Raw genomic sequence first — 53,786 nt, forward strand, 5'->3', positions numbered from 1 at the left:
GTACTGGAAGAGCCAGCGCCTGCAGCAGGGGGACGCCGCGTGAACCGGGGCATCGCACGCGGCCTGGCCGCGGCGCTGGCCCTGGCCGCGCTGTTCGGCCTCGCACAGGCGCAGACCCCGGCGAGCCGCCCGGCCGAGGTGGTGCTGGCCTGCGACGCGGTGTACCTGCCCGCGCGCACCAACTGGGTCCGCGAGGTGCGTTTCACGCTCGACGAGCGCCGCATCCGCGGCGTGTCGATCGACGGGGTGCCGGTGTACACCTTCACGGTCTACGAGACCGTGCTGCTCACGTCGCTGGACAACGAGCGCATCCAGCTCGACACCGCCACGCTGACCTGGCGCAGCGATTTCCGCGGCCAGTCGACGTCGGAAGGCCACTGCGAGCGGCGCTGAACGCGCGGCCCGGGGCGCCGCCACCGCGGCCGGCGCCCCTTGTTTTCAGGCCTTGGCGCTGCCGCGGCCCAGCAGCCAGTACAGCAGGATCGCGCCGAAGGTGGCGGTACCGATGCCGCCCAGTGCGAAGCCGCCGAACTTGAGGGTGTACTCGCCCGTGCCGAGGATGATGGGAATGGCGGCCACGAGCAGGTTGCGGTTGTCCGAGAAATCGACCTTGTTGTCGACCCAGATCTTGGCGCCCGCGATCGCGATCAGGCCGAACACCACGATGGACACGCCGCCCATGACGGCCAGCGGGATGGTCTGGATCAGCGCGCCGAACTTGGGGCTGAAGCCCAGCACCACGGCAATCACCGCGGCCACCACGAACATGGCGGTGGAGTAGATCTTGGTCGCGGCCATCACGCCGATGTTCTCGGCATAGGTGGTCACGCCGGTGCCGCCCGCGGCACCGCTCACCACGGTGGCGATGCCGTCGCCGATGAAGGCCTTGCCCAGGTAGGGGTTGAGGTCGCGGCCGGTCATGGCGCTCACGGCCTTGACGTGGCCCAGGTTCTCGGCCACCAGGATGATGGCCACGGGCGCGATCAGCAGCATGGCCTGTGCGCTGAACACCGGCGCCGAGAACGCGGGCATGCCGAACCAGGCCGCGTTGGCGATGCCGCTGAAGTCGATCGGCTTGCCCAGGCCCATGCCATTGGTGAGCACGGCGTAGATCACACTGGCCACGATCAGGCCCACGAGGATCAGCAGCCGCTGCACCATGCCGCGCGTGTACACGGCCACCAGGCCCACGCTCACGAAGGTGATGGCCTGCATCCAGGCGTCGAAGCCGGTGGGCGCCATGTTCTTGATGGGGATGGCCGCCAGGTTCAGGCCGATCACCGCCACCACGGTGCCCGTGACCACGGGCGGCATGAGGCGCTCGACCCAGCCCGTGCCCACGGCCTGCACCACGAAGCCGATCAGGATGTAGAGCACACCGCAGGCGATGATGCCGCCGAGCGCCACGCCCAGGTTGGGGTTGGGGCCGGTGCCGCCGTAGCCGCTGGCCGCAATGACCACGCCGATGAAGGCGAAGCTCGAGCCCAGGTAGCTCGGCACCTTGCCGCCCGTGATGAGGAAGAAGATGAGCGTGCCGATGCCGCTCATGAGGATGGCCACGTTGGGGTTGAAGCCCATCAGCAGCGGCGCGAGCACGGTGGCGCCGAACATGGCGATCACATGCTGCACGCCCATCACCGTGGTCTGGGGCCACGGCAGTCGTTCATCGGGCGCGATCACGCCGCCTTGTGCCAGTGTGCTGGCGCTTTTTTCGGTCCAGTTGAACAGCCCCATCTCGCTCGCTCCTTCTTGGTTTGGGTGGCGGCGATTGTGCAAGCAAGTGCCGCGCCGGTGGCGTCACCCAGGCGCGGGCAGGGGCACGGCGATCAGGGCAGGGCGTGGGTATCGGTCGCACCGCCGCCGTGCAGCACGGCCGCGAGCCCGCTGACCGCGTAGGCCACGAGCCGCGGCGCGGCCGAGCGGTCGAAGCCGAGCGCGCCGCCTGGCAGCAGTTGCTCGATGCGCCGGTCGCGCATGTGCAGCGCCACCGCGCCGAGCGTGAACTGGCAGCCCCAGGCGATCTCGGTCGGGCCGGCCGTGGGCACGGCCTCGCCCAGCGCGAGCATGAAGCGCTGCACCAGGGGGTCGAAGCCCGCGCCCATGGGGTGCTCGGTCACGGGCGAGCCCTGCTGCAGCTCGCGCGCGAGCAGCCGCGCGTAGGCCGCGGTCGACGGGTTGTGGCGCAGGTGCACCAGCGGCAGCACGAAGGCCTCGACGATGCGCAGCAGACCTTGCGCCTCGCGTGCGTGGCGGCGGGCCTCGTCGATCGTGGCCAGGCGCGCACGGTGGCAGGCGGCGCGGTGGTGGAACACGGCCCTGAACAGGTCGTGCTTGCGGCCGAAGTAATAGCCCACGAGGGCCAGCGGCACGCGCGCGGCGTCGGCGATCTGGCGCAGCGTGACGCCGTGGAAGCCGTGGTCGGCGAACAGGCGCTCGGCGGTGACGAGGATGGTTTCCTGGCGGAGGGTGCGCAGTGGCGGTGCGGTCTGTTCCATGGTGTCGGCAGGTGCGGACCGCCGGGGCCGGGGCCGCAGCCCGCGTGACAGACAGGGCCGCGGCGTGCCGCTAACCTGCTCCCACCCGACCCGAGCCCACCATGCCCCAACCGCCCAACATTCCCCAGATCCGCCGCTACACCGACTGGCTCGCGACCCACCGGGGTTTGCGTTTCGAGGACTACCCCGCGTTGTGGCGCTGGTCGGTGACCGACCTGGAGGCCTTCTGGGGCAGCGTGGACGAATACTTTAGTTTGCAGATGCGGCCGGAGGGGGGGCGGGTATTGGCCGCCAACACCATGCCCGGCACGCACTGGTTCCCGGGCGGGCGCGCCAACTACGCGCGCCAGGTGTTGCGGCACGTGGCGCCGGCCCACGCGGCGGGCATGCCGGCGCTGATCTCGCGCAACGAAAAAGGCCTGGCGCGCGAGCTCGGATGGCCCGAGCTGCAGCGCCAGGTGGCCGCGCTCGCGCTGCACCTGCGCGAGCAGGGCGTGCGCCGCGGCGATCGTGTGGCCGCCTACCTGCCCAACATCCCCGAGACCGCGATCGCCTTCCTCGCGGTGGTGAGCATCGGCGCGGTGTGGAGCGTGTGCGCGCCCGACATGGGCACCAACGCCGTGCTCGACCGCTTCCGCCAGATCGAGCCCGTGGCCCTGATCGCCTGCGACGGCGTGACCTACGGCCAGCGCGACATCGACCGCCTGGGCGTGGTGGCCGAACTTCGCGCGGCCCTGCCCACGCTGCGCCACGTGGTGCTGCACACCAACCTGGCCGACACGCCCGAGGCGAAGGCGCGTGCGCTCGCGCAGGCCGCGCCCTGCGCCCACTTCGAGGCCGTGTGCGCGCGCGACGACGCGGCCACCGCCGCCTTCGAGCCCGAGTGGCTGCCCTTCGACCACCCGCTGTGGATCGTGTATTCGAGTGGCACCACCGGCCTGCCCAAACCCATCGTGCACGGCCACGGCGGCACGGTGCTGGTGGGCATGGCGCTCAAGATCCTGCACAACGACATCGGCTGCAGCTACGACCCCAACAACTGGGGCGAGCGTTACCACTGGTACAGCTCCACGGGCTGGGTGATGTGGAACGCGCAGATCAGCGGGCTGCTCAACGGCACCACCTGCGTGATCTACGACGGCAACCCCGGCGGCTCGAAGGAGCGGCCCGACTGGACCACCCTGTGGCGCTTCGCGGCCGAGACCGGCGTGAGCTTCTTCGGCGCGGGCGCGGCTTTCTACGCCAACTGCCTCAAGGCGGGCGTGGACCTGTCCACCTGCGGCGACCTCTCGCGCGTGCGCGCGCTGGGCAGCACGGGCTCACCGCTGTCGGAAGACGCGCAGCGCTGGGGCAGCGCGCAGTTCCGACGCCTGCGCGACCGATCCCCCGCCGGGCCGCCCCAAGGGGGATCCGCCCCCTCGGGGGGCAGCGACCCACACGCAGTGGAGGAGCGTGGGGGCGACATCTGGTGGTGCAACATCAGCGGCGGCACCGATTTCGCCGGGGCCTTCATCGGCGGTCACCGCGAACTGCCGCAGGTGCCCGGGCGCATGCAGTGCCGGCTGCTCGGTTGCGCGGTGGAGTCGTGGAATGAGCAGGGCCAGGCCGTGATCGACGAAGTGGGCGAGCTCGTGTGCGTGCAGCCCATTCCCTCGATGCCGCTGCACTTCGTGGGCGACGTGGACAACCGCCGCCTCATCGGCAGCTACTTCGACGCCTACCCGCCTGGCCATGGCCGCAAGCCCGGTGGCGGTGACCTCGGGCCCGAGGCCGGCGCGGTGTGGCGGCACGGCGACTGGCTGCGCATCCTGCCCGACGGCTCGTGCGTGATCTACGGCCGCTCCGACGCCACCATCAACCGCCACGGCCTGCGCATGGGCACCAGCGAGATCTACAGCGCCGTCGAGGCCCTGCCCGAGGTGCTCGACTCCATGGTGGTCGACCTCGAGTACCTGGGCCGCGAGAGCTGGATGCCGCTGTTCGTGGTGCTGCGCGAGGGCCACATCCTCGACGACGCGCTGCGCGAGCGCCTGCGTGGCGCGATCCGCAGCGCGCTGTCGCCGCGCTTCGTGCCCGACGCGATCTACCAGGTGGCCGAGATCCCGCGCACGCTCTCGGGCAAGAAGCAGGAGCTGCCGATCAAGAAGCTGCTGCTGGGCCAGCCGATCGAGAAGGTCATCAACCGCGAGGCCATGGCCAACCCGGGCTGTCTCGACTGGTACGTGCAATTGGCGCGCGAGCGGGCCTGAGCGCGGGGGCGCGGGCTCAGTGCACGAACACCCGCGCCGGGTCGAGGGCGAGCGGGTAACCCGCGCCGTCCACGGCCACGCCCTGGACGGCGGGCGTGAGGAAGAGCTGGCTGTCCTGCACGTCGGCGAGCAGGCGTCCGGTGCCCAGGCCCGCGGCGCTGCCGTCCGGAATGCGGGTGAGGCTGATGCCATTGCCGTCCACCGCGCTCGAGTGGCTCGATATGAACAGGGCCTGCCCGCGGATGGCGTTGGCGCGCGAGGGCAGCGTGACCGCCGCGACCGGCAGCGTGAAGCCCTCTTCGACCACCCCCTTGGGCACCGCGCAGGCGGTGTCGGTGAACAGGTCGATGGTGACCTTGAGATCGAGCGTGTCGCCGCTGGTGGCGGTGATCGTGTGGCTGCGCAGGCGGCTGCTGTACGCGGGGTTGTAGGCGAACGAGGGGGCGCAGGCGCCGGTGGCGTCCGGCCTCCACACGCCCGTGAACTCCGTGAGCGACAACGACGGCGTGGCCGGGGTGTGTGCATCACCGCCGCCGCTGCCACCGCCACCGCCGCAGGCGGACAGGGCGAGCGACAGCGCGAGGGCGGACAGCACTGGGAACGTCTTCATGAATGGGCTCCGGTCCGTGCACGGAGACACGGGCGAACCGAATGGCCCGACAACCGCTCCCCTGGGACCGGCCTGGGTGGCAGGGGCGAGCGCTCTGTTCCCGCCCCCGCTAGCGCCGGCTCACCAGCACGATGCCCAGCGCCACGCCCGCCAGCGCCAGCATGAGCTGCACCGTGAGCGGCTCGCCCAGCAGCAGCACGCCGAACACCAGCGCGAACACCGGCGTGAGGAAGGTGAAGGTGCTCATCTGCGTGGCCGGGTAGTGGCGCAGCATCCACATCCAGGTGAGGTAGCTCGCGAAAGCGCCGACCACGCTCTGCAGCGCGATCGAGCCCCAGGCGCGCGCCGAGTAGTGAAAGCCCCAGGGCTCACCGAGCAGCAGCGAGAGCACCGGCGCCACGGCCGCGGTCACGGCCACCTGGTAGAAGAGCGTTTTCTCGGCGCTGGCACTGGCCATGCGGCTGGCGCGGATGGTGAGCGTGGTCAGGCCCCAGAGAATGCCCGCCGCCAGGCCCATGGCATCGCCGCGCCATTGGCCCGCCACCGGCGAGGCGTGCAGGAAGCCTTCGCTGAAGGCCAGGGCCACGGCCACGAAGGCGATGGACAGGCCGGCCCATTGCACGCGGCGCAGGGTTTCGCTGGGCACCACGCGCGGCAGCAGCAGCGCCACCACGAAGGGGCTGGTGTAGAGGAACACCGTGAGCCGCGAGGCGCTGGTGAACTGCAGGCCCAGGTAGATGAAGCTGAACTCGCCCGCGAACAGCAGGCCGGCGAGCAGGCCCGCGCCCAGCGTGCCGTCGCGGTTGAAGAGCGGCACCCCGCGCGCCACGCACCACAGCCACAGCAGCGCGGTCGCGCCCCAGAAGCGCACCGTGGCCTGCCACAGCGGCGGCACCTCGGTGGCGGCCACCTTGATGAGGATCTGCTGGAAGCCCCAGAAGGCGCAGCAGACGATGAGCAGCGCGATGGCCAGGGCGTCGAGGTGGGGTTTGCGTTCGGGCGTGGCAGACATGGAGCGCGATTGTGGCCCGGGCCGGGCCCCGGGGGTGTCGTCAGCGCGGCTGCGCGAGGCGGCGCAGCTGGGCCTTGAGGCGCTGCACTTCGGCGGCCGAGAGCTCGCCCAGCACCTCGGCCTCGTGGGCGCGCGCGCGTCGCAGCAGCGGCTGCACCTTCTCGCGGCCCGCGGGCGTGATGGCCACCAGCGTGCGGCGCTGGTCGGCCGGGTCGTCCTGCAAGGCCACCCAGCCCTGCGCGACCAGGCGCTGCAGCAGCTTGGTCACGGTGGGCTGCTGGCTCAGCACCTCGTGCGCGAGCCGGCCCACGCTCATGGGCGGCTCGCCGCTGAGCACGGCGAGCACGCGCCACTCGAGCGAGCCCAGGCCCGCTTCGCGCACCTGGGCGTCGAAGTCCTTGAACAGCGCGTGGTTGGCCTGGCCGAGCAGGTAGCCCAGATAGTCGTGAGTGAAGCGTTCGCCCCCACGCTCCGCCGCTGCGCGGGTCGCTGCCCCCCGAGGGGGCCGATCCGCCTTGGGGCGGCCCGGCGGCGGATCGGTTGGGCCCCCACGCTCCGCCGCTGCGCGGGTCGCTGCCCCCCGAGGGGGCCGATCCGCCTTGGGGCGGCCCGGCGGCGGATCGTGCGCTGCGCTCACAAGGGGTGCTCCGTGTAGAAGCGGCCGCCGTGGAAGAGCAGGGGCGAGGCCTCGGCCCGGTGGGCGCAGCGCTCGACCTCGCCCACGAAGATCACGTGGTCGCCTTCGGTGTACTGGCTGCGGTTGAAGCACTCGAACACCGCGGCCGCGCCCTGCAGCAGCGGCGCGCCGTTGCCGCCTTCGCTGAAGGCCACGCCGGCCCAGCGGTCGATGTCGCGCGCGGCGAAGCGCTCGGCCAGGGCCTGCTGGTCGGCCGCGAGCACGTTGATCGCGTAGTGCTGGCCGTTGCGGAAGGCCGCCATCGAGCCCGCGCGGTGCGCCAGGCTCCATAGCACCAGCGGCGGCGACAGCGACACCGAATTGAAGGAGTTGGCGGTCAGGCCCACCAGCGTGCCATCGGCGGTGCGTGCCGTCACGATGGTGACGCCGGTGGCGAACATGCCCAGTGAGGCGCGGAACTCCTGCGCCGAAAAATCGGGCGGGCGCGCCACCAGGCCGGATTGACGGGCAGGAGACATGGGCTGCAATTTACATGAATTTTCATGAATAATGGCCGCCAGACGACCAACCCCCACCCGCGACAAGGAGACCGGATGCTGCAGGAGCGGATCGAACCCGCCTGGATCGACGCCTTCGAGGCCATGCTGCGGCGCTGTGCGCTGCAGGCGGGCGAAGTGGTCGCGATTCTCGGCGAGACGCAAAGCCGGCCCGTGCTGGTCGAATTGGCGCACCTGGCCGCGGCGCGGCTGGGCGCGCGCTGTTTCCGCCTCACGCTGCCTTCGGTGTTCAGCACCAGCGAGCCGGTGCAGCGCTCCACCGGCGCGTGCCCCGCGATCCAGCAGCTGCAGCCGGTGATCGCCGCGCTCGCGGGCAGCCAGCTCGTGATCGACTGCACCGCCGAGGGCCTGATGCACGCGCCCGAGCTGCCCGCCATCCTCGCGGGCGCGGGCGGCACGCAGCCGCGCGTGGTCTACGTGAGCAACGAACACCCCGAGGCGCTGATGCGCCTGCTGCCCGACGAGGCCACCGAAGCGCGCGTGAAGGCGCACGTGAAGCGCCTGCGCGGCGCCCAGCGCATGCGCGTGACCTCGGCCGCGGGCACCGACCTGCACATCGACCTGGCCGGCGCGGTGTTCGGCGGCAACTGGGGCAGCACCACGCGGCCCGGCACGCTCACGCACTGGCCCGGCGGCCTGGTGCTGGGCTTTCCCGCCGCGGGCACGGTCAACGGCACGCTGGTGCTGGCCGAGGGCGACGTCAACCTCACCTTCAAGCGCTACATCGAGCGGCCGATCGCGCTCACCGTCGAGGCCGACACGGTCACGCGCATCGAGGGCAGCGGCGTCGACGCCGAGCTGCTGCGCAGCCACTACGCGGCCTGGAACGAGCCCGAGGCCTATGCGGTGAGCCACGTGGGCTACGGCCTCAACGAGCGCGCGCGCTGGGACAGCATGGCGCTCTACGACAAACGCGATTTCAATGGCACCGAGTTGCGCGCCTTCGCGGGCAATTTTCTCTACAGCACCGGCGCCAACGAGGTCGCGGGCCGGCACACGCGCGGGCACTTCGATTTCCCGCTGCGCCACTGCACCGTCGCGCTCGACGGGCAGGTGGTGATCGACGCCGGGCAGGTGGTGGCATGAACAGCCTGCCCACCTTCACCGCGCTCGGCAGCGGGCCCACCGTGCTCATGCTGCACGGCATCGGCGGCGGCCACCTGGCCTTCGCGCCGCAGGTCGAAACGCTCGCGGGCGCGGGCTACCGCGCCATCGCATGGGACATGCCGGGCTACGGCCGCAGCGCGCCCATCGAGCCCTACACCTTCAAGGGCCTGGCGCAAAGCTGCGTCGACCTGATCGACGCCCTGCAGTGCGAGAGCGTGGTGCTCGTGGGCCACAGCATGGGCGGCATGGTCGCGCAGGAGGTGGTGGCGCGACGGCCCGACAAGGTCCGCCGCCTGGTGCTCGCAGGCACCTCGGCCGCCTTCGGCAAGCGCACCGACGGCCGCAGCGCCGAGGCCTGGGCGCAGCAGTTCATCGCCCAGCGCACCGCGCCGCTGGACGCCGGCAAGACCATGGCCGAAGTGGCCCAGGTGCTGGTGCCGCAGATGACCGGCCCGGGCGCCTTGCCCGAAGGCCTGCGCCTGGCCGAGCACTGCATGGGCGGTGTGCCCGCAGCCACCTACCGGCGCGCACTCGAATGCCTGGTCACCTTCGACCGCCAGCAGCAGCTCGCCGACATCCGCGTGCCCACGCTGCTCATCGGCGGCGAGTTCGACCGGGTGGCCTCGCCCGCGGTGATGAAGCAGATGGGCGAGGCCATTCCGCGCGCGCGCTACGCCGAGCTCAAGGGCATCGGCCACCTCATGAACCTCGAAGCGCCCGACGACTTCGACGGCCTGCTGCTGGGCTTTCTCGCCGAGCCCGCGCCCGCGCCGCACGCCGACCTGCACTGAGACCGCCCCAAGGAGACACGCCCATGAACCGCGACCCCCTGTCCACCGGCCTGGACTTCACGCCCGCCGTGGGCGACATGGCTTTCACGCCGCTGCAGCGCGAACTGCTCACCGTGGCCCACCGCCTGGGCCGCGAGAAGTTCGCGCCGCGTGCCGCGCAGTGGGACCGCGAGGCGAGCTTTCCCTTCGCCAACTACGACGACCTGCGCGAGGCCGGCTTCCTCAAGCTCTGCGTGCCGCGCGAGCACGGCGGCCTGGGCGCCGACTACCCCACCTACATGATGGTGGCGGCCGAGATCGGCCGCTTCTGTGGCGCCACCGCGCTCACCTGGAACATGCACATCTGCAGCACCATGTGGACGGGCGTGCTCGCCGACGGCATACCCATGACCGACGCGCAGCGCAGCGAGCACACGGCGCGGCGCGAGCTGCATTTCCGCCGCATCGTCGACGACGGCGCGCTCTATGCCCAGCCCTTCAGCGAAGGCTCGGCCGCCGCGGCCGGGCGTGCGCCCTTCGGCACCACGGCGAAGAAGGTCGAGGGCGGCTGGCTCATCAACGGGCGCAAGATTTTCGCCAGCCTCTCGGGCGCGGCCGACTACTACGGCATCCTCTGCACCGAAGACGTGGACGGCAAGGATCCCGACCCGCGCGACACCATGTACATCAGCGTGCCCGCCACCAGCGCGGGCCTGACCATCAGCGGTGAATGGGACCCGCTGGGCATGCGCGGCACCGTCAGCCGCAACCTCCAGTTCAAGGACGTGTTCGTGAGCGACGCCGAGCAGCTCATGCCGCGCGGCATCTACTTCACGGGCGCGCAGACCTGGCCGGCCATGTTCTTCACGCTCGCGCCCACCTACCTGGGCCTGGCCAACGCGGCCTACGACTTCACCGTGAAGTACCTGCGCGGCGAGGTCGAGGGCGAGCCGCCCGTGAAGCGCCGCCAGTACCCGACCAAGCAGATCGCGGTGGCGCAGATGCGCATCCAGCTCGAGGCCATGAAGAGCCTGTTCGTGCGCGCCATTCAGGAAGCGCGGCCCAACCCGGGCAAGGACGAGAAGCTGCGCCTGTACGCGGCGCACCACACGGTGATGGAAGGTGCCAACGACATCGCGCGCCTGGCCATCCGCACCTGCGGCGGCCAGAGCATGATGAAGCACCTGCCGCTGGAGCGCCTCTACCGCGACAGCCGCTGCGGCTCGCTCATGCTGCCCTGGACGGCCGAACTCATCGTCGACCGCATGGGCCGCGAAACGCTTTACGAGCCGGGCGAAAGAGACGCCTGAGCGCGGCCGGCGCGCGGTGCGCGCGCTTCGGCCCCGAAGCCGTGGAAGCCGAAGGCCATGGCCGGACGCTCGCCGCTGATGAGCTCGGCCAGGGCCTTGCCCGAACCGGCGCCGTGCGTCCAGCCCAGCGTGCCGTGGCCCGCGTTGATCCACAGGCCTTTCACGGGCAGGCGGCCGATCAGGGGAATGTTGGTCGGCGTCGCGGGGCGCAGGCCGGTCCAGAAGCGCGGGTTGCCGCCTTCCGAAGGCAGCCGCGTGTCGGCCACGCCGGGGAACACCTCTTCGATGCGGCGCACCAGCATCTCGCAGCGTTTGCGGGCCAGCGGCGTGTCCAGCGACAGGTCGAAGCCGCCGAGCTCGATGGTGCCGGCCACGCGCAGCTCGTTGCCCAGGCGCGAGAGCGCGATCTTGCGGCTGTCGTCGATCATGCTCACGAAGGGCGCGCGCTCGGGCTCGAGCAGTGGCAGCGTGGCGCTGTAGCCCTTGCCCGGGTAGATGGGCACGCGCACGCCGATGCGCGCGAGCAGTGGCGTGGTGTACGAACCGCAGGCCACCACGGTGGCGTCGGCCTTGAGGGCGGAGAGCACGCCGGTTTCGCGGTGGCGCACGCGCACGCTGGCCACGGCACCGCCGGCCACCTCGATCTGCTCGATGTCGTGGCCGAACAGCAGGCGCGCGCCGCGCGCGGCGCACAGCGCGGCCAGCTGCTGCGTGAACACGCGCGCGTCGCCCGACTCGTCGCTTTCGGTGAAGGTGCCGCCCACGATGCGATCGCCGTACGAGGCCAGCGCGGGTTCGATGCGCAGCAGCTCGTCGCGCGAGACCACGCGGCGCTTCACGCCGAAGTGGCCCATGAGCTCGGCCGCGCCGGCCGCGCCGTCGAAGGATTTCTGGTCGACGTAGAAGTGCGCGATGCCGCGCTCGAGGCGGTGGTAATCGATGCCGGTCTCGCGCACCACGTCTTTCAGTGCCGCGTGGCTGTACGAGCCCAGCGCCACCAGCTGCGCCACGTTGCGCTCGAAAGCCGCGTCGTTGCACTGCGCAAGGAACTGCAGGCCCCAGCGCCACTGCGCCGGGTCGAGCTGCGGGCGAAACAGCAGCGGCGAGGTGGGCGAGAACATCCACTTGAGCGCTTTCAGCGGCGCTTCGCGGTTGGCCCAGGGCTCGCAATAGCTGACCGAGATCTGCGCGGCGTTGGCGAAGCTGGTCTCCAGCGCCGCGCCGGGCTGGCGTTCGACGAGCGTGACCTCGTGGCCGCGCTGCAGCAGGTGCCAGGCGGTGCTCACGCCGATGATGCCGGCGCCCAGAACGGTGACTTTCATGGTGGATCTCCCGGCGCGGTGCGCCTGTGCCGCCAGTGTCGGGAAATCCCCGTCCGAAATGAAGCGGGATTCAAGCAAAATCGAGTTCATCAGTTTGGCTGATGAAAGAGCCCCGATGAGCACCTTCGATCCCGACGCCCTCGAATGCCTGGCCGCCATCGTGGAAGAGGGTGGCTTCGAGCGCGCCGCGCAGCGCCTGTCCATCACGCAGTCGGCCGTGTCGCAGCGGCTGCGCGCGCTCGAGGCGCAGGTGGGCACGGTGCTGATCGTGCGCAGCCGCCCGCTCAAGCCCACGCCCGCGGGCCAGCTCATGCTCAAGCACGCCAAGATGATGCGGCTGCTGCGCGCCGACCTCGAGAAGGACCTGAAGGAGCTCGCGCCCAGCAACGCCGCCAGCGGCCGCGGCGAGGAGCGCATTTCGGTGGCCATCAATGCCGACAGCATCGCCACCTGGGCCCTGCCCGCCCTCGACGCGCTGGCGCGCGCGGGCCTGCCGGTGGAAATCATCGCCGACGACCAGGAGTTCACCCACGAGTGGCTGCGCGAAGGCCAGGTGCTGGGCTGCGTGACCTCGCTGGGCCAGGCGTTGCGCGGCTGCCGCATGGAGCCGCTGGGCGTGATGGACTACGTGCTGGTGGCAGAGCCCGGCTTTGCGCAGGAGCACTGCCCCAAGGGCCTGAACACGCAGAACTTCCACCGCCTGCCCTTCATCGCCTTCAACCGCAAGGACCAGCTGCAGCACGCCTTTGTCGAACAGCGCTTCGGCCTCTCGCGCGTGGTGCTCAAGCAGCGCTTCGTGCCGTCCAGCGAAGGCCAGGTGCGCGCGGTGCTCGCTGGCTGGGGCGTAAGTGTGGTGCCCGAGCTGCTGGTGCGCGAACGCATCGCGCGCGGCGAACTGGTGGACCTGGCGCCGCGCCACCGCGTGGGCGTGGCGCTGCACTGGCACTGCTGGAACCTGAGCTCTGACGTGCTCGACGCGCTGAGCGCGGCGCTGCGCGACGCGGCCGGCCGGGCCCTGCGCGCGCCGCTCTGAGGCGCACACAAAAAAGCCCCGCGCGGGCGGGGCCTGGGCAGCGCCTGCGCGCCGGCCTCACTTGGGCATGATCACCGTGTCGATCACGTGGATGACGCCGTTGCTCGCGGCCACGTCGGTCGCCACCACCTTGGCGTTGTCCACGGTCACACCGCCCGAGGTGCCCACCGTGATCTCGCCGCCCTGCACGGTCTTCACCTTGCCGGCCTTCACGTCCTTGGCCATCACCTTGCCCGGCACCACGTGGTAGGTGAGCACGGCGGTGAGCTTGGCCTTGTCCTTGAGCAGCGCATCGAGCTGGTCTTTGGGGATCTTGGCAAAGGCCTCGTCCGACGGCGCGAACACCGTGAACGGGCCCGGGCCCTTGAGGGTGTCCACCAGGCCGGCGGCCTGCACCGCGGTCACCAGGGTCTTGAACGAGCCGGCGGACACGGCGGTGTCCACGATGTCCTTGGCGTGGGCGGCAGCGAGGGCGCCGAACGCGAGCACGGAGGCAATGAGGGTCTTCTTCATGCAGAGGTCCTTCCTGAAGCCGCGGTCAACATAGACCGCGGCGGGAATTTAAACCATGTTGTTCGCAAGAAGACTGAATAGTTTTAAAGACGACCAAAAAGTAAGGAAGTCGACGATCAGGTTGAACTCGGGCAGAATCCGGCGATCACAACGGGCTTTTGCCTCGATCGCCTTTCCATGCCGCCAGCCGCCAAGTCCTCCGCCGCCCCCAAGCTCAGCTTTCGCGAGCAGATGCACCTCGCCCGCGAGGACGCCATCATTTCGGCGGTCAACCGTTTCCTGGCCGAGAAGGGCTTCGACGCCATGACCGTCGACGAGGTCGCGGCCGACGTGGGCATCGCCAAGGCCAGCCTGTACAAGCACTTCCCGAGCAAGGAAGACCTGGCCGCCGCGGCCATGGTGCGTGTGATGGACCGCGCGCGCGCCTTCCTCGACGGCCTGCAGGCCGACCCGAACGCGCGCCCGCTCGACCAGCTCAAGGCCGTGGCGCGCTGGACCATGGAGGTGCAGCTCGATGGCGAGATGCCCTCGCTGCCGAGCGAGAACTCCTCGCTGCGCACCACGCTGATCAACAACAAGGCCTACATGGACGGCCTGATGGATGTGAGCGAGCGCCTGGGCGCGTGGATCACCGCGGCCCAGGCCGACGGCAGCATCAGCCCCGCGCTGCCGCCCATCGCGGTGCTCTACACGCTGTACGCGCGCGCCTGCGATCCGGTGCTCGGCTTTCTCAAGATGTCCGAGCTCTACACGCGCGAGCAGATCGTCGACATGGTGCTCAGCACCTGCTTCGAAGGCCTGCGCGCGCGCTGATGCCGGCGGTGCTCAGCGCACCAGGAGCACGGGGGATTTGCACTGGGCCAGCACCTTGGTGGCCACCGAACCCAGCACCAGGTTGCCCAGCGCGCCGTGGCCGTGCGAGCCCATGATCACCAGGTCGAACTTGCCGGCGTCGGCGGCCTTGGCGATGAGTTCGCCCGCGGGGCCCACCTTGTGCACCACCTTGGCCGCGATGCCGTGGCGCTGCAGGAATTTGGCCACCGGCCCCGTGATCTTGGCCGCTTCGTCCTCGTGGAACTTGTTGGCCACCGTGGCGCCCACGGCCGCGCGGGCCCGCGGGGGCAGCGGGGCCTGCACGCTGATTGCGGTGAAGTCGTTGTCGCTGCCGAACAGCTCGTCGTGGGCCGCGAGGTAGGCCAGCATTTTCTTGGTGTAGGCGCTGCCGTCGACAGCAAGCAGGATCTTCATCGGGTGCTCCTTGGTGTTGTGGGAAGAGGAATTGCAGGAGCGCGCAGTGTAGGGCCCGGCCTGCGCCTTGCACCTTGAGCCGGATCAAGCCGGACCGATGTCCACCGTGCCCACGGGATCGAAGCCGAGCTGCTCGTGCTTGTCGCGGTAGCCGAGCGGGTTGGCCTTGATGCGGCAGCGGCCCACGCGCACGTCGGTCGGGCAGTGCAGGTGGCCATGCAGCCAGAGGTCCGCGGACGGCAGCAGCTCATCGAGTGCGTTGCAAAAGCCCGCGGTGCCCGGCGTGAGGCCGTAACGCGGATCGGCGCTGTGCAGCGTGGGCGCGAAATGGGTGACCACCACCGTGGGCCCGTCGAAGGGCTGGGCCAGCGCATCGCGCAGCCAGGCCTGGCATTCGAGGCCCAGCGCGCGCATGGCCGCGGCGTCGAACAGCGCGCCGCCGCGCTGGCTCGCCATGCTGCGCAGGTAATGGTTGGCGGCGCGAAAGGCCTTCTCGCGCTGCTGAAGCGGGTCGGTGCCCGGCGGGTGGATCGCGTCGTAGTCGGTCCACAGCGTGGTGCCCACGAAGCGCACGCCACGCCAGATCCAGGTCTCGCGCTCGAGCCAGCGCAGGCCCAGGCGTTCGCAGGTGGCGCGCAGGCGGGCGTGGGCGTCGTCCACATCGAGCGCGTCGTACTCGTGGTTGCCCGGCACGAACAGCACCGGTACCGGCCAATCCGCGAAGCGGCCCAGGCCCCAGTCGGGTTCGGGCATGGTGCTGCCGTCGCGGCGGCGCTGGTACGAGCCCACGTCGCCCGCGAGCACCAGGAGTTCGGCGCCCGGGGCGGGGCGCGGCTCGAAATCGGGGTTGGCCTCGAGGTGCAGGTCGCTGAGCAGCTGGATCTTCATGCGCCGATTGTCGCGGCCTCGCCCAGCCCGTCGCGCGCGGCCCGGGCCACGGCCTCACGCAGCCAGCGGTGCGCGCCGTCGTGCTGGCGCTGGCGGTGCCACAGCGTGTCCACGTGCACCTCGGGCACGTCCAGCGGCAGCTCGGCGATCGCGAGCTCGTCCTCCATGCCGGTGGCCGACACGAAGTGGCGCGGCAGCACGGTGAGCAGGTCGGTGGTGGTGACCACGCGCCCCGCGGTGAAGAACTGGTTCACCGTGAGCACCACCCGGCGGATGCGCGAGCGCGCGGTCAGCGCCTCGTCGACGAAGCCGAAGGGCCGGCCCGAGAAACTCACGAGCAGGTGGCGCGCCGCGCAGTACTCGTCGAGCGTGAGCGGGCGGCCGGCCATGGGGTGGCCGCGGCGCATCACCACCACGTAGCGGCCGTCGTAGAGCCGCTGGAAGGCGAAGCGCGGCAGCTCGTCCTGCTGCTGCGCCGCACCGAGTTCGGCGATGACCGCCGGGAAGTGACCGATGGCCACGTCCACCGTGCCGCTTTCCAGCAGCTCGCGCGGATCGCGCGTGGTCAGCGGCAGCACGCGCAGGTTCACGCCCGGGGCCTCGGCCTCGCAGATGTTGACCAGGCTGGGCACCAGCTTGGCGGCGGTGGCGTCGGCCATGGCGAGGTGAAAGGTGTTGCTCGCCGAGCCGGGTTCGAACTCGCCGGGCGCGAGCGCCCCGCGCAGCAGGCCCAGCGCCTCGCGCACCGCGGGCCACAGCGCCATCGCCGCGGGCGTGGGCTCCACGCCGAAGCCGGCGCGCCGCACCAGCTCGTCGCCCAGCAGCTCGCGCAGGCGGCGCAGCGCGTTGCTCACCGCGGGCTGCGTCATGGCCAGGTTGTGGGCCGCGCGCGTGAGATTGCGCTCGGCCATCACCTCGTCGAAGACGCGCAGCAGGTTGAGGTCGAAGGTGCGGAAGTTCGGTGGATTCATCATGATGATGAATGGTATCCATCATCAAAATAAAGTGGCGAGATATCGGGGTAAACCCTAGAGTACCGCCCATGCACCCCACCGGGTGTTCTTCAAGGAGTTGCCATGAGCACCACCCTCTCCGCACCGCTGTCTGTTGCCGCCTCTGCTTCCGCTTCGCCCGCCGCCTCTTCCGACGGCGCCCGCCGCCTGAGCGCCCTCCTGCTCGCTGCCGTGCTCGCCACGCTGGTCGTGATCGCCGACCAGGTGATCGACACCTGGGCCGATGGCCACCTCATGCTCGCCTGGGTCAGCCTCTGGGCCCTGGTGTTCGCCGGCCTCGCGCTGTTCGCCGACACCGCCCGCCGCGGCGCCCGCCGCGCCGTGGCCGCGCTCGACGACTGGTCGCGTTCGCTGGCCGAGGCCCGCGCCGAAATGCGCCTGTGGGAAATGGCCCGCCAGGACCCGCGCCTCATGACCGAGCTGGTCGCCGCGCGCAACCGCGCCGAAGTCGAACTGGAAACCCAGGCCGCCCCGGCCCAGGACTTCAGCGACGCGCTGGCCCCGATCGGCCTGCCCCAGGCCGCCACGGTCGACACGCGCAGCTACTGGGAACGTCTGGCCGCCAGCCGCGCCCGCTACGCCCAGATGCACTTCATCTGACCAGCGCCCGCGCATGAAAAAAGCCGCTCCGAGGAGCGGCTTTTTTGCGTCTGCGGGGCGCCCGCTCAGGCGGCCAGGCGCTGCTCGATGCGGGCCTTGGTGTCGGTCAGCTCGCGCGGCAGGTGATAGGCCAGCTGCTGGAACAGCTCGGCGTGCAGCTCCAGCTCCTTCACCCAGGCGGCCTTGTCGATCGCGGTCACGGTGGCGTACTGCTCGCGCGAGAAGGCCAGGCCGTTCCACTGGATGTCCTCATAGCGCGGGCTCGTGCCGAAGGCGTGTTCCACGCCCTGGCCGCGGCCTTCGATGCGGTCGATCATCCACTTGAGCACGCGCATGTTCTCGCCGAAGCCCGGCCACACGAACTTGCCGCTCTCGTCCTTGCGGAACCAGTTGACGCAGAAGATGCCCGGCAGCTTGGCGCCCTGGGCCTTCAGTTTGCTGCCCATGTCGAGCCAGTGCTGGAAGTAGTCGCTCATGTTGTAGCCCGTGAAGGGCAGCATGGCGAACGGGTCGCGGCGCACCACGCCCTGAGCGCCGAAGGCGGCGGCGGTGGTTTCCGAACCCATGGTGGCGGCCATGTAGACGCCCTCGGTCCAGTCGCGCGCTTCGGTCACCAGCGGCACGGTGGTGCTGCGGCGGCCGCCGAAGATGAAGGCGTCGATGGCCACGCCCTTGGGGTCGTCCCAGGCGCTGTCGAGCGCGGGGTTGTTGGTGGCGGCCACGGTGAAGCGTGCGTTGGGGTGCGCGGCCTTGGCGCCGGTTTCCTTGGCGATCTGCGGCGTCCAGTCCTTGCCTTGCCAGTCGATGGCGTGCGCGGGCGCATCGCCCATGCCCTCCCACCAGACGTCGCCGTCGTCGGTGAGCGCGACGTTGGTGAAGATCACGTCCTTGTTCAGGCTGGCCATGCAGTTCGGGTTGGTCAGCGTGTTGGTGCCAGGGGCCACGCCGAAGTAGCCGGCCTCGGGGTTGATCGCGTAAAGGCGGCCGTCGGCGGCCGGCTTGATCCAGGCGATGTCGTCGCCGATGGTGGTGACCTTCCAGCCTTCGAAGCCCTGCGGCGGGATCAGCATGGCGAAGTTGGTCTTGCCGCAGGCGCTGGGGAAGGCCGCGGCCACGTGGTACTTCTTGCCCTCGGGGCTGGTCACGCCCAGGATCAGCATGTGCTCGGCCAGCCAGCCCTGCTGGCGGCCCATGGTGGAGGCGATGCGCAGCGCGAAGCACTTCTTGCCCAGCAGCGCGTTGCCGCCGTAGCCCGAGCCGTAGCTCCAGATCTCGCGCGTCTCGGGGTAGTGCACGATGTACTTGACCGTGGGGTTGCAGGGCCAGACGGTCTTGTCCTTCTCGCCGGGCTGCAGCGGCGCGCCCACGGTGTGTACGCAGGGCACGAAGTCGCCGTCGGCGCCGAGCACGTCGAACACGGCCTTGCCCATGCGGGTCATGAGCTTCATGTTCACCGCCACGTAGGCGCTGTCGGAGAGCTCCACGCCGATGTGGGCGATGGGGCTGCCCAGCGGACCCATGCTGAACGGCACCACATACATGGTGCGGCCGCGCATGCAGCCGTCAAACAGCGGCTGCAGGGTGGCGCGCATCTCGGCCGGGGCTTTCCAGTTGTTGGTCGGGCCGGCGTCTTCCTGGCGCTCGCTGCAGATGAAGGTGCGGTCTTCCACGCGCGCCACGTCCGAGGGGTCGGTGCTCGCAAGGTAGCTGTTGGCGCGCTTGGCCGGGTTCAGGCGCTTGAAGGTGCCGGCGTCGACCAGCTGCTGGCACAGGCGGTCGTACTCGGCGTCGCTGCCGTCGCACCAGACGATCTGGTCGGGCTTGCACAGCGCGGCCATGTCGGCCACCCAGGCGATCAGCCGTGCGTGCTTCACGTAGGAGGGGGTGTTGAGGGCCAGGCCCTGCATCACGGGAGAGTTCATCGGACGGACTCCAGAGGTTGAAAACCAGGGGCGGCTCAAGACACCGACAGCCGCAAAAGCGGCTGTCCTGGGGGGCCTGGGCGGCGGATCGGGTCGGTCGGCGCGGCGGCGCGGATCGGCCAATGGCGCAATTTTAGGGACGGGGGCTGCGGGTTACACCCCAGTTACATGCAAACCCCGCATAACGTGATGCAGTTGGCGCGCTCAAAACGGTATGCATGCATACGAAAGGACGCAAAAAAGCCGAAGGCCCCGTGGAGGGGCCTTCGGCTGGGCGCGGGTGGCCGCGCGGGGATTCGGGGGCTGTGCGCCGCGATCAGGCCATGAAGACGGCGATGAAGGCCAGCAGGAACATGAGCACGCCGCCGGCGATGGGCAGCACGATGGGCATCAGCGGCGTGATGGACTCGACCACGTCTTCGGTCTGCTCGGGGGTGTGCTGCGGTTGCTGGGCCATGTCTGCTCCGGTGCGGTGACGACGAAAAACGCGGATTTTAGGCGATGTGCGCGTCAGAGCAGCGCATAGGTGGTGGTGGCGCGGCAGGCGCTTTTGCCATCCTCGGCGCCGCGGATGTCGATCTCGCCGAAGGCCAGGCTCTTGCCGGCGCGGATCACGCGCGCCTCGATCAGCGCGTCCTGCCCCGACAGCGGCTTGAGAAAGCTGGTGTTCATCTGCACCGTGGTGCAGGGCCGGAAAGCGCCGAAGTGGCGGATCAGCGCGAGCACCATGGCCGTGTCGGCCGCGGCCATCATGGCCTGGCCGCACAGCATGCCGCCCACGCGGCTGAGCTGGTCGCTTTGTGGCAGGCGCAGCGTGACCGCGCCCTCGGCGTGGCTTTCGACCGTGAGGCCCAGGGCCTGGACCCAGGGGGCGAAGTACTCGGGCAGGGCGGCTTGCAGCGTGGCGTGGTCCATGGGGGCAGGGGGCTGGGGTTACTGGACATGCGCGGCAAAGCCCGCGCCATTGAGCAGGCCGATCACCTGCTGCACGTGCTCGCGCCCGCGCGTCTGCAGCACGAGCTCGATCTCCACGTTCTGGGCCGCCAGCAGCGTGAAGGCGCGCTGGTGGTGCACCTCGTCGATGTTGGCGCCGGCCTCGGCCACCAGGGCGGTGATGCGCGCGAGGTTGCCCGGCACGTCGCGCGCGTTGACGGCGATGCGCGCGAGCCGGCCCGCGCGCACCATGCCGCGCTCGATGATCGAGGCCAGCAGCATCGGGTCGATGTTGCCGCCGCACAGCACCAGGCCCACGCGCCGGCCGCGGAACCGCCGCGGGTGCTTGAGCAGCGCGGCCAGGCCGGCCGCGCCCGCGCCTTCGACCAGGGTCTTCTCGATCTCGAGCAGCATCACGATGGCCTGCTCGATGTCGCCTTCGTCGACCAGCAGCAGGTCGTCCACGCGTTCGCGCACGATGGGGATGTTGACCTCGCCCGGCGTGCCCACGGCGATGCCTTCGGCGATGGTGCTGCTGCCCTGCGCGTGCTGCGTGCCCTTGATGGCGTTGACCATGGCGGGGAAGCGCTCGGTCTGCACGCCGACCACCTCGATGCCGGGGCGCAGCGCTTTGGCCGCAGTGGCCATGCCGGCGATCAGGCCGCCGCCGCCGACGGCGATCACCAGGGTGTCGAGATCGGGCACGTCGGCCAGCATCTCGAGCGCCACCGTGCCCTGGCCGGCCACGATGGCCTCGTCGTCGTAGGGGTGCACGAACACCAGCCCCTGCTGCTCGGCCAGTGCGCGCGCGTGGGCGCGGGCCTCGTCGAGCGTGTCGCCGTGCAGCACCACCTCGGCGCCGAAGCCGCGGGTGCGCTCCACCTTCACACCGGGGGTGAAGCGCGGCATGACGATCACGGCGCGCAGGCCCAGGCGCTGCGCGTGGTAGGCCACGCCCTGGGCATGGTTGCCCGCGCTCATGGCGATCACGCCGCGCGAGCGTTCCTCGGGCGTGAGCTGCGCGAGCTTGTTGCAGGCCCCACGCTCCTTGAAGGACGCGGTGTACTGCAGGTTCTCGAACTTCAGGAACACCTGGCAGCCCGTGAGCTGCGAGAGCGTGCGCGATTCCACGCAGGGGGTGCGCAGGAGCTGGCCTTCGAGGCGGGCGGCCGCGGCGCGGATGTCGTCGATCTGGAGCATGGCGCGATTGTGGCCTCGCCGCCGTGGAAAAAGCCCCGGAACGCCTGTCATCACGCACTTCCATCAGGCATCAAGCTGCGTTATGGTGCGCCGCACAGGGGCCGTACTCCCAGGCGCCCCGCCACCGTGGAGGTTGTCGCCCGAGGTTCGCACATGAACAAAAGGTCGTTGTCACCGACTCCCCTGGTTCGCCCGCCGGAAGCGCGCGCGCTGGGCGAAGGGCGCCTGCATGTGCCGCACGGCCTGCGCCAGGCCCCGGTGCTCGATCTCATGTGCTCGCACTTCGTGCTCACGCTGGCCGCGCGCCAGGGCCCGCGCTTCAACGTGCGGCGCGATCTCAACACCCTGCTGTCGCTCGCGGGCCGCCACCTGGTGTGGCCGCACACGGTGCTGCAGCGCCTGCGCGAATTCCTGCAGCGCCGCTGCAAGGACAACGACCTCTGGGCCGGCCACGACAAGCTCGCCACCGGCGCCTTCATGGACCGCTACGGCGTGTGGCGCGGCCCCTATGAAGAGGGCACGCTGTTCTTCTACCTCGACGAATACGCCAAGGAAGCGCCCAAGGACCTGCTCTCGGTGCTGGCCGTCACGGGCGACTGGCTGAGCCAGGCGCTCAAGAAGCAGAGCACGCTGGTGGAGAAGAACATCGACGCGCTGGCCGAGCTGCTGCAGCTCAACCGCGCCGAGCGCGCGCTGCTGCTCTACGGCACGCTCGCGCGCTACCAGCGCGACCTGCGCTCCATCCTGGTCGAATTCAAGGTCAACAACGCGCCCGAGGCCTATGCGGCCATCGCCGATGTGGCCGGCGTGAAGGCCAGCGAGGTGGGCGAGGCGCTGCGCGCGGGCTCGCGGCTCGAGCGCATCGGCATGGTCGAGAACCTGATCTCCGAGCACAACATCACCGACCTCGCCGACCTCATGAAGGTCAGCGAGAAGCTGCCGCCGGTGCTGATGCGCGAGTACCGCTCGCAGAGCGAGCTCATGGCGGTGTTCACGCGGCCGGCCGCGAAGTCGGCCCTGAGCCCGGCCGACTTCGACTACGTGGCCGACGACGTGCGCCTGCTCAGCGGCCTGCTGCGCGAGGCCGTGGCGCGCAAGGAAGCCGGCGTCAACGTGCTGCTCTATGGCCCCCCGGGCACCGGCAAGACCGAGCTCGCGCGCGTGGTCGCGCAGGCCGCGGGCCTGGCGCTGTTCGAGGTCGAGTACGCCGACCGCGACGGCAACGCGCTCTCGGGCCGCGACCGCTACCGCTCGCTGCAGATCGCGCAGGTTTTTCTCAAAGGCACGGCGCAGTCGGCGCTGCTGTTCGACGAGGTCGAGGACGTGTTCCCGCCGATCTCCAACGAGGCCGCGCAGTTCATGGCGCGCGCCGAGCAGGTGCCCGCGCCGCACAGCCATTCGGTGAGCGGCAAGGCCTGGGTCAACCAGGTGCTTGAATCGAATGCGGTGCCCACGGTCTGGATCACCAACCGCATCGAGCAGATCGACCCTGCCTTTCGCCGCCGCTTCGCCTACCACCTCGAGCTCAAGAGCCCGCCGCCCGGCGCGCGCGAGCAGCTGGTGCGCAAGACGCTCGACGGCGTGGCCGTGAGCGACGCCCTGGTGGCGCGCCTGACCGAGCGCAAGGGCCTCACGCCGGCGCAGATCCGCACCGCGGTGCGCTTCGCGCAGCTGGCGGCCGCGCCCGTGCGCGCGAGCGGCCGTCGCACGGGCAAGGCGGCCCGGGCCGCCACGCCGCCGATGCTCGACGCGCTCATCGAACGCCAGTTGCTCCACGCCGACCGCGCGCTCGGCCGGGCCCCCGATGCGGTGCAGCGCCCCAGCGTCACGCAGTACAGCCTGGACATGCTCAACGTCGACGCGCGCTACCCGATCCCGCGCATCATCGAGGCGCTCAAGGCGCGCGGCCACGGCTGCCTGTGTTTCCATGGCGCGCCCGGCACCGGCAAGACCGCGCTGGCCGAGCACATCGCCCAGCAGCTCGGCCGCCCGCTCATGATCCGCCGCGCGAGCGACCTCGTGAGCAAGTTCGTGGGCGAAACCGAGCAGCAGATGGCGGCCATGTTCCGCGAGGCCGAGGCCGAGCGCGCGGTGCTGCTGCTCGACGAGGCCGACAGCTTCCTGCAGGACCGCCGCGGCGCGCAGCGCACCTACGAAGTCACAGAGGTCAACGAGATGCTGCAGGGCATGGAGCGGTTCGCGGGCATCTTCGTGTGCACCACCAACCTCATGGACAGCATCGACCAGGCGGCGCTGCGGCGCTTCACGTTCAAGATCCGCTTCAAGCCGCTCACGCGCGAGCAGCGCGAGACCATGTTCGTGGTCGAGGCCCTGGGCGGCGACCCGGCCCGCCTCGACGCCGCCTGGGCCCGCCGGCTGGGGCTGCTCGAGCAGCTGTGCCCGGGCGACTTCGCGGCCGTCAAGCGCCAGGCCGACATCCTCGGGACGGCCATGGAGCCGGCCGAGTTCCTCGAGCAGCTCGAGGCCGAGCACCGCATCAAGCCCGAGGTGCGCGAGCAGCGCGGCATGGGCTTCGTGCACTAGCGCCCGCGAGCGCCCAGCAAAAAGGCCACCCGGAGGTGGCCTTTTTCATGGGGGGCTGCGCGCTCAGTGCAGCAGGCTCATGGGTTTGCTGGGCAGCTCGTCGGCGTCGTAGTCGGGGTGGTGCTCGACAAAGAAGGCCAGCTTGGCGTCCAGGCGCGCGAGGCGCCGGTTGGCCTCGCCTTCGTGGTGGTGCTTGCAGATCAGGTTGAACAGCTTGCCGCGCAGGAACCACAGGTCGCGCGGGGACAGGCAGCTCATCAGGGCGGCGTGCAGGCGCACGCGCAGCGGGTCCTGGATGTCGGCCATGGCCGCGTGGAATTCGTCGACGAGATAGTCCAGGTCCAGCACCTGGGTGTCCTGCTGGATGGGCGCCTTGCGCTTGCCAAGCCAGTTCAGTCTGAAAAACATTGCCGCGCTCCGTGCAGTCGATTCGTGTGATGGGAGAACCCCTTGCTTGGAACATCGGCAGCGGCCCGCCGCTCTTGAGCGGTGGGAGCCGGCGGATGGACGGCTCCCGACGGGCGGTCTGGCGTGTCCAACGGAGGTGTGCTCTCTCGCCGATGGAACCCCGAAAAGTTCGAAGAAGGCATTACCGCGGTCGCGGGGCAAGCCCCGGAGGGTTTGCGATCGAGGCCGTGGCAGCCATGGGTGCATGGTGCCGGCCGCCCGGGGCGGGCACAAATGGGAACGCTTGCAGCGCCTTGTGGTGAAAACCCCGCAGGGCGCGCCCGGGGGTTCCCGGCGGGCGGGGGGCCTCAGAGAAAGGCGCTTACCACGCCCACCACGTCTTCGCCGTAGGCCGCGCGCTTCTTCTCGCCGATGCCGCTGATGCCGTCGAGATCGCTGATGTCGGTGGGGCGGCGCTGCGCGATCGCGCGCAGCGTGGCGTCGTGAAAGATCACGTAGGCCGGCAGGTTGTGCGCCTTGGCCACCTGCGCGCGCCAGGTCTTGAGCGCTTCCAGGCATTCGCGCTCGACCAGCGACAGCGGCGAGCCGTCGTCGCCCAGCGGCGGCTTGGCGCGCGCGCCGCGCGAGCGCGAGGGCGCGCGTTCGGCCTGGATGCGCAGCCGCACCCCGGCCTCGCCCTTGAGGATGGCGCGCGCGCCGTCGGCCAGGTGCAGGGTGTTGTAGGGCGCGTCGGTCACGCGCACCGCCTCGATGGCGATGAGCTGGCGCAGCAGCGCGCGCCACTGGGTCTCGCTCCAGTCGGCGCCGATGCCGAAGGTGCTCAGGGTTTCATGGCCGTTCTGCAGCACCTTCTCGGTCGACTTGCCGCGCAGGATGTCCATGATGTGGCCCGCGCCGTAGCCGTGGCCGCTGGCCTGCTGCACGCGGTAGATGCACGAGAGCAGCTTGCGCGCGGGCTCGGTGGCGTCGAACAGCTCGGGCGGGTTCAGGCAGTTGTCGCAGTTGCCGCAGGGCTGGCTGTCTTCGCCGAAGTAGCGCAGCAGGCGCACGCGGCGGCAGTCGCTGGCCTCGGCGAGCGCCAGCAGGGCGTCGAGCTTGCCGCGCAGCACCTGCTTGAACTCGTCGGGCGCGGGGCTGTCGTCGATCATGCGGCGCTGGTTCACCACGTCCTGCAGGCCGTAGGCCATCCAGGCGTTGGCGGGCTCGCCGTCGCGGCCCGCGCGGCCGGTTTCCTGGTAGTAGCCCTCGATGTTCTTGGGCATGTCCAGGTGCGCCACGAAGCGCACGTCGGGCTTGTCGATGCCCATGCCGAAGGCGATCGTGGCGACCATGATCAGGCCCTCTTCGCGCAGGAACCGGTCCTGGTGCTGCTGGCGCACGGCGGCGTCGAGGCCCGCGTGGTAGGGCAGGGCCTTGAGCCCGGCCTGTTGCAGCATCTCGGCCACCTCTTCGACGCGGCGGCGCGACTGGCAGTACACCACGCCCGCGTCGTGCTGGCCCTGCGCGCCCATGTGCTCGTCGCGGATGAAGCGCAGCAGCTGGCCGGTGGCGTCTTTCTTCTCGACCAGCATGTAGCGGATGTTGGGCCGGTCGAAGCTGCTCACGAAGGTGCGCGCGTCCTGCAGCTGCAGCCGCTCGACGATGTCGGCGCGCGTGAGCGCGTCGGCCGTGGCCGTGAGCGCGATGCGCGGCACGCCCGCGAAGCGCTCGGGCAGCACCGCGAGCTCGCGGTACTCGGGGCGGAAGTCGTGGCCCCACTGGCTCACGCAGTGGGCCTCGTCGATCGCGAACAGGCTCAGCCGGCCCTGCGCGTGCAGGCTCTCGAGCATGGCCTGGCAGCGCGGCGTGAGCAGCCGCTCGGGCGCCACGTAGAGCAGGGTGAGCTCGCCGCGGCGCAGCTGCTGCTCGATGCGCTGCGCGTCGTCGAGCGAGAGGCTGCTGTTGAGGTAGGCCGCGCTCACGCCGGCTTCGGTGAGCGCGCCCACCTGGTCGTGCATGAGCGCGATCAGCGGCGACACCACCACCGCCACGCCATGCCCCGCGCGCTCGCGCACGATGGCCGGCACCTGGTAGCACAGCGACTTGCCGCCGCCCGTGGGCATGAGCACCAGCGCATCGCCGCCGTCGCTCACGTGGCTGACGATCTGCGCCTGCGGGCCGCGGAAGGCCTCGTAGCCGAACACCGACTGCAGCACACCAATGCACTGCTCGAGGGTCTCGGCGCCGGGCGCCAGGTCGATCGCTCCCATGCTGGACTCAGGCCCGCCGGCTCACATCTGCTCCCACGGCAGGCCGTCGTGGCGCCAGCCGTTGAGCGTGGAGCGGTGGAAGTGCTCGTTGAGCTCGCCTTCGAAGCCGTGTAGCACGTGCTGCACGTCGGTGAAGCCCGCGGCCTCGAGCGCCTTGGCCGCGTCGAGCGTGCGCTTGCCGCTGCGGCAGATCAGCAGCAGCGGGCGGTCCTTGGCGCCGGCCTCGCGCGCCACGGCCTGCGCGAAGCGCTCGGGATCGGGCGTGAGGTCGGGGTATTCGTACCAGGGGATGTTCTCGACCCCGGGCGGACGGCCCACGTAGAGCGATTCGATCTCCATGCGCACGTCCACGAACAGCGGCGGTTCCTGGCCGAGCGCGCGGCGGCGCTCGGTTTCGGCCTGCAGCCAGGTCCAGGCTTCCTTGGGGGACAGGTGCTTCATGGGCGCGTATTGTCGGCCATGCCTTGCCCCTGCCCGACGAGGGGCAGGGGGGCCTTCTTACAATTCATTGATGGACAAGACCCCTTCCGCCCACGCCCGCGGCTACACCCGCGCCCAGGCCCTGCCGGCCATCCTCGAGCAACGCATCGCCATCCTCGACGGTGCGATGGGCACCATGATCCAGCGCTTCAAACTCGACGAGGCGCAGTACCGCGGCGAACGCTTCAAGGACTTTCCCAAGGACGTGAAGGGCAACAACGAGCTGCTCAGCCTCACGCGGCCCGACGTGATCCGCGACATCCACGAGGGCTACCTCGCCGCGGGCGCCGACCTGATCGAGACCAACACCTTCGGCGCCACGACCATCGCGCAGGCCGACTACGACATGGCCCACCTCGCGCGTGAGATGAACCTGGCCTCGGCGCGCCTGGCGCGCGAAGCGTGCGACAAGTTCAGCACGGCCGACAAGCCGCGCTTCGTGGCCGGCGCGCTCGGCCCCACGCCCAAGACCGCGAGCATCAGCCCCGACGTGAACGACGCTGGTGCGCGCAACGTCACCTTCGACGAACTGCGCGCGGCCTACCGCGAGCAGGTCGAGGCCCTGATGGAAGGCGGCGCCGACGTGCTGCTGGTCGAGACCATCTTCGACACGCTCAACGCCAAGGCCGCGCTGTTCGCCATCGACGAGGTCTTCGAGGCCACGGGCGAGCGGCTGCCGCTGATCGTCAGCGGCACCGTCACCGACGCCTCGGGCCGCATCCTCAGCGGCCAGACGGTGAGCGCCTTCTGGGCCAGCGTGCGCCACCTGCAGCCGCTGGCCGTGGGCCTGAACTGCGCGCTCGGCGCGGCGCTGATGCGGCCCTACATCCAGGAGCTCGCCAAGGTCGCGGGCGACACCTTCATCAGCTGCTACCCCAACGCCGGCCTGCCCAACCCCATGAGCGACACCGGCTTCGACGAGACGCCCGAGGTCACCAGCCGCCTGCTGCACGAGTTCGCGGCCGAGGGCCTGGTGAACATCGTGGGCGGCTGCTGCGGCACCACGCCCGACCACATCGCCGCCATCGGCCGCGCGGTGCAGCCACTGGCGCCGCGCCATCGCGCCGGCTTCTACGCCGAAGCCGCCTGAGCCCGGCCCTGCCCGATACCCGACGATTTGCTCGGGTATCGGGGCCGCGGTGACAATCGCGCTTCCCTTCAAGGGGAGTAGTCGGCCTGCCACCCCGCGCACAGCGAGGCCTCGGCAGTGCGGCGTTCTCGTCAATTCGCGGTTGTCAAAGGCCGCCGGGAACGTCCAGCCACCCAGCGGGTGGTGGTGGCAAGACCTTGGGGTGTTCGTCAACACCAAAACTGAGGTCTTTCATGGAAAGCATTGCCCCGCTGTGGTTGTGGGTGGTTTTTGTCGCGTTCGTCCTGGCCGCGCTGTTCGTCGACTTCGTGCTGCTCAAGAAGCAGGGCGCGCACGAAGTGGGCGTGAAGGAAGCGCTCAACTGGTCGCTGATCTGGATCGCGCTGAGCTTCGTGTTCAACGGCCTGCTCTGGTGGGCCGTCAAGGACACCACGGGCTCGACCGCGGTGGCCAACGAGAAGTCGCTCGAGTTCCTCACGGGCTACCTGATCGAGAAGAGCCTGGCGGTCGACAACATCTTCGTCTTCCTGATGATCTTCACCTACTTCGCGGTGCCACCGGCATTCCAGAAGCGGGTGCTCATGATCGGCATCCTGGGCGCCATCGTGTTGCGCACGGTGATGATCCTCATCGGCGGCTGGCTGCTGGCGCAGTTCCACTGGATCCTCTACGTGTTCGGTGCCTTCCTGGTGCTCACGGGCGTCAAGATGTGGTGGGCCGCGGGCAAGGAGCCCAGCCTCGACGAGAACCCCGCGCTCAAGCTGCTGCGCCGCCTCATGCCGGTGAGCCAGAACTTCGACGGCGAAAAGTTCTTCACCGTGGAGAACGGCAAGCGCATCGCCACGCCGCTGCTGATGGTGGTGGCCCTGGTGGGCGTGACCGACGTGATCTTCGCGGTCGACTCCATCCCCGCCATCTTCGCCATCACGCGCGATCCGTTCATCGTGCTCACGAGCAACGTGTTCGCCATCCTGGGCCTGCGCGCCATGTTCTTCCTGCTGCAGGCCGTGGCCAGCAAGTTCCACCTGCTCAACTACGGCCTGGCGGTGATCCTGGTGTTCATCGGCACCAAGATGATGCTGATCGACATCTTCAAGATCCCGGTGGCGGTGTCGCTGGGCGTGGTGGTGGGCATCCTGGCCATCACCATGGTCTGGAGCGCCAAGACCGCGCCGAACACCTGAGCACTGCCGCGGCGCGCACCAACATGGCACAGGCGTTGCTAATGCCTGTGCCATGAGCGCACTCGAGATCCCCAGCCTGGTGAGCAGCGCGGTGGCCCCGTCCACCGCGGCCTGGCGCGACCCGCTGGGCCTGCTGCTCGCGAGCACGGGCGAGGGCGTGTTCGGCGTCGACCTCGACGGCCTGTGCGTGTTCATCAACCACGCCGGCGCGCGCATGATCGGCTACCGGCCCGAAGAGCTGCTGGGCTGCAACATGCACGAGCTCACCCACCATTCGCACGCCGACGGCGCGGCCTACCCGGTGGAAGACTGCCCCATCTTCAACGCCTTTCGCGGTGGCGAGCCCTGCCGCATCGACACCGAGGTGTTCTGGCGCCGCGACGGCAGCGCCTTTCCGGTCGAGTACAGCAGCCACCCCATCGTCGATGGCGGCGCGGTGCGCGGCGCGGTCGTGACTTTCATCGACATCACCGAGCGCCGCCGCGCGGCCGACGCGCTGCAGGCCGCCAAGGACGAGCTCGAGCTGCGGGTGCGCGAGCGCACCCATGCCCTGGAGACCGCGCTGCACCAGGTGCGCGAACTCGCGGCGCGCACCGAAGCCGTGCGCGAAGAAGAGCGCACCCGCATCGCGCGCGAGGTGCACGACGAGCTGGGCAGCCTGCTGGTGGCGCTCAAGATGGACGTGAACTGGATGGACAAGCGCCTGTCCGAGCAGGGCCGGCGCAGCGCGCCCGAGGCCGAGGACATGCGCGCGCGCATGCGCTGCAAGTGCCAGAACATGAGCCGGCTGATCGAGAACGCGGTCGACAACGTGGGCCGCATCATCACCGACCTGCGCCCCAGCATCCTCGACCACCAGGGCCTGTGGGCCGCGCTCGAATGGCAGGCGCAGGAATTCGTGGCCAGCGCCGAACTGGCGCTCGACTGGCACATGGACGTGGACGACGCGCCCGAGCCCGCCGAGCCGCAGGCCATGGCGGTGTTCCGCATCTTCCAGGAGATGCTCTCCAACGTCGGCCGCCACGCGCGGGCCCGTCGGGTGGCGGTGCGCATCCGTCACCGCGACGGGCAGCTGCAACTGTCGGTGCGCGACGATGGCATCGGCGCGCCCCCCCAGGCCTTCGAGGCCGCGGATGCCTACGGTGTGATGGGCATGCGCGAACGCGCGCGGCACTTCGGGGGCGACATCCACATCCAGAGCCAACCGGGCCAGGGCACGCACATGGCGCTCACCATGGCGCTCAAACCCGACCAGACCGCATGAACAGCGAATTCAGCGAGGCCAGCCGCTTCGACCTGCTGGCCGACACCATCCGCGTGCTGATCGGCGACGACCACCGCATCGTGCGCGAAGGCCTCAAGCAGATCCTGGCCGAAGCGCCCGACGTGACCGTGGTGGCCGAGGCGCAGAGCGGCGACGAGGTGCTGGCCCAGGTGCGCGCGCTCGGCGGGCCCGAGGGCATCGACCTGGTGCTGCTCGACGTGGCCATGCCCGGCAGCGACGGCCTCGACGTGCTGCAGCGCCTGCGCAAGGAGCACCCGCGCCTGCCCGTGCTCATGCTCAGCACCTACCCCGAGAAGCAGTACGCGGTCCGCTGCATCCGCCTGGGCGCCTGCGGTTACCTCAACAAGAGCGCCGACCCCGACGACATGCTGCTCGCGGTGCGCAAGTGCGCGGGCGGCGGCCGCTACCTCACACCCGCCACGGCCGAGGCGCTGGCCGCGGCCGTCGGCGGCGCGCACGCGCAGGTCGGGCCCGAGGCGCTGTCGCACCGCGAGCACCAGGTCTACCGCCTGCTCACGCAGGGGCTCACCGTGAGCGAAATTGGTGCACAGCTCGGCCTGGCCCCCAACACGGTGAGCACCTACCGGGCGCGCATCCTCGAAAAGACCGGCACCAAGAACGACGTCGAGCTCGCGCTGTACGCCGAAAGGCACCGCGCGGGCGGCTGATCGGCGCGCTTTGTAGGGCTGGCCCTACACGGCATCGGGCGCGGGCCCACGAAAACACGCCGGGCCGCCGAAGCGGGCCGCGCCGGGCCCCAACTGGCCCGGCCCTTGCAAATGGACAGGCATCTCCAATCCATGAGGTGCGCCATGTCCGAATTCTTCGACCCGTACAACGCCGACAAGCCGCTGATGCTCAAGTGCAGCTGTGGCCGCGACCACAGCGTGGCCGAACACCAGGCCGAAGAGGCCGCGGCCGCGCAGGCCGCCGCCACGCTGCGCGAGCGCAGCGAGACCAGCGAGTTCGAGGCCTACAGCAACGCCTTCGTCGAGGCCACGCTGGTGAAGTCGCTGTTCCCGCATGAGCCGGTGCGGCGCGCCTTCCTCAAGGCCGTGGGCCGGCGCACCGCCATGGCCGCCATCGCCAGCGTGCTGCCCGTGGCCAGCCTGCAGGCCATGGCGCAGGAGAAGGGCGCGCTCGAGAAGACCAAGCTCAAGGTGGGCTTCATCCCCATCACCTGCGCCACGCCGCTGATCATGGCCCACCCGCTGGGCTTCTACAGCAAGCAGGGCCTGGACGTGGAGGTCACCAAGACCGCGGGCTGGGCCCTGGTGCGCGACAAGATGATCAACAAGGAGTACGACGCCTCGCACTTCCTGTCGCCCATGCCGCTGGCCATCTCGCTGGGCCTGGGCAGCAACGCCGTGCCCATGAACGTGGCCACGGTGCAGAACATCAACGGCCAGGCCATCACGCTCAGCCTCAAGCACAAGGACAACCGCGACCCGAAGAACTGGAAGGGCTTCAAGTTCGGCATCCCCTTCGAGTACTCGATGCACAACTTCCTGTTGCGCTACTACCTCGCGGAGAACGGCCTCAACCCCGACACCGACGTGCAGCTGCGCGTGATCCCGCCGGCCGAGATGGTGGCCAACCTGCGCGCGGGCAACATCGACGGCTTCCTCGGCCCCGATCCCTTCAACCAGCGCGCGGTGTTCGACGAGGTGGGCTTCATCCACGTGCTCACCAAAGACCTCTGGAACGGCCACCCTTGCTGCGCCTTCGGCACCAGCACCGAGTTCATCCGCCAGAACCCCAACACCTTCGCGGCCCTGTACCGCGCGGTGCTCAACGCCGCGGCCATGGCACGCCAGCCCAAGAACCGCGAGCTCATCGCCAAGGTGATCGCGCCCACGCAGTACCTGAACCAGCCCGAGGCGGTGCTCACGCAGGTGCTCACGGGCCGCTTCGCCGACGGCCTGGGCAAGATCCAGAACGTGCCCGAGCGCGCCGACTTCGACCCCATGCCCTGGCAGAGCATGGCGGTGTGGATGCTCACGCAGATGCAGCGCTGGGGCTACATCAAGGGCGAGGTCGATTACAAGCAGATCGCCGAGCGCGTGTTCCTCATCACCGACGCGCGCAAGCACATGAAGGACCTTGGCCAGGACTTCAAGGCCGGCCCGGCCTACGAGAAGCACACCATCATGGGCAAGGTGTTCGACCCGGCCAAGCCCGCCGAGTACCTCAACAGCTTCGCGATCCGCAAGGCGGCCTGAGATGAAGCGCCTGCACCTCAACCTGCGCGCCGCGCTGGTCTCGCTGCTGCTGTTCGCGGTCTTCATCGGCGCCTGGCAGCTCGCCACCACCACCGGCGCCGCGGGCGCGGCGGCCGGCAACCTCACGGCCGAAGAGATCGAGTACGCCAAGATGATGGGCAAGGACCCCACGGGTGGCGCCGCCAAGGGCAGCGGCTTTCCGCCGCCGCTGGAGGTCGCACGCACCAGCTGGGGCCACCTGTCGGACCCGTTCTACGACAACGGCCCCAACGACAAGGGCATCGGCATCCAGCTCGCGCACTCGCTGGCGCGCGTGGGCCTGGGCTTCGTGCTCGCGATGCTGGTGGCGCTGCCGCTGGGTTTCCTGATCGGCATGTCGCCGCTCATGCAGAAGGCCTTCAACCCCTTCGTGCAGGTCTTGAAGCCCATCAGCCCGCTGGCCTGGATGCCGCTGGCCCTCTACACGCTCAAGGACTCGAGCGTGAGCGGCATCTTCGTGATCTTCATCTGCTCGATCTGGCCGATGCTGATCAACACCGCCTTCGGTGTGGCCTCGGTCAAGCGCGACTGGCTCAACGTGGCCGCCACGCTCGAGGTGAACCCGCTGCGCAAGGCCTTCCTGGTGATCCTGCCCGCGACCGCGCCCACCATCCTCACGGGCATGCGCATCAGCATGGGCATCGCCTGGCTGGTCATCGTGGCCGCCGAGATGCTCGTGGGCGGCACCGGCATCGGCTACTTCGTGTGGAACGAGTGGAACAACCTCTCGCTCACCAACGTGATCTTCGCGGTGCTGATGATCGGCGTCGTGGGCATGCTGCTCGACCTGGTGTTCGCGCAGCTGCAGAAGGCGGTGACCTATGTGGAGTGATTCCCGTCAACTTGGCCCCGCGTCCGCGGCGCCGGCAACGAAAGATGCGCCCATGAGTGCCAGCCCCCGCGCCTTCCTGCAGGTGGAGAACCTCGGCAAGGCCTACCAGGCCGACCGCCCCGTGTTCGCCGACGTCAACTTCGGCATCCAGAAGGGCGAGTTCGTCTGCATCATCGGCCACAGCGGCTGCGGCAAGACCACCATCCTCAACGTGCTGGCGGGCCTGGACACCGCGAGCCAGGGCCATGCCTTCATGGACGGCCGCGAGATCGCCGGCCCCAGCCTGGAGCGCGGCGTGGTGTTCCAGGGCCATGCGCTCATGCCCTGGCTCACGGTGCGCCAGAACATCGCCTTCGCGGTGCGCTCGCGCTGGCCCGACATGGGCCGCACCGAGCTCGACGCGCAGGTGGAAAAGTACGTGGCGATGGTGGGCCTGGCCCACGCCATCGACAAGAAGCCCTCGCAGCTCTCGGGTGGCATGAAGCAGCGCGTGGGCATCGCGCGCGCCTTCGCCATTCAGCCCAAGATGCTGCTGCTCGACGAGCCCTTCGGCGCGCTGGACGCGCTCACGCGCGGCACGATCCAGGACGAGCTCATGGGCATCGTGCGCCAGACCCAGCAGACCGTTTTCATGATCACGCACGACGTGGACGAGGCCATCCTGCTGGCCGACCGCATCCTGCTCATGAGCAACGGCGCGGAGGCCGGCGGCGTCTACAAGCCCGGCGGTCTGGCCGAGGTGGTCAACAACCCGCTGCCGCGCGATCGCACGCGCACCCAGCTGCACCACCTCGACGGCTACTACGCGCTGCGCAACCACATCGTCGATTTCCTCGTCTCGCGGGCAAGAGCTCACTGACACCCCCGTCGCGCTGCGCGCGTCCCCCTCAAGGGGGCGGCGCCTGCGGCCCGGCAAAGCCGGTTCCGCGGCACCCCTTGTTTAACCCCCGTCACTCAACCACAACCTCCGAGGCAAACCATGAGCCGTATCGCCGTCACCGAAAAGATCGTCACCACCAAGGTCAGCAAAGGGCTGAAGTGGGAAGACGTGGCCAAGAAAGTCGGCCAGTCCAAGGAATGGACCACCGCCCTGTGCCTGGGCCAGATGACCGCCACGCCCGCCCAGGCCAAGGTGCTGGGCAAGATCTTCGGCCTCACCGCCGAAGAGCAGAAATGGCTCCAGGTCGTGCCCTACAAGGGCTCGCTGCCCACCAGCGTGCCCACCGACCCGCTGATCTACCGCTTCTACGAACTCGTGAGCGTGTACGGCACCACCTTCAAGGAGCTGATCCACGAAGAGTTCGGCGACGGCATCATGAGCGCGATCGACTTCAAGATGGACATGAAGCGCCAGGCCGACCCCAACGGCGACCGCGTGAACATCGTGATGTCGGGCAAGTTCCTGCCGTACAAGCAGTACTGAGCCCATGACGGAGCCGCGCCCGCCGCTGCCGCCGTTCACGCGCGAATCGGCCACCGACAAGGTGCGCATGGCCGAGGACGCGTGGAACACGCGCGACCCCGACCGCGTGGTGAAGGTCTACACGCCCGACACCCGCTGGCGCAACCGCGCCGAGTTCCCGCGCGGCCGCGACGAGGTGCACGCCTTCCTCACGCGCAAATGGGCCAGGGAGCTCGAGTACCGGCTCATCAAGGAGCTCTGGGCCTTCGATGGCGCGCGCATCGCCGTGCGCTTTGTCTACGAATGGCACGACGACTCGGGCCAGTGGTACCGCTCGCACGGCAACGAGAACTGGCAGTTCACCGAGCAGGGCTACATGGCGCAGCGCCACGCGAGCATCAACGACCGCCCGATCCATGCGAGCGAGCGCCTGTTCCACTGGCCGCTGGGCCCGCGGCCGGCTGACCACCCGGGGCTGAGCGAACTCGGGCTGTAGCCGCGCCGCGCGCGGGAACCCGAAGCGGCCGGCGCGCGACTCACGGGCTCGCCCGTGAAGCCTGTCCGCCATGTACTGCCGCACCCTCAACTACCGCGATCCCTATGGGCGTTTCGCCATCCTGGTCGAAGAGCAGCCCGACGGCTCGCTCAAGCTCTGGGAGTTCGACGTGCCCGGCGAAGCCGCGCGCCGGCGCTACGTGATCGACAAGGTCGCCGAAAGCCTGGCGCGCCAGAGCCGGCGGCTGCAGGTGGTGTGGGGCGCGGCGCGCGTGGCGCGCCAACGCGCCGACGACCCCATGTGGCCGTGAGGGCTCAGCGGCGCGTGGCCTTGTTGAAGCAGATCACGTGCGGCAGGCCTTCGAAGTGGGCGTCGCAGGTGAGCAGTTCGGCACCGCGTTGCACGGCGCTCGCATAAACGATGGCATCCGCTGTGGCCAGCCTGTGTTCCCGGTGCATCTGGGCCGCGAGCAAGGCGGTGGTGGTGTCGAGTTCGGCCACCTGGCAGGTCATGGTGTAGGCGAGCACCTGGTCGGCCTGTGCCTCGCCCACTTCCCGCCACAGCCACTTGGACAATTCGAGCTGCACGATGGTGGGCACGATGCAATCGGCCGCGGTCGGCAGTTGCTTGCCAAGCTGCTGTCCCAGGGCGGATCCGGTGAGCCATTCGATCCACGCGGAGGTGTCCACCACCCGCAGACGGGCCGCCATCAGTAGCGGTCCTTGCGGTCGCGGTAGCCCTCCTTGTTCCGCGCGCCCTTGGCCAGGCCGGCGAGTTCGTTGAGCGCGGGGACCGGCATCACCAGCACGCCCTTGTCTTTCGGGATGAACACGAACGACTGGCCCGCCTCCCAGCGCAGCTCTTCCCGAACCGCTTTGGGGATGGAGATCTGGAACTTGCTGGACAGGGTGGCGGTCGCGTTCATGTCTGGCCCTTTTGGCATCGATCGACGATTCGTAAGAATAGCCGGTTCGTGATGCCCTGTCAGCCCGGCAGCGGAATCCACTCCTGATCGTCACCCGGCGGCAGCGCGATGCGCCCTGCCGCCCAGTCGGCCTTGGCCTGTTCGATGCGCTCCTTGCGCGACGACACGAAGTTCCACCAGATGTGCCGCTCGCCCAGCGGCTCGCCGCCGAACAGCATGAGCGTGGCCGCGCCGCGCGCGGTCACGAAGGCGTCGGTGTCGGCCCCGAACACCAGCAACTGGCCTGGCTGGTAGGCCTGCCCCGCGTGCTCGACCTCGCCGCGCGCCACGTACAGCGCCTGCTCGGCATGGCCGCCCGGCAGGCGCACGCGCGCGCCCGCCTCGGCCTCGGCGTGCACGTGGAACAGCGGCGAGAGCGTGGTCACGGGGCTCTTTGCGCCGTAGGCCTCGCCCGCCACCAGCCGCCGCCACACGCCGTCCTCGCGCCACTCGGGCAGTTCGGCCTTGGGCGTGTGCGCGAAGGCGGGTGCGGTCTCTTCGTGCTCGGCGGGCAGCGCCACCCAGCTCTGCATCAGCTCCAGCCCGCCGCCCTCGAACGAGTCGGGGTGGGTGAAGCGCTCGCTGTGGCTGATGCCGCGCCCCGCGGTCATCCAGTTCACGTCGCCGGGGCGGATGTCCAGCACCGTGCCCAGGCTGTCGCGGTGCGTCATCGAGCCGCTGAGCAGGTAGCTCACCGTGGCCAGCCCGATGTGCGGATGCGGCCGAACGTCGGCGCCCGCGATGGCCTCGCGCGACAGCGTGACCGGCCCGGCGTGGTCCCAGAAGATGAAGGGACCGACCATGCGGCGCTTCGCGTAGGGCAGCACGCGCCGCACGGTCAGGCCGTGGCCCAGGTCGGCGGCGCGCGCGGTGATCACCATTTCCAGCATCGGGGTCTCCTCGGGTCTCGGGCGGCCATTGTGGGGCCTGGGGCCCGGGCCCGCGCCGCTGGGCGACAATCCCCGCCCCATGCACCTGAGCGAGCTGCACCAACGCCTCACGGCCCTCGGGGCCGGGCCGCTGCATGCGCAGCGCGTGCTGCGCCACTGGCTGCACGCGCTGCCCGCCGACGCCGGCCGCCGCAAACCCGAGCACCACTTTCCCAAGGCCTTGTTCGAGGCCCTGCCCGCGCTGCGCGACGAACTCGCGGGCCTGGCACGGCTGCAGGCCGAGCACCCGGGCGAAGACGGCTCGGCGCGCCTGCTGGTGGCGCTGCGCGACGGCCAGACCGTGGAGAGCGTGCGCCTGCCGCGCGGCGGGCTCTGCGTGTCGACCCAGGTCGGCTGCGCCGTGGGCTGCGGCTTCTGCATGACCGGCACGGGCGGCCTGATCCGCCAGCTCGGCAGCGCCGAGATCGTGGCCCAGGTGGCGCTGGCGCGTGCGGGCCGGCCGGTGAACAAGGTGGTGTTCATGGGCATGGGCGAGCCCGCGCACAACCTCGACGCGGTGCTCGAGGCCATCGGGCTGCTGGGCACCGTCGGCGGCATCGGCCACAAGAACCTGGTGTTCTCCACCGTGGGCGACGAGCGCGCCTTCGACGCGCTGCCGCGCGGCGTGGTCAAGCCCGCGCTCGCGCTCTCGCTGCACACCACCCGCGCCGATCTGCGCGAGCGGCTGCTGCCGCGCGCCCCGCGCCTGTCGCCCGAGCAGCTCGTGGAGCGCGCCGACGCCTACGCGCGCGCCACCGGCTACCCGGTGCAATACCAGTGGACCCTGCTCGACGGCGTCAACGACGGCGACGACGAGATCGAGGGCATCGTGCGCCTGCTCGGCGGGCGCTACGGCGTGCTGAACATGATCCCGTACAACGCCGTGGACGGCCTGCCGTTCCAGCGTCCCGCGTGGGAGAAGGCGGCCGACATCGCGCGCCGCCTGCACCGCCGCGGCATCCTCACCAAGCTGCGCCATTCCGCGGGGCAGGACGTGGACGCCGGCTGCGGCCAGCTGCGCGCGCGCTCGCTCGACACCGGCGAGCGCGTGGTGGCGCTGCGCCGGCGCCCGGTGGGCAGCGCCGGCCCGGCCTGAACACGGCGCGGCCTGTCGCCCTCAGCCCCGCGCCCAGCGCGCCAGCGTGGGCGTGACCATGGGCACCGTGAGCATGGTGCTGCCCACCGCCATCAGCAGCAGCGCGGTGAAGGTGGCGCTGGTGATGAGGGCTTTGTCGAGCAGCACGTTGGCGAAGATGATCATGATCAGCGCCTTGGTCTGCAGCAGCCAGCCGATCACGCGTGCCTCGTCGCGCGGCCAGCCGAGCCAGCGGCCCGCCAGCCGCATGGCGAGCAGCTTGCCGCCCACCGACACCGCCAGCAGCAGCGCGGCCGCGCCGAGCACCGCCAGGCCGCCGGCCTGCCATTCGGTGCGCAGCCCGGTGCTCAGGAAGAACACCGGCATGACCACCAGCAGCACGTGGTGGCGCAGCTGGTCGAGCTGGGCCTGGTCGAACCACTCGGCGTCCATCACCGCACCGGCCAGGAACGCGCCCACCATGTAGTGCAGGCCGGCCCAGTCCGCGGCCAGGCCGCAGGCGGCCAGCCAGATCAGGCCCAGGTACCAGCGGTCGGCCGGCGGCACCGCGCGCATGAGGCGGCGCATGAACAGGGTGCACAGGCCGAACACCGCGAGGAAGCCGATCTGCCGGCCCACGCGCGCCCATTCGGTGAGGATGATGGCGAGCACGGCCCAGATCACGATGTCGTCGAGGCTGGCGTAGCGCAGGATGCGCTGGCCCAGCGGCGCGCGCAGGATCTGCAGCTTCTCCATCAGCAGGATCAGGATGGGCAGGGCCGTGACCGCGCAGGCCATGCCGATGCCGAGCAGGAACTGCCAGGGCAGCGCGCGCGGCCCGATCCAGCCCGGCGTCAGCAGCAGCACCACGGCCGCGGCCGCGCCCAGCAGCAGCGGCACACCCAGCGCCAGGCCCGCGGTGATGCCGCTCTCGCGCCGGTGCGCCCAGGCCTGGCGCAGATCGAGCTCGATGCCCGCGATCCACACGAACAGCATCACCGCCCACTGGGCCACGCCCGAAAGCGCCTGGGTCACGGGCGCGTTGAAGACGAAGCGGTGGAGCTCGGGAAACGCCGCGCCGAGCACGCCGGGCCCGAGCACGATGCCGGTGAGGATCTGCACCACCACCAGCGGCGCGACGGGGTCGGTGCGGCCCAGCCGCCAGACCAGGTAAGGCAGGCTGAACACGATCAGCAGGGCGACCAGGAAGATTTCGGAGGAGCTCATGCGCGCGCGGTGGGGGCGGAGCGCGCGAGTGTGCCAGCGCCCGCGCGCCCATACGGTGGCCCCGGTCGCGGACCGCCTAGTGCAGCGTGAGCGGCAGCGAACCCGTCTTCACCCGCACCACCGGCGCGCGCGGCACGTAGGGCGCGGGCGCGGCGCCGCAGATGTCGGCCGCGATCGCGCGCGCCTGGCGCGCGATGGGTTCGATGTAGCGGCTGGGCTGGCCGTCGATGGCGATGCAGTCGCCCAGCGCGTGGATGCGCTCGGCGCTGGTGCGCAGGTTGTGCGGCGTCACGCGGATGCCGTTGTCCCAGGCCAGGCCCGCGCTGCGCGCAAGCCGCCCGGGCGTCTCCAGGCCCGCGGCCACCACCACCTGGTCGGCCGCGAAGCGCTGGCCATCGGTGGTGGCGAGGCGCAGCCGATCGCCCACCCGTTCGAGCGACTGCACCTGCACCCCGCCCACGAAGCGGATGCTCAGGTCGCGCCAGGCCTGCAGCAGCTGCGTGCCCGCGCCCTGGGCCTGCCAGCGCGCCAGCGGCTGGTCGCAGGCGTCGAGCAGCGTCACGCGGTGGCCGCCGATCGCCAGGTCGTTGGCGAGCTCGCTGCCGATCAGGCCCGCGCCCACGATCAGCACCTCGCGCGGGGCGTCGCCGAGCCGCTGGCGCAGGCGCTGGTAGGCGGCCAGGTGGTTCACGCGCCAGCACAGCTCGGGCGGCAGGCCCTCGGGCACGCGCGCCTGCGCGCCGTGCGCGAGCACCAGGTGGTCGTAGCACAGGTTGCCGCGCGTGGTGCGCAGGGTGCGCGTGTCGGTGCAGATGCGCACCGCCTGTGTGTGCGGCAGCAGACGCAGGCCCAGTCGCGCGGCGGCGTCGGCGCCGCGCTCGCGCACCAGCGCGCCGTCGTCGAGGCGGCGCGCGATGGCCACCGACAGCAGCGGCTTGTCGTACACGTCGCCGGCGCACTGGCTCACGAGCGTGATCGGCAGCGTGGGGTGCAGCGCGCGCAGCGCCTCGGCGGTCTGCCAGCCCGCGCGGCCCGCCCCCACGATCACCACGCCGGCCTCGCCGCCGCTGGCGGGCAGCGTGGCGCTGGCCGTGGCGCGCGCGCGCAGCGCGTCGATGGCGGGCGCTTCGTAGAGCCGGAAGTCGGCCTTGGTCACGCCGCACAGCGGGCAGGCCCAGTCCTCGGGGATGTCCTCGTAGCGCGTGCCGGGCGCGAGGCCGCTGTCGGCGTCGCCCACGGCCTCGTCGTACACGTAGCCGCAGGCCTCGCAGAGGTACTGGCGGTAGGGGCCGAGCGCGCGCACGGCCTGAGCGGTGGCGGTGACGGCAAGGGTGGGGGCGGCGGGCGTGTTCATGCGGGCATGGCCTCGGCGCTCAGGCGCGCGATCTCCTTGCGCAGGTGCTTGATCGCGGGCGTGACGATGGCCACGAAGTGCGACTCGCGCACGCGGCGCTGCACCTCGCTGCTCAGCAGGTAGCCGCGCGCGCCCTGGTGCAGCAGCGCCGACTGCGCCGCGCGCAGCGCGAGCTCGGCGCCGTGCGCGCGCGCGTCGAGCACGTCGATGAAGAAATCCACCGAGGGGTCGAAGGGCGTGTCGGCCAGCGCCATCACGCGCGCGGTGAGTGCGTCGAGCTCGGCCTGCAGCGCCGCGGGCCGGTCTTCGAGAAACTGGTTCACGTGGCCGAGCTGGTCTTCCACCGCCCACATGGTGTCGATCGCGCCCTGCGTCACGCCCACGGCCATGCCGCACTGGAGCAGCACGAAGGCGCCGCGGATGCGCGCGATGAAGGGCCTGGCCGGGTCGGCCATGGTGTCGTCGGCGCCGATGAACAGGTCTTTCACGCGCAGTGCATAGGTGCCCGTGCCTTCCATGGCCGAGAAGCTCGGGCAGTCGCGCAGCTCCACGCCGGGGGCGTCGCAGCGCAGCAGGAACATCACCTCGCGCACCACCTCGCCCTGTTCGTTGACCACGCCCGCGAGCGCGCCGCAGGCGTGGCCCGGGCCCAGGTTGCTGACCCAGGGCAGGGTGCCGTTGACGCGGTAGCCGCCCTCGACCGGCGTGGCCTTGAGCAGCAGGCCCTCGATCTGCGCGTAGCTCTTCATGGGGTTGGACATGGCCGTGCCGCCGAGCGCGTCGCCGCGCGCCAGTGCCATCAGCACCTCGCCCGTGAGCGCGGGGTTGCCCGAGGCCTGCAGGTACAGGCCGCACACGGCCTGGCACCAGACCATGAAGCCGGTGGCGCCGCACACGCGCGAGACCTCGGCCATGGCCTGCAGGGCCAGCCGGTAGTCGCCGCGGCCCGCGGGCGCGTCGAGGTGCGCGCTCATGGCGCCGAGCGCGGCCAGTTGTTGCAGTTCGGCGCGCGGGTAGTAGCCCTCGCGGTCGATGGCCTCCACCACGCGGGCCAGCGGGCCGCGCGCGACGTCGCGCACGGCGGCCAGCACCGCGTCGGGGCTGAGGGGCGCGAGCGGGTCGCGGGGCAGGTCGGCCAGGTCCATGGTGTTCAGGCCATCGAGATCTCGAACGGGATCGGGTTGCGCATGGTGTTGGCCACGGGCGAGTAGTAATTGGCGTGGCGCACGATCTCGTCGAGTTCTTCGCGCGTCGCGTCGCCTTCCACCAGCACCTTCACGCGGATGGCCTGAAAGCCCATCTCGGGCGGCTGCTTCTCCAGCGCGCCGCCCGCGCCCCAGGCCGCGGGGTTGCCGATGTCGCCTTCGAGGAAGACCTCGAGGCGGCTGAGCTTCACGCCCTTCCAGGTGGCGACCGCGGTCACGCCCACGGCGATGCAGCCGCCCAGGCCCGAGAGCACGATCTCGCCCGGCGCGGGCGCGGTGTCCTGGCCGAACAGGTGCAGCGGCTCGTCCACCACCACCGGTGCGTGGTTGCCCACGTAGCTGAGGGAGCGGTACTGGCCCTCCATGACGGTGTGGACCTTGTTGGTGCCGCGGCTGCCCGGGTTGGCCTTGCCCTTGGCGGCGAAGGCCGCCAGGCCGGCGGCGTCGATGGGACGCAGGTGGGCCTTGACGGTGGTGGGTTCGGCGGTGGCGGTGGTGGACATGGTGTCTCCGTGGGGGTTGAAAAAAACGGGGGATCAGGCGGCGAGCGCCAGGGCGGGCTTGGCCGCCTTGATCGGCAGGCCGGTTTCGATGGGCAGCGCGGGGTCGCGCGACCACTCGTTCCAGGAGCCGAAGTACATGCGCACGTCGGCGAAGCCGGCCTGCTTGAGCGCGAGGAAGGTGTTGGACGCGCGCGCGCCCTTGAAGCAGTAGAGGTAGATCGTGTCGTCGGTGCCCACGCCCACGGTGGCGAGTTCGGCCTTGACCTCGTCGGGCGTCTTGAACACCGGGCCCTGCGGCGAGGGCTTCATGAAGCGGTACCACTCGACCCATTTCGCGCCCGGCAGGCGGCCCTTGCGCGGCGCGAAGTCGCGGCCGTAGGGGCTGGAGCTTTCGCCGATCCACTCGTCCACGTCGCGCACGTCGAGCAGCACCACGTCCGTGCCCAGGGCCTTCTCCACATCGGCCTGGGTCAGCATCACGTCGGTGGTGGCGAGCGCGGGGAAGGTGGCGGGCACCGGCGTGGCGGCTTCGGTGCTCACCGGCAGGCCCGCGGCCTTCCAGGCGCTGAAGCCGCCATTGAGCACCTTGACCTTGGGGTAGCCGAGCCAGGTGAGCAGGTAGTAGCCGCGGCACGACTGGCCGTAGCCGCTGTTCATCGCGTCTTCGTAGAACACCGCGGTCTCGGCGCCCGACAGGCCCACCGCGCCGAGCGCGGCGGCAAAGCTGCTCTTGAGCGCTTCCAGGCCCTCGGGCGTGGAGGTGGCGAGGTAGGTGAAGATCTCGCGCAGGTTGACCGCGCCGGGGATGTGACCGGCCGCGTAGGCCTCGGGGTCGCGTGTGTCGATGACGACCACGGGGTCGCTGGCTTGCAGGGTTTGCAGTTGCTCGGGGGCGATCAGGGTGGCTTCGATGCTCATGGAGACCTCGCGAGGTTGAAGGGCCGGAAGGGATGTCCGGCCCTGCACAGCGCAACGCTCGTGCCAGCCCCGCCAGAGGTCGAAAAATTCAATTAAATCAATGATTTACGCGCAGGCCCCGGTTCCCGTTCCGGGCCGTGGCGCGCCACTGTGTCGACACTTTGTCCACACAGTGCGCGGCCGTGGCAGCGCTCAGCGCAGCCGTGCCTTGCGCAGCCGGTAGCTGAACTGGCGCAGCGTGAGGCCCAGGCTTTGCGCCGCGCGCGTCTGGTTGCCCTGGTGGCGCGCGAGCGCGTCGCGCAGCGCCTGCACGCTGTGCGATTGCGCGCTCTGGTAGTCGCGCACCAGCGGCGCTTCGCTGGCCAGCAGCGGGCCACTCGCGGGTTGCGCCGCGGCGCGCTCGTGCTCGGGCATGAAGCGGCGCAGCGCGGCCGCGCCCACCAGCGGGTCTTCGGCCAGCAGCACCACGCGCTCGATCAGGTTCCCCAGCTCGCGGATGTTGCCGGGCCAGTCGTGCGCCTCGAGCGCGGCCAGCGCGTCGGCCGCCAGGTGCACGTTGCGCTGGTGCGCCTGGTTGGCGCGGCTCACGAAGTGCAGCGCGATGGCGCGGATGTCTTCGCGCCGCTCGCGCAGGCTGGGCAGGCGGATCGGCACCACGTTGAGCCGGTAGTACAGGTCCTGGCGGAAGCGGCCGGCCTGCACGTCGCGCGCGAGGTCGCGGTGGGTGGCGGCCACCAGGCGCACGTCCACGCGCACCTCGCGGCTGCCGCCCAGTCGCACCAGCGTGCCTTCCTGCAGCGTGCGCAGCAGCTTGCTCTGCAGCGCCAGCGGCAGCTCACCGATCTCGTCGAGGAACAGCGTGCCGCGGTGCGCCTGCTCGAACCAGCCCGCGCGCGCGCCGGCCGCGCCGGTGAAGGCGCCGCGCTCGTGGCCGAACAGCTCCGACTCGAACAGCGACTCGGGAATGGCCGCGCAGTTGACCTTGATGAAGGGCTGGTCGCGCCGCGGGCTCGCCAGGTGCACCGCGCGCGCGAACAGCTCCTTGCCCGAGCCCGATTCGCCCAGCAGCAGCACCGTGGCCTGCGACTGCGACACGCGTTCGAGCTCGGCCAGCGCCTGCAGCAGCGGCGGCGAGCGGCCGATGAGGCCGTAGCGCGCGGCCGCGCTGTCGAGCGCGCGCTCGAGCGCGGCGTTGCGTACCTGCAGCTGGCGCGTCTGCTCGGCCACGAGTTGCTCGAGTTCGAGCAGCTGGCCCGCGAGCGTGGCCAGGATGCGCAGCAGCGCGAGGTCGTCGTTGAGGTGGCGCTGGCGGCTGCGGATGCGGTGGCAGGCCAGCACGCCCACGGTGGCGCCGCGCACCGCCACCGGCAGCGCGATGAAGGCCACGGTCTGGGGCGGCAGCTGCGCGCGCCGCACGCTGCGGAACAGGAACAGCGGCTCGGCGTCCACGTCCTGCACGATGGCGGGCAGGCCGCTGGCGAGCACGCGCCCGGTCACGCCCTCGCCCCAGCGGTAGCGGCCGCGCGCACGCTCGGCCGCCGTGAGGCCGTAGGCGTGGCGGATCGCCGCCTGGCGCGTGCCGTCGGGCGCGGGGTCGTCGTCGACCAGCACCAGGCGGCCGCGGTTGAGCCCGAGCAGCTCGCTCATGAGGTGCAGCATCTCGTGGAACACATCGGCCGGTGCCAGGCTGCGGCCCACCAGGGCCATCACCTGGCGCATCAGCAGCAGTTCCTGGCCGCGCCAGTCGGTGGCGGCGTCGGGGCGGTCGGCGGGCAGGGCGGCGGGGCTGGGCATGGTGCTTCCCGCTTAGCAAGGCCCGCACCAGCCGCCAACAACCAGCCGCTAAAATCGCGGGTTCTCAAGGAGCGTTGCAGCGCCCGTCCCCGCCACGGGGCACCGGGCGTCAGGCTTGAGCGGGCATGACCAGCCCCAACGACGCTCACCAGACCGGTTTCTTGCAAACAACCCTGGTGAGCCGCATGTCCGCCGACCCCGTTCCGTCTTCCGTTCCCGCCGCCACCCCCGCCGTGCGCCCCATGCTGCTGTCCGGCCTGGAGCCGCTCGTCATCGGCGAGGGCAGCCTGTTCGTCAACGTCGGCGAGCGCACCAACGTCACGGGCTCCAAGGCCTTCGCGCGCATGATCCTCGAAGGCCGCTTCGAAGACGCGCTCGCGGTCGCGCGCCAGCAGGTGGAGAACGGCGCGCAGATCGTGGACGTGAACATGGACGAGGCCATGCTCGACAGCGAGGCCGCCATGGTGCGCTTCCTCAACCTCATGGCCGGCGAGCCCGACATCGCACGCGTGCCGGTGATGGTCGACAGCTCCAAGTGGAGCGTGATCGAGGCCGGCCTGCGCTGCCTGCAGGGCAAGGGCGTGGTGAACTCGATCTCGATGAAGGAAGGCGTCGAGGAATTCAAGCGCCAGGCGCGCCTGATCAAGCGCTACGGTGCGGCCACCGTGGTGATGGCCTTCGACGAAAAAGGCCAGGCCGACACCTACGAACGCAAGATCGAGATCTGCGAGCGCGCCTACCGCATCCTGGTCGACGAGGTGGGCTTCCCGCCCGAGGACATCGTCTTCGACCCCAATATCTTCGCGATCGCCACCGGTATCGAGGAGCACAACAACTACGCGGTCGACTTCATCGAGGCCACGCGCTGGATCAAGCGCAACCTGCCGGGCGCCAAGGTCTCGGGCGGCGTGTCCAACGTGAGCTTTTCCTTCCGCGGCAACGACCCGGTGCGCGAGGCCATCCACACCGTGTTCCTGTACCACGCGATCCAGGCCGGCATGGACATGGGCATCGTCAACGCCGGCATGGTCGGCGTGTACGACGAGCTCGAACCCGTGCTGCGCGAGCGCGTGGAAGACGTGGTGCTCAACCGCCGGCCCGACGCGGCCGAGCGCCTGCTCGAGATCGCCGAGACCGCCAAGGGCGCGGCCAAGGACGATTCGCAGAAGAACGCCTGGCGCGAGCTGCCGCTGCGCGAGCGCCTGTCGCACGCGCTGGTGCGCGGCATCAACGACTTCATCACCGAAGACACCGAGGCCATGTGGCGCGAGATCGAGGCCGGCGGCGGGCGTCCGCTCAACGTCATCGAAGGCCCGCTCATGGACGGCATGAACGTGGTGGGCGACCTGTTCGGCCAGGGCAAGATGTTCCTGCCGCAGGTGGTCAAGAGCGCGCGCGTGATGAAGCAGGCCGTGGCCCACCTGCTGCCCTACATCGAAGAAGAAAAGAAGCGCCTGGAGGCCGCGGGCGGCGACGTGCGCAGCAAGGGCAAGATCGTCATCGCCACCGTCAAGGGCGACGTGCACGACATCGGCAAGAACATCGTCACCGTCGTGCTCCAGTGCAACAACTTCGAGGTGGTGAACATGGGCGTGATGGTCCCGTGCCACGAGATCCTGGCCAAGGCCAAGGTCGAGGGTGCGGACATCGTGGGCCTGTCGGGCCTGATCACGCCCAGCCTCGAAGAGATGCAGTACGTGGCCAGCGAGATGCAGAAGGACGAGCACTTCCGCGTGCGCAAGATCCCGCTGCTGATCGGCGGCGCCACCACCAGCCGCGTGCACACCGCGGTGAAGATCGCGCCGCACTACGAAGGCCCGGTGGTCTATGTGCCGGACGCCTCGCGCAGTGTGAGCGTGGCGCAGGGCCTGCTGTCCGAGCAGGCCGCGGCCTACATCGCCGAGGTCAACGCCGACTACGAGCGCGTGCGCCAGCAGCACGCCAACAAGAAGCCCGTGCCGCTGTGGCCGCTCGAGAAGGCGCGCGCCAACCGCACGCCGATCGCCTGGGCCGGCTACACGCCGCCCGCGCCCAAGTTCATCGGCCGCCGCGTGTTCAAGAACGTGGACCTCGCCGAGCTCGCGAAATACATCGACTGGGGCCCGTTCTTCCAGACCTGGGACCTCGCCGGCCCCTTCCCCGAGATCCTCAAGGACGAGATCGTGGGCGAGGAAGCGCGCCGCGTGTTCAGCGACGGCAAGCGCATGCTGCAGCGCCTGATCGACGGCCGCTGGCTGCAGGCCAACGCGGTGATCGGCCTGTACCCGGCCAACAGCGTGAACAGCGACGACATCGCGCTCTACGCCGACGAGTCGCGCGAGCGCCCCGCGCTGGTCTGGCATGGCCTGCGCCAGCAGACCGAGAAGCAGGAGGTGGGCGGTGTGATGCGCCCGAGCCGCTGCCTGGCCGATTTCGTCGCGCCGCAGGGCGTGGCGCGCGACTACGTGGGCGTGTTCGCCGTCACCGCGGGCATCGGTGTCGAGAAGAAGGAGCAGCAGTTCCTCGCCGACCACGACGACTACTCGGCCATCATGTTCAAGGCCCTGGCCGACCGCCTCGCCGAGGCCCTGGCCGAGCAGATGCACCAGCGCGTGCGCACCGACCTCTGGGGCTACGCGCCGCACGAGGCGCTGAGCAACGAGGAGCTGATCGCCGAGAAGTACCAGGGCATCCGCCCCGCGCCCGGCTACCCGGCCTGCCCCGACCACAGCGTCAAGCGCGGCCTGTTCGAGCTGCTGCAGGCCGGCGAGATCGGCATGTCGCTGACCGAGAGCCTGGCCATGGCGCCCGCGGCCAGCGTGAGCGGCTTCTACCTGAGCCACCCGCAGAGCACCTACTTCAACGTCGGCAAGATCGGCGACGACCAGCTCGCCGACCTCGCCGAGCGCAGCCGCGTGGCGCGCAACGAACTGCAGCGCTGGCTGGCCCCCAACCTCTGAGCGCCCGCGCTCAGCGCGCGGCCAGCGCGCGCCGGTACTGCACCGCTTCGGCCACGTCGGCCGCCTGCACCGCGCCATGGCCGGCCAGGTCGGCGATGGTGCGCGCCACGCGCAGCGCGCGGTGCACCGCTCGGCCGCTCCAGCCCAGCCGCGTGGCCGCGGCCTGCAGCAGCTGCCGCGCGGGCGCGTCGGCCCTCGCGTGTTCGTCCAGCGCCTGCCCGCGCAAGGCCTGGTTGGCCACGCCCTGCCGCTGCAGCGCGCGCTCGCGCGCGGCCATCACGCGCGCGCGCACCGCGGCGCTCGGCTCGCCGCCCGGGCCCTGCAGCAGCTCGGTCGCGGGCAGGGCGGGCACCTCCACCTGCAGGTCGATGCGGTCGAGCAGCGGGCCGCTGAGCCGGCCCTGGTAGCGCGCCACCTGCTCGGGGCTGCAGCGGCAGGCGCGCGTGGGGTGGCCCAGCCAGCCGCAGGGGCAGGGGTTCATGGCCGCCACGAGCTGGAAGTCGGCCGGGAACTCCACCTGCCAGGCCGCGCGCGCGATGCGGATGCGCCCGGTCTCCAGCGGCTCGCGCAGCGCTTCGAGCGCGTGGCGCGGGAACTCGGGCAGTTCGTCGAGAAAGAGCACGCCGCGGTGGGCGAGCGAGATCTCGCCGGGCCGCGGCGGCGAGCCGCCGCCCACCAGCGCCGCGGCCGAGGCGCTGTGGTGCGGGCTGCTGATGGGGCGCCGGCCCCAGTCGGCCGCGCAGAACCGGCCCGCGAGCGAGGCCACGGCCGCGGCTTCGAGGGCCTCGTGGTCGGCCATGGGCGGCAGCACGCCGGGCAGGCGCTGGGCCAGCATCGACTTGCCGGCGCCCGGCGGCCCCACCAGGAGCAGGCTGTGGCCGCCGGCGGCCGCGATTTCGAGCGCGCGCCGCGCGGCCGCCTGGCCGTGCACCTCGGCCAGGTCGGGCCCGGGCAGTGGTGCGGCCGGCGTGCGCGCGGCCACCGTGCTCCAGCCCCCGTCCTCGCCGCTGGCCGGCCGCTCGCGCCGGTAGCGCGCGGCCACGTCGGCCAGGTGGCGCGCGCGCACCACGCGCGCCTGCGGCACCAGGGCCGCTTCTTCGGCGCTGCCCGGGGGCAGCACCAGCAGCATGGGCACGGGCTCGCGCGCCAGCGCGAGCGCCATGGCCAGCGCGCCACGCACCGGGCGCAGCTCGCCGCCCAGCGACAGTTCGCCCGCGAACACCGCGTGGGTGAGCGCTTCCTCGCTGATCTGACCACTGGCGGCGAGGATGCCCAGGGCAATCGGCAGGTCGAAGCGGCCCGAGTCCTTGGGCAGGTCGGCCGGCGCGAGGTTGACGGTGATGCGCTGGCTGGACGGGAATTCGAGCCCGCTGTGGGCGATGGCCGCGCGCACGCGCTCGCGCGCTTCCTTCACCTCGGTGTCGGCCAGGCCCACCAGCGTGAAGGCCGGCAGGCCATTGGCCAGGTGCACCTCCACGGTCACCGGGCGGGCCTGCAGGCCCTGCAAGGCTCGGCTGTGCACGCGCGCCAGTCCCATGCGTTGTCTCCCTGGATGGGTGCGTGGCCGCCCGCTGCGGCCACGGGGCGGCGATTGTGGCGGCGCGCCAGGCCCGATGCTGCCCGGGGGTGTCGGGCCCGATCGGCGCCAAGCTGGTGCGGCGCTGAGGCGCCGCGCGCGACGGGCGGTCGCGGTGCTCCCCAATCTGGGCCCTGAGGCACTGGATTGGTGCCATTCGGCGGTGCGCGGGCGGGCGCTGCCGGCCCAGGCCTCTTTCTGGTGCCCTGCGTTCCCCAGGGGGTACACCGACTTGGCACACAAGCTGCTAATCCCGAGGTCGGATCAACCAACTCCCTGGAGGGATCGTCGTGAAAATGGTTTCAGCCGTCATCAAGCCGTTCAAGCTGGACGAAGTGCGCGAGGCACTGTCCGGTGTGGGCGTGCAGGGCATCACCGTCACCGAAGTCAAGGGCTTCGGCCGCCAGAAGGGCCACACCGAGCTGTACCGCGGCGCGGAGTACGTGGTCGACTTCCTGCCCAAGGTCAAGATCGAGGCCGCCGTGGCCGACGACCTCGTGGAGCGCGTGATCGAAGCCATCGAAGGTGCGGCCCGCACCGGCAAGATCGGCGACGGAAAGATCTTCGTTTCCCCGCTCGAACAGGTGGTTCGCATCCGCACCGGTGAAACCGGCAACGAGGCGATCTGAGCCATTTCCCGCATTCCAACCGAGATCATCCAAATGAAGAAATTCCTGGCTTCCCTGTTGCTGGGCCTGGGCCTGGCGATCGGCGGCGGCGCAGCCCTCGCCCAGTCAACCCCTGCGGCCGACACGCCGGCCGCTGCCGCGCCGGCCGCGGCCGCACCCGCGGCTGAAGCGCCGGCTGCCGCCGCTCCGGCGGCCGCCGCCGAAGCACCGGCGGCTGCACCCGCCGCCGCCCCCACGCCCGACAAGGGCGACGTGAGCTGGCTCATGGTGTCCACGCTGCTCGTGACCTTCATGGCCGTGCCCGGCCTGGCCCTGTTCTACGGCGGCCTGGTGCGCAGCAAGAACATGCTGTCGGTGCTCATGCAGGTGATGGTCGTGTTCTCGCTGGTGGTGGTGCTGTGGGCCGTCTACGGCTACAGCCTGGCCTTCACCGAGGGCAACGCCTTCTTCGGCGGGCTCAGCCGCCTGTTCCTCGCGGGCACCTGGGACAACGTCGCCGGCACCTTCGCGATGGGCGCCACCTTCAGCAAGGGCGTGGTGATCCCCGAACTGCTGTTCGCTGCCTTCCAGGCCACCTTCGCGGGCATCACCTGCGCGCTGATCGTGGGCGCCTTCGCCGAGCGCATCAAGTTCTCGGCCGTGCTGCTGTTCACCGTGATCTGGTTCACCTTCAGCTACGCCCCGATCGCCCACATGGTGTGGTTCTGGATGGGCCCGGACGCCTACACCAGCCCCGACGTGGTCGACGCCATGAACGCCAAGGCCGGCTACATCTGGCAGCACGGCGCGCTCGACTTCGCAGGCGGCACCGTGGTGCACATCAACGCCGCCGTGGCGGGCCTGGTGGGCGCCTTCATGGTGGGCAAGCGCATTGGCTACGGCAAGGAAGCCATGGCGCCGCACAGCCTGACGCTGACCATGGTCGGTGCCTCCATGCTGTGGGTGGGCTGGTTCGGCTTCAACGCCGGCTCCGCCCTGGAAGCCAACGGCTTCGCCGTGCTGGCCTTCATCAACACCCTGGTCGCGACCGCCGCCGCCGTGCTGGCCTGGAGCCTGGGTGAGTCCATGCTCAAGGGCAAGGCCTCGATGCTGGGTGCCGCCTCGGGCGCCGTCGCCGGCCTGGTGGCCATCACCCCGGCCGCCGGCAACGTCGGCATCCCCGGTGCGCTGGTCATCGGCCTCGTCGGCGGCTTCGCCTGCCTCTGGGGCGTGACCGGCCTCAAGAAGATGCTCGGCGCCGACGACTCGCTCGACGTGTTCGGCGTGCACGGCGTGGGCGGCATCGTGGGTGCGCTGCTGACCGGCGTGTTCAACTCCCCCAACCTCGGCGGCCCCAGCCTGGTGGCCGACTGGACCACGGTGGCCATGGTCGCCCCCGATGCCTACTCGATCGCCTCGCAGGTCTGGATCCAGGCCAAGGGCGTGCTGCTCACCATCGTGTGGTCGGGCGTGGTTTCCGTGGTCGCCTTCAAGATCGTGGACCTGACCATCGGCCTGCGCGTGAGCGAAGAAGCCGAGCGCGAAGGCCTGGACATCACCTCGCACGGCGAGACCGCCTACAACCGCTGATCTCCTCCAGGGTCACCCCCCGTCGACGGGCGGGGTGGTCATCCCCTCAGCCCGCGGCCCGCAAGGTCCGCGGGCTTTTTTGCGTACCCCCGGGGAGCAGCGCGCCGCGGCGCGGCCTAGCATGACCGCCCTGTTTCACAAGGGAGTGACGATGCATGCAAAGACGCTGTGGACCCTGGCCTTCGTGGTGGTGGTGCAGACCGGTGTGCCGTTTGCGTGGGCCAAAAAGCCCGCGCCGGCGCGTCAAGCCCCGGGCACGCTGAAGTTCGTGCCCGCCCCGTCCGACGAATCCCCCGCGGCGCGCGAGCGCCGCCTGCGCCGCGAGTGCAAGGGCCGCCCCGACGCGGGCGCCTGTCTCGGCCTCACCGGCCGTTGACCGCGGCACCCGGCCCTCCGCTCTCGGCGATTGCAGCGCCGCGTGCAAAAAATTCAAGGGCGGCCCCAAGGCCGGCGACTACCATCGCCGCCATGTCAGCGACCCCCGGTGCCCCCACGGCCGATCACCCCGGCGAACTCATCGAACAGGTGCGCGCCGCCGTGGCCCAGGGCCGGCGCCTGCGCATCGCCGGCGGCGGCAGCAAGTCGTCGGTGAGCGGGCCCGTCGAGGGCGAAGCGCTGTCGGTGCGCGGCTGGTCGGGCGTGCTGAGCCACGAGCCGAGCGAGCTGGTCATCACCGTGCGCGCCGGCACGCCGCTGGCTGAGGTCGAGGCCGCGCTGGCCGAACACGGCCAGTGCCTGCCCTTCGAGCCGCCGCACCTGGGCGCGGGCGCCACCGTGGGCGGCATGGTGGCCAGCGGCCTGGCCGGCCCGGCGCGCGCCAGCGCGGGCGGCGTGCGCGACTACGTGCTCGGCGCGCGCCTGATCAACGGCCGCGGCGAGCTGCTCAGCTTCGGCGGCCAGGTCATGAAGAACGTGGCGGGCTACGACCTCAGCCGCGCCCTCGCGGGCAGCTGGGGCCTGCTCGGCGTGATCGCCGACGTGAGCCTCAAGGTGTTGCCCGTGCCGCCCGCCGAGGCCACGCTGCTGTTCCCCCTGGGCCAGCGCGACGCGCTCGAGCAGTTGCACCGCTGGGGCGGCGAGCCGCTGCCGCTGAACGCCTCGCGCTGGCAGGGCGAGCCGCCGCAGGGGCAACTGCTGGTGCGCCTGCGCGGCGCGGTGGCCGCGGTCGAGGCCGCCTGCACCCGCTTGCAGCGTGAGGCCGGCGGCGTGCGGCTCGACACCGCGCAGGCCGGCGCCGACTGGGCCGCGTGCCGCGACCACCGCCTGCCCTTTCTCGCCCAGGCGCCGTCGCCCGCACACGGCCTGTGGCGCGTGTCGGTGCCACAGACCACGGGGCCGCTGCTCGCGGCCTGGCCGCAGCTCATCGAATGGCAGGGCGCGCAGCGCTGGCTCTGGGCCCCGCCCGAGGCCGAGCGCGAGATCCGCGACGCCGCGCGCGCGGCGGGCGGTCACGC

General features: G+C 70.6%; 54 protein-coding genes and 1 riboswitch (2 of these 55 running past the window's edge). Of the genes, 26 read left to right on the plus strand and 28 right to left on the minus strand.

Translation table 11 applies throughout. The annotated features are described in order from the left end of the window. Both WDZ95_RS15945 and WDZ95_RS15950 read left to right on the plus strand, forming a co-directional pair. Positions 1-43, plus strand: partial view of a cob(I)yrinic acid a,c-diamide adenosyltransferase gene (locus WDZ95_RS15945; protein ID WP_425779808.1) — the 3' portion only. 524 nt of this gene lie to the left of the window's left edge; the window shows 43 of its 567 coding nt (coding positions 525-567); the start codon falls outside the window, past its left edge; it ends in the stop codon at positions 41-43. Further along, positions 40-393: a hypothetical protein gene (locus WDZ95_RS15950; protein ID WP_425779810.1), complete on the plus strand. Its 354-nt coding sequence runs from the start codon at positions 40-42 to the stop codon at positions 391-393. The genes WDZ95_RS15945 and WDZ95_RS15950 overlap by 4 nt, the downstream gene beginning before the upstream one ends. A 45-nt stretch (positions 394-438) precedes the next feature. Here WDZ95_RS15950 and WDZ95_RS15955 read toward each other — a convergent pair whose 3' ends face one another. Both WDZ95_RS15955 and WDZ95_RS15960 read right to left on the minus strand, forming a co-directional pair. After that, positions 439-1,734: a solute carrier family 23 protein gene (locus WDZ95_RS15955; protein ID WP_425779812.1), complete on the minus strand. Its 1,296-nt coding sequence runs from the start codon at positions 1,732-1,734 to the stop codon at positions 439-441. 92 nt (positions 1,735-1,826) lie between these two features. Beyond that, complete coding sequence (locus WDZ95_RS15960) at positions 1,827-2,495, minus strand: TetR/AcrR family transcriptional regulator (RefSeq protein ID WP_425779814.1); 669 nt, start codon at positions 2,493-2,495, stop codon at positions 1,827-1,829. 101 nt (positions 2,496-2,596) lie between these two features. Here WDZ95_RS15960 and WDZ95_RS15965 point away from each other — a divergent pair, with 101 nt between their 5' ends. Then, positions 2,597-4,744 carry an acetoacetate--CoA ligase gene (locus WDZ95_RS15965; protein WP_425779816.1) on the plus strand — a complete coding sequence of 716 codons (2,148 nt, stop codon included), beginning with the start codon at positions 2,597-2,599 and terminating at the stop codon, positions 4,742-4,744. 16 nt (positions 4,745-4,760) lie between these two features. Here the strand turns inward: WDZ95_RS15965 and WDZ95_RS15970 are convergent, their stop codons facing one another. The 4 genes from WDZ95_RS15970 to WDZ95_RS15985 all read right to left on the minus strand — a co-directional run bounded on the left by WDZ95_RS15970 (position 4,761) and on the right by WDZ95_RS15985 (position 7,521). Beyond that, positions 4,761-5,354, minus strand: coding sequence for a hypothetical protein (locus tag WDZ95_RS15970; RefSeq protein WP_425779818.1), 594 nt, complete (start codon positions 5,352-5,354; stop codon positions 4,761-4,763). Between the two features lie 109 nt (positions 5,355-5,463). Further along, positions 5,464-6,366, minus strand: a complete 903-nt coding sequence (locus WDZ95_RS15975; protein WP_287468498.1) for a DMT family transporter — start codon at positions 6,364-6,366, stop codon at positions 5,464-5,466. 40 nt (positions 6,367-6,406) lie between these two features. After that, on the minus strand, positions 6,407-6,748 hold the full coding sequence (locus WDZ95_RS15980) for a MarR family winged helix-turn-helix transcriptional regulator (protein WP_425779820.1): 342 nt from the start codon (positions 6,746-6,748) through the stop codon (positions 6,407-6,409). A 251-nt stretch (positions 6,749-6,999) separates the two neighbouring features. Continuing rightward, the gene (locus WDZ95_RS15985) at positions 7,000-7,521 is read right to left on the minus strand and encodes a flavin reductase family protein (protein WP_166229263.1); all 522 of its coding nucleotides are present in this window, start codon (positions 7,519-7,521) and stop codon (positions 7,000-7,002) included. Positions 7,522-7,596: 75 nt separating this feature from the next. Between WDZ95_RS15985 and WDZ95_RS15990 the strand changes: the two genes are divergently transcribed. The 3 genes from WDZ95_RS15990 to WDZ95_RS16000 are packed head-to-tail and all read left to right on the plus strand — an operon-like array spanning position 7,597 to position 10,747. Then, on the plus strand, positions 7,597-8,646 hold the full coding sequence (locus tag WDZ95_RS15990; protein ID WP_425779823.1) for a peptidase M29: 1,050 nt from the start codon (positions 7,597-7,599) through the stop codon (positions 8,644-8,646). Beyond that, positions 8,643-9,458 (plus strand): alpha/beta fold hydrolase, encoded by an 816-nt coding sequence (locus WDZ95_RS15995; RefSeq protein WP_425779825.1) that lies wholly within the window; start codon positions 8,643-8,645, stop codon positions 9,456-9,458. The genes WDZ95_RS15990 and WDZ95_RS15995 overlap by 4 nt, the downstream gene beginning before the upstream one ends. 23 nt (positions 9,459-9,481) lie before the next feature. Further along, the gene (locus WDZ95_RS16000; RefSeq protein ID WP_425779826.1) at positions 9,482-10,747 is read left to right on the plus strand and encodes an acyl-CoA dehydrogenase family protein; all 1,266 of its coding nucleotides are present in this window, start codon (positions 9,482-9,484) and stop codon (positions 10,745-10,747) included. On the opposite strand, the gene WDZ95_RS16005 is transcribed toward WDZ95_RS16000, so the two are convergent. Continuing rightward, complete coding sequence (locus WDZ95_RS16005; RefSeq protein ID WP_425779828.1) at positions 10,720-12,069, minus strand: D-amino acid dehydrogenase; 1,350 nt, start codon at positions 12,067-12,069, stop codon at positions 10,720-10,722. The genes WDZ95_RS16000 and WDZ95_RS16005 overlap by 28 nt on opposite strands. A 115-nt stretch (positions 12,070-12,184) precedes the next feature. Between WDZ95_RS16005 and WDZ95_RS16010 the strand changes: the two genes are divergently transcribed. Continuing rightward, the gene (locus WDZ95_RS16010) at positions 12,185-13,102 is read left to right on the plus strand and encodes a LysR family transcriptional regulator ArgP (RefSeq protein WP_287468502.1); all 918 of its coding nucleotides are present in this window, start codon (positions 12,185-12,187) and stop codon (positions 13,100-13,102) included. Positions 13,103-13,159: 57 nt separating this feature from the next. On the opposite strand, the gene WDZ95_RS16015 is transcribed toward WDZ95_RS16010, so the two are convergent. Next, positions 13,160-13,615 (minus strand): fasciclin domain-containing protein, encoded by a 456-nt coding sequence (locus tag WDZ95_RS16015; RefSeq protein ID WP_166229273.1) that lies wholly within the window; start codon positions 13,613-13,615, stop codon positions 13,160-13,162. Positions 13,616-13,792: 177 nt separating this feature from the next. On the opposite strand from WDZ95_RS16015, the gene WDZ95_RS16020 reads away from it, so the two are divergent. After that, positions 13,793-14,428 (plus strand): TetR/AcrR family transcriptional regulator, encoded by a 636-nt coding sequence (locus WDZ95_RS16020; RefSeq protein WP_240936426.1) that lies wholly within the window; start codon positions 13,793-13,795, stop codon positions 14,426-14,428. A gap of 12 nt (positions 14,429-14,440) precedes the next feature. Here the strand turns inward: WDZ95_RS16020 and WDZ95_RS16025 are convergent, their stop codons facing one another. From WDZ95_RS16025 to WDZ95_RS16035, 3 genes are all read right to left on the minus strand, one after another. Then, positions 14,441-14,863 carry a universal stress protein gene (locus WDZ95_RS16025; protein ID WP_166229275.1) on the minus strand — a complete coding sequence of 141 codons (423 nt, stop codon included), beginning with the start codon at positions 14,861-14,863 and terminating at the stop codon, positions 14,441-14,443. 84 nt (positions 14,864-14,947) lie between these two features. After that, on the minus strand, positions 14,948-15,751 hold the full coding sequence (locus WDZ95_RS16030; RefSeq protein WP_425779832.1) for a metallophosphoesterase: 804 nt from the start codon (positions 15,749-15,751) through the stop codon (positions 14,948-14,950). Then, on the minus strand, positions 15,748-16,722 hold the full coding sequence (locus WDZ95_RS16035; RefSeq protein ID WP_287468504.1) for a LysR family transcriptional regulator: 975 nt from the start codon (positions 16,720-16,722) through the stop codon (positions 15,748-15,750). The genes WDZ95_RS16030 and WDZ95_RS16035 overlap by 4 nt, the downstream gene beginning before the upstream one ends. A gap of 105 nt (positions 16,723-16,827) precedes the next feature. Here WDZ95_RS16035 and WDZ95_RS16040 point away from each other — a divergent pair, with 105 nt between their 5' ends. Further along, positions 16,828-17,364 (plus strand): hypothetical protein, encoded by a 537-nt coding sequence (locus tag WDZ95_RS16040; RefSeq protein ID WP_425779834.1) that lies wholly within the window; start codon positions 16,828-16,830, stop codon positions 17,362-17,364. Positions 17,365-17,429: 65 nt separating this feature from the next. On the opposite strand, the gene WDZ95_RS16045 is transcribed toward WDZ95_RS16040, so the two are convergent. The 4 genes from WDZ95_RS16045 to WDZ95_RS16060 all read right to left on the minus strand — a co-directional run bounded on the left by WDZ95_RS16045 (position 17,430) and on the right by WDZ95_RS16060 (position 21,419). Continuing rightward, entirely contained in the window at positions 17,430-19,286 is a 1,857-nt protein-coding gene (locus WDZ95_RS16045) for a phosphoenolpyruvate carboxykinase (GTP) (protein WP_425779836.1), read from the minus strand. A gap of 316 nt (positions 19,287-19,602) precedes the next feature. After that, positions 19,603-19,743 (minus strand): hypothetical protein, encoded by a 141-nt coding sequence (locus WDZ95_RS16050; RefSeq protein ID WP_166229282.1) that lies wholly within the window; start codon positions 19,741-19,743, stop codon positions 19,603-19,605. A gap of 53 nt (positions 19,744-19,796) precedes the next feature. Next, entirely contained in the window at positions 19,797-20,201 is a 405-nt protein-coding gene (locus WDZ95_RS16055) for a PaaI family thioesterase (protein WP_425779838.1), read from the minus strand. 18 nt (positions 20,202-20,219) lie between these two features. Then, complete coding sequence (locus tag WDZ95_RS16060) at positions 20,220-21,419, minus strand: threonine ammonia-lyase (protein ID WP_425779840.1); 1,200 nt, start codon at positions 21,417-21,419, stop codon at positions 20,220-20,222. Positions 21,420-21,689: 270 nt separating this feature from the next. Between WDZ95_RS16060 and WDZ95_RS16065 the strand changes: the two genes are divergently transcribed. Next, on the plus strand, positions 21,690-23,963 hold the full coding sequence (locus WDZ95_RS16065; RefSeq protein ID WP_425779965.1) for an ATP-binding protein: 2,274 nt from the start codon (positions 21,690-21,692) through the stop codon (positions 23,961-23,963). A 63-nt stretch (positions 23,964-24,026) separates the two neighbouring features. Here the strand turns inward: WDZ95_RS16065 and WDZ95_RS16070 are convergent, their stop codons facing one another. The 3 genes from WDZ95_RS16070 to WDZ95_RS16080 form a co-directional block, all read right to left on the minus strand. Beyond that, positions 24,027-24,371, minus strand: coding sequence for a hypothetical protein (locus tag WDZ95_RS16070; RefSeq protein ID WP_166229288.1), 345 nt, complete (start codon positions 24,369-24,371; stop codon positions 24,027-24,029). Positions 24,372-24,718: 347 nt separating this feature from the next. After that, the gene (gene recQ / locus WDZ95_RS16075; RefSeq protein ID WP_425779842.1) at positions 24,719-26,620 is read right to left on the minus strand and encodes a DNA helicase RecQ; all 1,902 of its coding nucleotides are present in this window, start codon (positions 26,618-26,620) and stop codon (positions 24,719-24,721) included. A gap of 21 nt (positions 26,621-26,641) precedes the next feature. Further along, on the minus strand, positions 26,642-27,061 hold the full coding sequence (locus tag WDZ95_RS16080) for a rhodanese-like domain-containing protein (protein WP_166229292.1): 420 nt from the start codon (positions 27,059-27,061) through the stop codon (positions 26,642-26,644). Between the two features lie 70 nt (positions 27,062-27,131). On the opposite strand from WDZ95_RS16080, the gene WDZ95_RS16085 reads away from it, so the two are divergent. The 10 genes from WDZ95_RS16085 (at position 27,132) to WDZ95_RS16130 (ending at position 35,960) form a co-directional block, all read left to right on the plus strand. Beyond that, a complete protein-coding gene (locus WDZ95_RS16085) occupies positions 27,132-28,190 on the plus strand; it encodes a homocysteine S-methyltransferase family protein (protein WP_425779844.1) in 1,059 nt (352 codons plus the stop codon). 233 nt (positions 28,191-28,423) lie between these two features. Beyond that, positions 28,424-29,374: a TerC family protein gene (locus WDZ95_RS16090; RefSeq protein WP_425779846.1), complete on the plus strand. Its 951-nt coding sequence runs from the start codon at positions 28,424-28,426 to the stop codon at positions 29,372-29,374. 52 nt (positions 29,375-29,426) lie between these two features. After that, the gene (locus WDZ95_RS16095) at positions 29,427-30,638 is read left to right on the plus strand and encodes a PAS domain-containing sensor histidine kinase (protein ID WP_425779848.1); all 1,212 of its coding nucleotides are present in this window, start codon (positions 29,427-29,429) and stop codon (positions 30,636-30,638) included. Then, a complete protein-coding gene (locus WDZ95_RS16100; protein WP_425779850.1) occupies positions 30,635-31,327 on the plus strand; it encodes a response regulator in 693 nt (230 codons plus the stop codon). The genes WDZ95_RS16095 and WDZ95_RS16100 overlap by 4 nt, the downstream gene beginning before the upstream one ends. A 144-nt stretch (positions 31,328-31,471) precedes the next feature. Further along, positions 31,472-32,881: a CmpA/NrtA family ABC transporter substrate-binding protein gene (locus WDZ95_RS16105; RefSeq protein WP_425779852.1), complete on the plus strand. Its 1,410-nt coding sequence runs from the start codon at positions 31,472-31,474 to the stop codon at positions 32,879-32,881. A gap of 1 nt (position 32,882) precedes the next feature. Next, the gene (ntrB, locus tag WDZ95_RS16110) at positions 32,883-33,752 is read left to right on the plus strand and encodes a nitrate ABC transporter permease (RefSeq protein ID WP_425779854.1); all 870 of its coding nucleotides are present in this window, start codon (positions 32,883-32,885) and stop codon (positions 33,750-33,752) included. Then, positions 33,742-34,611, plus strand: a complete 870-nt coding sequence (locus WDZ95_RS16115; RefSeq protein ID WP_425779856.1) for an ABC transporter ATP-binding protein — start codon at positions 33,742-33,744, stop codon at positions 34,609-34,611. Before ntrB ends, WDZ95_RS16115 begins: the two co-directional genes overlap by 11 nt. A gap of 120 nt (positions 34,612-34,731) precedes the next feature. After that, positions 34,732-35,175: a cyanase gene (cynS, locus tag WDZ95_RS16120; protein WP_425779858.1), complete on the plus strand. Its 444-nt coding sequence runs from the start codon at positions 34,732-34,734 to the stop codon at positions 35,173-35,175. Between the two features lie 4 nt (positions 35,176-35,179). Then, complete coding sequence (locus WDZ95_RS16125; RefSeq protein WP_166229309.1) at positions 35,180-35,650, plus strand: DUF1348 family protein; 471 nt, start codon at positions 35,180-35,182, stop codon at positions 35,648-35,650. Positions 35,651-35,720: 70 nt separating this feature from the next. Then, positions 35,721-35,960 carry a hypothetical protein gene (locus WDZ95_RS16130; protein ID WP_425779860.1) on the plus strand — a complete coding sequence of 80 codons (240 nt, stop codon included), beginning with the start codon at positions 35,721-35,723 and terminating at the stop codon, positions 35,958-35,960. Positions 35,961-35,964: 4 nt separating this feature from the next. Here the strand turns inward: WDZ95_RS16130 and WDZ95_RS16135 are convergent, their stop codons facing one another. Genes WDZ95_RS16135 through WDZ95_RS16145 form a run of 3 tightly spaced genes read right to left on the minus strand, consistent with a single transcriptional unit; the run spans position 35,965 to position 37,504 of the window. Beyond that, positions 35,965-36,360 carry a type II toxin-antitoxin system VapC family toxin gene (locus WDZ95_RS16135; protein WP_425779862.1) on the minus strand — a complete coding sequence of 132 codons (396 nt, stop codon included), beginning with the start codon at positions 36,358-36,360 and terminating at the stop codon, positions 35,965-35,967. Then, complete coding sequence (locus WDZ95_RS16140) at positions 36,360-36,575, minus strand: AbrB/MazE/SpoVT family DNA-binding domain-containing protein (RefSeq protein ID WP_425779864.1); 216 nt, start codon at positions 36,573-36,575, stop codon at positions 36,360-36,362. Before WDZ95_RS16140 ends, WDZ95_RS16135 begins: the two co-directional genes overlap by 1 nt. A gap of 59 nt (positions 36,576-36,634) precedes the next feature. Continuing rightward, the gene (locus WDZ95_RS16145; protein WP_425779866.1) at positions 36,635-37,504 is read right to left on the minus strand and encodes a pirin family protein; all 870 of its coding nucleotides are present in this window, start codon (positions 37,502-37,504) and stop codon (positions 36,635-36,637) included. A 79-nt stretch (positions 37,505-37,583) separates the two neighbouring features. Here WDZ95_RS16145 and WDZ95_RS16150 point away from each other — a divergent pair, with 79 nt between their 5' ends. Beyond that, positions 37,584-38,639, plus strand: a complete 1,056-nt coding sequence (locus WDZ95_RS16150; RefSeq protein WP_166229317.1) for an RNA methyltransferase — start codon at positions 37,584-37,586, stop codon at positions 38,637-38,639. Between the two features lie 21 nt (positions 38,640-38,660). Here WDZ95_RS16150 and WDZ95_RS16155 read toward each other — a convergent pair whose 3' ends face one another. The 6 genes from WDZ95_RS16155 to WDZ95_RS16180 all read right to left on the minus strand — a co-directional run bounded on the left by WDZ95_RS16155 (position 38,661) and on the right by WDZ95_RS16180 (position 45,619). After that, positions 38,661-39,845 (minus strand): cation:proton antiporter, encoded by a 1,185-nt coding sequence (locus WDZ95_RS16155; RefSeq protein WP_425779869.1) that lies wholly within the window; start codon positions 39,843-39,845, stop codon positions 38,661-38,663. A 76-nt stretch (positions 39,846-39,921) separates the two neighbouring features. After that, positions 39,922-41,199 (minus strand): FAD-dependent oxidoreductase, encoded by a 1,278-nt coding sequence (locus WDZ95_RS16160; RefSeq protein WP_425779871.1) that lies wholly within the window; start codon positions 41,197-41,199, stop codon positions 39,922-39,924. Continuing rightward, on the minus strand, positions 41,196-42,344 hold the full coding sequence (locus WDZ95_RS16165; protein WP_166229322.1) for an acyl-CoA dehydrogenase family protein: 1,149 nt from the start codon (positions 42,342-42,344) through the stop codon (positions 41,196-41,198). The genes WDZ95_RS16160 and WDZ95_RS16165 overlap by 4 nt, the downstream gene beginning before the upstream one ends. A gap of 5 nt (positions 42,345-42,349) precedes the next feature. Further along, on the minus strand, positions 42,350-42,907 hold the full coding sequence (locus WDZ95_RS16170) for an OsmC family protein (RefSeq protein ID WP_166229324.1): 558 nt from the start codon (positions 42,905-42,907) through the stop codon (positions 42,350-42,352). A 33-nt stretch (positions 42,908-42,940) separates the two neighbouring features. Then, a complete protein-coding gene (locus WDZ95_RS16175) occupies positions 42,941-43,825 on the minus strand; it encodes a sulfurtransferase (RefSeq protein WP_425779874.1) in 885 nt (294 codons plus the stop codon). Between the two features lie 192 nt (positions 43,826-44,017). Further along, on the minus strand, positions 44,018-45,619 hold the full coding sequence (locus WDZ95_RS16180; protein ID WP_425779876.1) for a sigma 54-interacting transcriptional regulator: 1,602 nt from the start codon (positions 45,617-45,619) through the stop codon (positions 44,018-44,020). A gap of 60 nt (positions 45,620-45,679) precedes the next feature. Continuing rightward, positions 45,680-45,773: riboswitch (S-adenosyl-L-homocysteine riboswitch) on the plus strand. A gap of 31 nt (positions 45,774-45,804) precedes the next feature. Between WDZ95_RS16180 and metH the strand changes: the two genes are divergently transcribed. After that, on the plus strand, positions 45,805-48,558 hold the full coding sequence (gene metH, locus WDZ95_RS16185) for a methionine synthase (protein WP_425779878.1): 2,754 nt from the start codon (positions 45,805-45,807) through the stop codon (positions 48,556-48,558). A gap of 10 nt (positions 48,559-48,568) precedes the next feature. On the opposite strand, the gene WDZ95_RS16190 is transcribed toward metH, so the two are convergent. Then, complete coding sequence (locus tag WDZ95_RS16190; protein ID WP_425779880.1) at positions 48,569-50,095, minus strand: YifB family Mg chelatase-like AAA ATPase; 1,527 nt, start codon at positions 50,093-50,095, stop codon at positions 48,569-48,571. 329 nt (positions 50,096-50,424) lie between these two features. Between WDZ95_RS16190 and WDZ95_RS16195 the strand changes: the two genes are divergently transcribed. The 4 genes from WDZ95_RS16195 to glcE form a co-directional block, all read left to right on the plus strand. Continuing rightward, positions 50,425-50,763 (plus strand): P-II family nitrogen regulator, encoded by a 339-nt coding sequence (locus WDZ95_RS16195; RefSeq protein ID WP_070400158.1) that lies wholly within the window; start codon positions 50,425-50,427, stop codon positions 50,761-50,763. Between the two features lie 33 nt (positions 50,764-50,796). Further along, positions 50,797-52,332, plus strand: a complete 1,536-nt coding sequence (locus tag WDZ95_RS16200) for an ammonium transporter (protein ID WP_166229334.1) — start codon at positions 50,797-50,799, stop codon at positions 52,330-52,332. 151 nt (positions 52,333-52,483) lie between these two features. Then, a complete protein-coding gene (locus WDZ95_RS16205; RefSeq protein WP_287468532.1) occupies positions 52,484-52,708 on the plus strand; it encodes a hypothetical protein in 225 nt (74 codons plus the stop codon). A 92-nt stretch (positions 52,709-52,800) separates the two neighbouring features. Next, on the plus strand, positions 52,801-53,786 hold the 5' portion of the coding sequence (glcE, locus tag WDZ95_RS16210; RefSeq protein ID WP_425779884.1) for a glycolate oxidase subunit GlcE. 142 nt of this gene lie beyond the right edge of the window; only the first 986 of its 1,128 coding nucleotides appear in the window; its start codon is at positions 52,801-52,803; the stop codon falls past the right edge of the window.

It is taken from the genome of Hydrogenophaga sp. T2 (assembly GCF_049843535.1).
GTDB lineage: Bacteria > Pseudomonadota > Gammaproteobacteria > Burkholderiales > Burkholderiaceae_C > Hydrogenophaga > Hydrogenophaga crocea.

What these genes read in the sequence shown, in the direction of transcription:
- WDZ95_RS16135 (WP_425779862.1), bottom strand. Translation starts at nt 36,360, where the DNA reads ATGGCGGCCCGTCTGCGGGTGGTGGACACCTCCGCGTGGATCGAATGG.
- WDZ95_RS15990 (WP_425779823.1), top strand. Translation starts at nt 7,597, where the DNA reads ATGCTGCAGGAGCGGATCGAACCCGCCTGGATCGACGCCTTCGAGGCC.
- WDZ95_RS15955 (WP_425779812.1), bottom strand. Translation starts at nt 1,734, where the DNA reads ATGGGGCTGTTCAACTGGACCGAAAAAAGCGCCAGCACACTGGCACAA.
- WDZ95_RS16030 (WP_425779832.1), bottom strand. Translation starts at nt 15,751, where the DNA reads ATGAAGATCCAGCTGCTCAGCGACCTGCACCTCGAGGCCAACCCCGAT.
- WDZ95_RS16190 (WP_425779880.1), bottom strand. Translation starts at nt 50,095, where the DNA reads ATGGGACTGGCGCGCGTGCACAGCCGAGCCTTGCAGGGCCTGCAGGCC.
- WDZ95_RS16145 (WP_425779866.1), bottom strand. Translation starts at nt 37,504, where the DNA reads ATGCTGGAAATGGTGATCACCGCGCGCGCCGCCGACCTGGGCCACGGC.
- WDZ95_RS16000 (WP_425779826.1), top strand. Translation starts at nt 9,482, where the DNA reads ATGAACCGCGACCCCCTGTCCACCGGCCTGGACTTCACGCCCGCCGTG.
- metH (WP_425779878.1), top strand. Translation starts at nt 45,805, where the DNA reads ATGTCCGCCGACCCCGTTCCGTCTTCCGTTCCCGCCGCCACCCCCGCC.
- WDZ95_RS16150 (WP_166229317.1), top strand. Translation starts at nt 37,584, where the DNA reads ATGCACCTGAGCGAGCTGCACCAACGCCTCACGGCCCTCGGGGCCGGG.
- WDZ95_RS15970 (WP_425779818.1), bottom strand. Translation starts at nt 5,354, where the DNA reads ATGAAGACGTTCCCAGTGCTGTCCGCCCTCGCGCTGTCGCTCGCCCTG.
- WDZ95_RS16130 (WP_425779860.1), top strand. Translation starts at nt 35,721, where the DNA reads ATGTACTGCCGCACCCTCAACTACCGCGATCCCTATGGGCGTTTCGCC.
- WDZ95_RS16140 (WP_425779864.1), bottom strand. Translation starts at nt 36,575, where the DNA reads ATGAACGCGACCGCCACCCTGTCCAGCAAGTTCCAGATCTCCATCCCC.
- WDZ95_RS16050 (WP_166229282.1), bottom strand. Translation starts at nt 19,743, where the DNA reads ATGGCCCAGCAACCGCAGCACACCCCCGAGCAGACCGAAGACGTGGTC.
- WDZ95_RS16035 (WP_287468504.1), bottom strand. Translation starts at nt 16,722, where the DNA reads ATGAATCCACCGAACTTCCGCACCTTCGACCTCAACCTGCTGCGCGTC.
- WDZ95_RS15975 (WP_287468498.1), bottom strand. Translation starts at nt 6,366, where the DNA reads ATGTCTGCCACGCCCGAACGCAAACCCCACCTCGACGCCCTGGCCATC.
- WDZ95_RS16100 (WP_425779850.1), top strand. Translation starts at nt 30,635, where the DNA reads ATGAACAGCGAATTCAGCGAGGCCAGCCGCTTCGACCTGCTGGCCGAC.
- WDZ95_RS16020 (WP_240936426.1), top strand. Translation starts at nt 13,793, where the DNA reads ATGCCGCCAGCCGCCAAGTCCTCCGCCGCCCCCAAGCTCAGCTTTCGC.
- cynS (WP_425779858.1), top strand. Translation starts at nt 34,732, where the DNA reads ATGAGCCGTATCGCCGTCACCGAAAAGATCGTCACCACCAAGGTCAGC.
- WDZ95_RS16090 (WP_425779846.1), top strand. Translation starts at nt 28,424, where the DNA reads ATGGAAAGCATTGCCCCGCTGTGGTTGTGGGTGGTTTTTGTCGCGTTC.
- WDZ95_RS16125 (WP_166229309.1), top strand. Translation starts at nt 35,180, where the DNA reads ATGACGGAGCCGCGCCCGCCGCTGCCGCCGTTCACGCGCGAATCGGCC.
- WDZ95_RS16180 (WP_425779876.1), bottom strand. Translation starts at nt 45,619, where the DNA reads ATGCCCAGCCCCGCCGCCCTGCCCGCCGACCGCCCCGACGCCGCCACC.
- WDZ95_RS16005 (WP_425779828.1), bottom strand. Translation starts at nt 12,069, where the DNA reads ATGAAAGTCACCGTTCTGGGCGCCGGCATCATCGGCGTGAGCACCGCC.
- WDZ95_RS16015 (WP_166229273.1), bottom strand. Translation starts at nt 13,615, where the DNA reads ATGAAGAAGACCCTCATTGCCTCCGTGCTCGCGTTCGGCGCCCTCGCT.
- WDZ95_RS16065 (WP_425779965.1), top strand. Translation starts at nt 21,690, where the DNA reads ATGTGCTCGCACTTCGTGCTCACGCTGGCCGCGCGCCAGGGCCCGCGC.
- recQ (WP_425779842.1), bottom strand. Translation starts at nt 26,620, where the DNA reads ATGGGAGCGATCGACCTGGCGCCCGGCGCCGAGACCCTCGAGCAGTGC.
- WDZ95_RS16165 (WP_166229322.1), bottom strand. Translation starts at nt 42,344, where the DNA reads ATGGACCTGGCCGACCTGCCCCGCGACCCGCTCGCGCCCCTCAGCCCC.
- WDZ95_RS16010 (WP_287468502.1), top strand. Translation starts at nt 12,185, where the DNA reads ATGAGCACCTTCGATCCCGACGCCCTCGAATGCCTGGCCGCCATCGTG.
- WDZ95_RS16025 (WP_166229275.1), bottom strand. Translation starts at nt 14,863, where the DNA reads ATGAAGATCCTGCTTGCTGTCGACGGCAGCGCCTACACCAAGAAAATG.
- WDZ95_RS16040 (WP_425779834.1), top strand. Translation starts at nt 16,828, where the DNA reads ATGAGCACCACCCTCTCCGCACCGCTGTCTGTTGCCGCCTCTGCTTCC.
- WDZ95_RS16055 (WP_425779838.1), bottom strand. Translation starts at nt 20,201, where the DNA reads ATGGACCACGCCACGCTGCAAGCCGCCCTGCCCGAGTACTTCGCCCCC.
- WDZ95_RS16105 (WP_425779852.1), top strand. Translation starts at nt 31,472, where the DNA reads ATGTCCGAATTCTTCGACCCGTACAACGCCGACAAGCCGCTGATGCTC.
- WDZ95_RS16160 (WP_425779871.1), bottom strand. Translation starts at nt 41,199, where the DNA reads ATGAACACGCCCGCCGCCCCCACCCTTGCCGTCACCGCCACCGCTCAG.
- WDZ95_RS16070 (WP_166229288.1), bottom strand. Translation starts at nt 24,371, where the DNA reads ATGTTTTTCAGACTGAACTGGCTTGGCAAGCGCAAGGCGCCCATCCAG.
- WDZ95_RS15960 (WP_425779814.1), bottom strand. Translation starts at nt 2,495, where the DNA reads ATGGAACAGACCGCACCGCCACTGCGCACCCTCCGCCAGGAAACCATC.
- WDZ95_RS16205 (WP_287468532.1), top strand. Translation starts at nt 52,484, where the DNA reads ATGCATGCAAAGACGCTGTGGACCCTGGCCTTCGTGGTGGTGGTGCAG.
- WDZ95_RS16155 (WP_425779869.1), bottom strand. Translation starts at nt 39,845, where the DNA reads ATGAGCTCCTCCGAAATCTTCCTGGTCGCCCTGCTGATCGTGTTCAGC.
- WDZ95_RS16085 (WP_425779844.1), top strand. Translation starts at nt 27,132, where the DNA reads ATGGACAAGACCCCTTCCGCCCACGCCCGCGGCTACACCCGCGCCCAG.
- WDZ95_RS16170 (WP_166229324.1), bottom strand. Translation starts at nt 42,907, where the DNA reads ATGTCCACCACCGCCACCGCCGAACCCACCACCGTCAAGGCCCACCTG.
- WDZ95_RS16080 (WP_166229292.1), bottom strand. Translation starts at nt 27,061, where the DNA reads ATGAAGCACCTGTCCCCCAAGGAAGCCTGGACCTGGCTGCAGGCCGAA.
- WDZ95_RS15965 (WP_425779816.1), top strand. Translation starts at nt 2,597, where the DNA reads ATGCCCCAACCGCCCAACATTCCCCAGATCCGCCGCTACACCGACTGG.
- ntrB (WP_425779854.1), top strand. Translation starts at nt 32,883, where the DNA reads ATGAAGCGCCTGCACCTCAACCTGCGCGCCGCGCTGGTCTCGCTGCTG.
- WDZ95_RS16175 (WP_425779874.1), bottom strand. Translation starts at nt 43,825, where the DNA reads ATGAGCATCGAAGCCACCCTGATCGCCCCCGAGCAACTGCAAACCCTG.
- WDZ95_RS16115 (WP_425779856.1), top strand. Translation starts at nt 33,742, where the DNA reads ATGTGGAGTGATTCCCGTCAACTTGGCCCCGCGTCCGCGGCGCCGGCA.
- WDZ95_RS16060 (WP_425779840.1), bottom strand. Translation starts at nt 21,419, where the DNA reads ATGCTCCAGATCGACGACATCCGCGCCGCGGCCGCCCGCCTCGAAGGC.
- WDZ95_RS16095 (WP_425779848.1), top strand. Translation starts at nt 29,427, where the DNA reads ATGAGCGCACTCGAGATCCCCAGCCTGGTGAGCAGCGCGGTGGCCCCG.
- WDZ95_RS15985 (WP_166229263.1), bottom strand. Translation starts at nt 7,521, where the DNA reads ATGTCTCCTGCCCGTCAATCCGGCCTGGTGGCGCGCCCGCCCGATTTT.
- WDZ95_RS16045 (WP_425779836.1), bottom strand. Translation starts at nt 19,286, where the DNA reads ATGAACTCTCCCGTGATGCAGGGCCTGGCCCTCAACACCCCCTCCTAC.
- WDZ95_RS16200 (WP_166229334.1), top strand. Translation starts at nt 50,797, where the DNA reads ATGAAGAAATTCCTGGCTTCCCTGTTGCTGGGCCTGGGCCTGGCGATC.
- WDZ95_RS15995 (WP_425779825.1), top strand. Translation starts at nt 8,643, where the DNA reads ATGAACAGCCTGCCCACCTTCACCGCGCTCGGCAGCGGGCCCACCGTG.